The organism is Kineococcus rhizosphaerae (genome assembly GCF_003002055.1).
In the GTDB taxonomy this organism is placed as follows: Bacteria; Actinomycetota; Actinomycetes; order Actinomycetales; family Kineococcaceae; genus Kineococcus; species Kineococcus rhizosphaerae.
Genome location: NZ_PVZF01000002.1, coordinates 57672 through 115342 on the forward strand (window position 1 = coordinate 57672; position 57671 = coordinate 115342).

A 57671-nucleotide genomic window follows, 5' to 3' on the forward strand; every position below is an offset into this window, starting at 1 on the left:
ACTCGGCGTCCAGGTCGGCGGGCGGCCAGCCCCACGCCGCCCCGAAGCGCCGCCACAGCGCGGCCCGCGAACCGAGGACGGCGGGCAGGTCGAGGCCGACGTCCACCGCGCGCAGGGGGCGCAGGTGGAACCCGCTGTCGAGCTCGAGGTGCGGCGGGTGGGTGAACCAGGGCGGCAGCCACGCGGCGGCCTGGGGCGGGGTGCTCATGCCCCCACGGTGGCGGGCCCGCCTTGCTGGTCCCTTGCCGCGCGGCCCGGGGGCACCGCGCGGCCCGGGGGTGGCGGCCCACCCCCGGGCGGTCGCCTCAGCGCGCGTCGCGCTCCTGGGCCCGCAGGGCGCGGGCCACCCCGTCGCGGTTCTCCAGCACCAGCCGGCGCAACGCCGGCGGGGCGTCGGTCTCGGCCGCCAGCCACGCGTCGGTCCGCTCCACCAGCGCCGCGTCGGCGAGGTCGATCGGGTAGAGCCCCGTGACGATCTGCTGGGCCATCTCGTTGGTGCGCTCGGCCCAGACCGTGCGCAGGGCGGCGAAGTACGGCTCGACGAACGGGCGCAGCAGCGCCTCGTCGTGCACCCGGCCGAACCCGGCGATGACCGAGGCCTGCACGGCGTTCGGCAGGTCGCCCTTCTCCACGACGTCCGCCCACGCCCGCTGCTTGGCCTCGGGGGTCGGCACGGCCGCCCGGGCCGCCGCGGCCGAGCGCTGACCCGTCGCCGTGGCGTCGCGGGCCAGTTCGGCGTCGATCGCGTCGGCGCCCAGCGCACCCCCGGCCACGAGCGAGGTCAGCAGGACCCAGCGCATGTCCGCGTCGACCTCGAGCCCCTCGATGACGCCCGAGCCGTCGTAGAGCCCGGACACCACCGCGAGGTGCTCGGCGCTGCGGGCGAACGCGGCGAAGGACCGCGCGAACTGCAGCTGCGTGTCGCTGCCCGGTGCGGCCGCGCGCAGCAGCTCCAGCAGCGTCGCGGCGGTCCGCGCCCGGACCTGCTCGCGGTGGGCGGGGGCGGTGTACAGCTCGACCGTCGTCGTCAGCTGGCGCAGCAGGACGAGGGCGACCGTCGAGTCCGCCCGCGCCGCGTCACCCGGCAGCAGCCGCGTCAGCAGCAGGTCGACGTAGTCGCGGGCGGGCGACTCCCCGTCGCGCGTCATGTCCCACAGCGCGGCCGCGACCAGGGAGCGGGGCAGGGAGTCGCGGAAGGCGTCGAGGTGCTGCAGCGCCGTGGCGAGCGAGGCGTCGTCGAGCCGGATCTTGGCGTAGGCCAGGTCGTCGTCGTTGACCAGCAGCAGGTCGGGACGCTTGCGGCCCACGAGCTGCGGCAGGTCGGTGCTCGGCCCGGCCGCGTCGAGCTCGAGGCGGTCGGTCCGCTCGAAGCTGCCGTCCACCAGGTCGTAGCTGCCGATCGCGATGCGGTGGGCCCGCAGGTGCGGGTGCTCGGCCGGGGCCTCCTGCAGCAGCGAGGCCGCGGTGATCGTGCCGTCGGCGTCGACCTCCACGACCGGGCGCAGCGTCGCCACGCCCGCGGTCTCCAGCCACTCGCGCGACCACGCCGACAGGTCGCGGCCGGAGGTGGTCTCGAGCTCGCGCAGCAGGTCCACCAGCTCGGTGTTGCCGTAGGCGTGCCGCGCGAAGTACGCGCGGACCCCGGAGAGGAACTCCTCGCGGCCGACGTAGGCGACGAGCTGCTTGAGGACGCTGGCGCCCTTGGCGTAGGTGATGCCGTCGAAGTTCACCTCGACGTCCTCGAGGTCGTTGATCTCGGCGACGATCGGGTGCGTCGTGGGCAGCTGGTCCTGCCGGTAGGCCCACGACTTCTCCAGGGAGTTGAAGGTCGTCCAGGACCCCTTCCACTCCGTGGCCTCGGCCGCGGCCAGGGTGGAGGCGAACTCCGCGAAGGACTCGTTGAGCCACAGGTCGTTCCACCAGCGCATGGTCACGAGGTCGCCGAACCACATGTGCGCCAGCTCGTGCAGCACCGTCACGACGCGGCGCTCGACGGTGGCCTGCGGGACCTTGGAGCGGAAGACGTAGCTCTCCACGAACGTCACCGCGCCGGCGTTCTCCATCGCCCCGGCGTTGAACTCCGGGACGAACACCTGGTCGTACTTGGCGAACGGGTACGGGCGGTCGAACTCGCGTTCGAAGAACTCGAACCCCTGCTTCGTGGCCGCGACCACGTTGTGGGCGTCGAGGTGCTGCACGAGGGACTTGCGGCAGTAGACGCCCAGGGGGATCGTCCGGCCGTCGGCGGACACGAGCGAGTCCTCGGACCCCTCGTAGGGCCCGGCGATGATCGCGGTCACGTACGACGACAGGCGCGGGGTCTTCTCGAACGTCCAGCGGGTCCCGGCCTCGACGGGGTGCCGCCCGGCGACGGGGGAGTTCGAGACCACCCGCCAGTGCGCGGGCGCCGTGACCGTGAAGGAGAACTCGGCCTTGAGGTCGGGCTGCTCGAAGACGGCGTAGACGCGGCGGGAGTCGGCGACCTCGAACTGGGAGTACAGGTACACCTCGTCGTCGACCGGGTCGACGAAGCGGTGCAGCCCCTCGCCGGTGTTCATGTACCGGCAGTCGGCCACCACCAGGAGCTCGTTCTCGGCCGCCAGCCCGTCCAGCTGGATCCGCACCCCGTCGTCCACGGCGGCGACGTCCAGGGCCGTGCCGTTCAGGACGACCTCGTGGACCCGTGCGCTGATGAGGTCGACGAACGTGGAGGCACCGGCCGTCGCGCTGAAGCGCACCGTCGTCGTGGAGCGGAACGTCTCCGGCCCCGTCGTCAGGTCCAGGTCGACGTCGTAGTGCTCCACCTGCACGAGCTCGGCCCGGGTGCGGGCCTCCTCGCGCGTCAGGTTCTCGCCGGGCACGGCACGTCCTCTCTCACGGCTGTTGCGATCTGACGAAGCACTCTGCCACGGCCTGCCGACACGGGCCCCGCGACCCGGGTGCCGGCGGCCGGGAGCACCATGTCCCCATGACCACCGAGACTGCCCCCCAGAAGGCGCGCGCGGACTTCTGGTTCGACCCCCTGTGCCCGTGGGCCTGGATGACCTCCCGCTGGATCCTCGAGGTCGAGCAGGTCCGCGACATCTCCGTGCACTGGCACGTCATGAGCCTGTCGGTCCTCAACGAGGACAAGCCCGACCTGCCGGAGGACTACCGCGAGATGCTGCAGCGCGGGTGGGGCCCGGTCCGCGTCGTGACGGCCGCGCGGATCCTGCACGGCGAGGACGTCGTCCTGCCGCTCTACACGGCGCTGGGCACCCGCCGCCACCCCGGCGGCCGCGACGACTGGGACGGCATCATCGCCGAGGCCCTCGCCGAGGTCGGGCTGCCGGCCGAGCTGGCCGAGTACGCGGGCCGGGACACCTACGACGCCGAGCTGCGGGCCTCGCACGCCGAGGGCATCTCCAAGGTCGGCGAGGACGTCGGCACCCCCGTCGTCGCCTTCGAGGACGTCGCCTTCTTCGGGCCCGTGGTGACCCCCGCCCCCAAGGGCGAGGAGGCCGGCAAGCTGTGGGACGGCTGCGTCCTGGTGGCGAGCGTGCCGGGCTTCTTCGAGCTCAAGCGGACCCGCACGCAGGGCCCCGTCTTCGACTGAGGCGCGGCCGGACGCCGCGCCGGGCACCGTGCCGGGCTCACGTGACGACGCGCATCGGCAGCCCGCGCTCGTCCTCGTCGCCGCCGAGGACGACCGCGCCGCCCGCGGCCCAGCGCAGCGCCGAGTACGCGCACGCGGCGGCGTCGAGGTGGTCCTCGCCCGGGGCGTCCTCCGAGGCCTGGTCGGGGTCCAGCCACCGGGCCAGCGCCGCGATCCGCGCGGCCCGGCCGGCCGCGGTCTTCTTCGAGGCCAGGACCTGCCCGGCCAGCGCGGCGAACGACAGCTCCGGGTGGGTCTCCACGACGTGCCCGCGGGCCCAGGGGTCGGCGGCGAGCAGCGCGTCGACGGCGAGCACCGGGCCGCGCAGCCCCCAGGTCTGCGCGGACAGCCCCTTGCCGTGCAGCACCGCGCGGCACCGGGTGCGGGCCGCGGCGTAGTCGTGGGCGGTCAGCACCTCGCGCGGGGGGACGAGGAACACGCGGGGGTGGGCGCGGCCGAGGGCCCGCTTGGCCAGCAGGTCCGCCGGGCGCCAGTCGGCACGGGGCAGGCCGACCGGCACGTCGATCCCGACCGCGGCGGCGCCGTGGGCGCGGGCGAGCGCGACGAGCGGTGCGGCGTCCTGGGCGGTGAACGTCTCCCACCCGCGCAGCGCGGCGCGCTCGGGCGTCCCCTCGACGACGGCCACCGCCCACCCGCCGCGCCGGCCGTCCACCCCGACGACCACCCGGCGCGCGTCCACGTCCGCGATGGTCGCACCCCGGTCCGCACCGGGAGGCGACCCGCCCGAGCACGTGACCGGCGAGATGTCACTGTTCGTTGCTTCTAACTACCCTGTGTCATGCGTACCCTGGGGTCCATGGAGCGGAGGTCGGCGCCGCGGGCCCGGCCCGTCCACCACCCCTCCCTGTTCGGCGCAGCCCGGCGGGCAGACCTGCGTCGGCTGCTGACCCGCCCGCCCCAGGGCCTCGCGCTCGTCCTGCTCGTCGCGGTCGTGCTGGCCGTCGGCCTCGTGTCGGCCTCCACCCGGGTCGTCACGCTGACCTCGCTGGTGCCCGTCGCCCTCGTCGGCTCGCTGGTCCTGCGCTACCGCCGGATGGTCGTGCTGGCGGTGGCGGTGATGGTCGCGGTGGCCGTGTCGGGCCTGTTGCGCCCGGCGAGCTGGCCACCGCTCACCCCCAGCTTCGTGGTCGTCACCGCGCTGACCGTCCTCATGGCCGTCGTCTTCGCCCGCGGCCGTGAGCGGCTGGGGCTGACCGGCTACCTCGGCGAGGCCATGCTCGTGGACCTGCGCGACCGGTTGCTGGCCCAGGGGCGACCGCCGCAGCTGCCGCCCGGCTGGCACGCCGAGGGGCTGCTGCGCCCGGCCCACGGCGACGCCTTCTCCGGGGACGTGCTGCTGTCCTCCGTCGTGGGCGACCACCTGGAGGTGGCGCTCGTCGACGTCTCCGGCAAGGGGCAGGACGCCGGCAGCCGGGGGTTGCTGCTGTCGGGTGCCTTCGGGGGCCTGCTCGGGGCCCTGCCCCCGCACGAGTTCCTCCCCGCCGCCAACCGGTACGTGCTCCGGCAGAACTGGTTCGAGGGCTTCGCGACGGCCGTCCACGTCGCCGTCGACCTCACCTCCGGCAAGGTCACGGTGTCCTCGGCCGGTCACCCGCCGGCCGTGCACGCCCACGGCGCGCACGACGCCGAGCTGCTCGAGGGCGCCGCGGGGCCGGTGCTGGGCCTGGTCCCCGAGGCCGAGTTCACCGCCGTCACGACGACCCTCGAACCCGGCGACGCCCTGCTCGTCTACTCCGACGGGGTCGTCGAGCAGCGCGACGTCGACCTCGGCGAGGGCATCGGCGCGCTCGTGCGCCGGCTGCTCACGCTGCCCGTGGGCCAGCGGACCGGTTCGCTGGGGCGCCTCGTCGACGACGTGGCACCGGGGGAGGCCGACGACCGGACCGCGCTGATGCTCTGGCGCGACGCCTGAGGGACCGCCCGGTCAGGACGGCGGGCGCTGCGCCGCCGCCCGCGCCCCGCGCTCGGCGCCCAGGTCCCGCGCCAGCCGCGCGAGCAGCGGCGCCGCGTCGCGCACGCAGACGGCGGGGTCGGGCTCGAGGTCGGTCAGGGCCCGGGCGTCGCTGAACCCGGCCGCCCGCCAGCGCGCCTCGGGCAGGGTCCGTCGGCCGCTGAGGACGACGACCGGGGCCGGGACGCGCGCAGCGGCGGCCGCCACGCCCACGGGGGTCTTCCCGCCGAGGGACTGCTCGTCGAAGCTGCCCTCGCCCGTGATGACGAGCGAGGCGTCCTTCGTCCGCTCCGACCAGCCCGCCAGTTCCAGGACGACCTCGATGCCCGGCCGGCGGGTCGCGCCGAAGAACCCCAGGGCCAGGAAGCCGACCCCGCCCGCGGCCCCGGCCCCCGGGGCGTCCCGCGCGTCGAGCCCCGTCGTGGCGGCCAGCACGTCCGCGAACCGGGTCAGGGCCGCGTCCAGCAGGGCCACGTCGGCGGGGGAGGCGCCCTTCTGCGGGCCGAACACCGCGGCGGCGCCGCGCTCTCCCAGCAGCGGGTTGTCGACGTCGGCCGCGAGCGTCCAGCGGACCGCGCGCGCCCGGGGGTCCAGCCCGGACAGGTCGACGCGGTCCAGGTCCAGCAGCGCGGCCCCGCCGTCGGGCAGGTCGTGACCGGCGGCGTCGAGCAGCCGCGCCCCCAGTGCGACGAGGATCCCCGCGCCGCCGTCCGTCGTCGCGCTGCCGCCGGCGGCCAGCACGACCTCGCGCGCCCCGGCGTCCAAGGCGGCGCGGACCAGCTCGCCCGTGCCGCGCGTCGTGGCGCTCAGGGGGGCGGGCACGCCCCCGGGCAGGCGGTCCAGACCCGACGCCTGGGCCATCTCGACGAGCACGACGTCGCTGCCGTGGTCGGCGTCGCGGGCGAACGTGGCCTCGACGGTCCGCCCCGTCGGGCCGGGGACCTCGACGGTGACGGGCACGAAGCCCGCCGAGCGCAGCGCCGCCTCGACCGTCCCCTCGCCGCCGTCGGCCACGGGCAGCTCGGTCGAGGCGATGCCCAGACCCTCGGGCTCCAGACCGCGGTCGCGGCAGCCCGCGACGAAGGCGGCCAGGAACCCCTCGCGGAAGCCCTCCGCGACGATCCGGGCCACCTCCCCGGCGCTGAGGGAGCCCTTGAACTTGTCGGGGGCCACGACGACGTGGAAGACGCTCTCCGGCCAGGGCATGCCCGGGACCCTACCGACGGGCCCGGGACGCGAACAGCGGCCGGTCCCTGAGGGGCCGGCCGCTGCGGTGGAGCGGGTGACGAGAATCGAACTCGCGTAGCTAGTTTGGAAGACTAGGGCTCTACCATTGAGCTACACCCGCGTGAGGGGACCCGTGCGACCCGCCCGACGCAGTCTCCGCCACGCGGTAGTCCGCCGGGGGCCGTCCGCGACCCTCGGGGAACAGCCTAGCGGGTCCTGGGCGGTAGCCTGCTCCGTGTGCCGCCCGCGGGTGGTGCGCGGGGTGTGGCGCAGCTTGGTAGCGCGTCCGCTTTGGGAGCGGAAGGCCCCCGGTTCGAATCCGGGTACCCCGACGGACGATGCGACCGTCACCCAGTGCACCAGGTGGGCGGTCGCGCAGTGAAGGGCCCCGTCGCGGACAGCTACGCTTTCGCGGTGCGTCGGGGCTGCCCCGGCGTGCCGCACGCCTGACCACGACCTCCGCGACGCGGAGAGACCCCAGGAGATCCCCGCTGTGAAGAGCGACGTCGAGACCCTCAACCCGACCCGGGTGAAGTTCACCGTGGAGGTCGGCTACGACGAGCTGAAGCCCAGTCTCGACAAGGCCTACAAGACCATCGGTGGTCAGGTCCAGGTCCCGGGCTTCCGCAAGGGCAAGGTGCCCGCGCGGGTCATCGACCAGCGCTTCGGTCGTGCCGTCGTCCTCGAGGAAGCCGTCAACGACGCGCTGCCGAAGTTCTACCAGCAGGCCGTCGAGGCCTCGGACTTCCTCCCCCTGGGCCAGCCCACCGTCGACGTCTCGCAGGCGCCGGACCCGGCCAAGGGCGGGGACCTGAAGTTCTCCGTCGAGGTCGACGTCCGCCCGACCCTCGAGCTGCCCGACCTGTCCACCGTCGTCGTCTCCGTCGACGACCTCGAGGTCCCGGCCGAGGAGGTCGAGACCCGCCTCACCGCGCTGCGCGAGCGCTTCGGCACCCTCGTGGGCGTCGACCGGGCCGCCGCCGACGGCGACTTCGTGTCCATCGACCTGCGCGCCGAGATCGACGGCGAGGAGATCGAGACCGCCAAGGGCATCAGCTACCGCATCGGTCAGGGCAACATGATCGAGGGCCTCGACGAGGCGCTGACCGGCGTCGCCGCCGAGGGCACCACGACCTTCACCGCCCCGCTGGCCGGCGGCGACCGCAAGGGCGAGGACGCCTCCATCACCGTGACCGTGCAGTCGGTCAAGGAGCGTCAGCTGCCCGAGGCCGACGACGACTTCGCCCAGCTCGCCAGCGAGTTCGACACCCTCGAGGAGCTGAAGGCCGACCTGCTCAAGCAGGTCGAGCAGTCCAAGAAGTTCGAGCAGGGCCTGCAGGCGCGCGACAAGGTCCTGGAGAAGCTGCTCGAGCTCGTCGAGGTCCCCGTCCCGGCGTCGCTGGTCGAGGCCGAGATCCACTCCCACCTCGAGCGCGAGAACCGCCTCGAGGACGCCGAGCACCGCGCCGAGATCCAGGAGTCGACCGAGCAGGCCATCCGCAGCCAGCTGCTGCTGGACGCCCTCGCCGACCGCGAGGAGATCGGCGTCGAGCAGGGCGAGCTCATCGAGTACCTGGTCGGGCAGTCGCAGCAGTACGGCATGGACCCGAACCAGTTCGTCCAGATGGTCGACGGCGCGGGCCAGATCCCGGTCATGGTCTCCGAGGTGCGTCGCCGCAAGGCGCTCGCCGTGGCCATGGAGAAGGCGACCGTGACGGACGCCTCCGGCAACGCCGTGGACCTCGAGGAGCTCGTCGGCGGCGACGAGGAGGACGAGGGCACCGAGGGCGCCGAGGCGGGCACCGCCGACGCGGACGCCGACGCGACCGTCGAGAGCCCCGAGTCCGAGGCCGGCGCGACCGTCGACCCGACCGGGGACGACGAGGCGGCCGCGGCCGACGAGGTCTCCAAGAGCTGATCCCCGCCGCTGTGGGCGCACCCGCACCGGGTGCGCCCACAGCGAAAAGGGCCCCGCCCCGACATGGTCGTCGGGGCCTGCGCGTTAAGGTCGATCGAGATCGGCGGAGCATCCGCCGTACCCTCCCGGACTCGATCCGGGGTGGGTGGTCGACGCCAGGAGAGGGCCAGGGAACAGCGTGAGCGAGATCTTGAGCGCACCGGGACTGGTGACGCCGCAGCAGGCCCGGACGGGCGCGCCCGGCACGGGCCTGGACGACAACGTCTACCAGCGGCTGTTGCAGCAGCGGATCATCTGGCTCGGGACCGAGGTCCGGGACGACATGGCCAACGCCATCTGCGCACAGCTGCTGCTGCTCGCCGCGGAGGACCCGGACGCGGACATCTTCATGTACATCAACTCGCCCGGCGGCTCGGTGTCCGCGGGCATGTCGATCTACGACACCATGCAGTACATCAAGCCGGACGTGGCGACGATCGCCACCGGCATGGCGGCCTCGATGGGGCAGTTCCTGCTCTGCGCGGGTGCCCCGGGCAAGCGCTCGGCGCTGCCCCACGCGAAGATCATGATGCACCAGCCGTTGGGCGGCCTCGGTGGTTCGGCCAGCGACATCAAGATCCTCGCCGAGCAGATCATCGCCACGAAGAAGCAGATGGCCGAGCTCATCGCCCAGCACTCCGGGCAGACCTTCGAGCAGATCACCCGCGACTCCGACCGCGACCGCTGGTTCTCCGCGCAGGAGGCCAAGGAGTACGGCCTGATCGACCACGTCGTGGGGCACACCAGCGAGGTCGAGGGCGGGGGCGGCACCGGTGCCTGAGCTGTTCCGTCCGCCGTTCAACGCTTCGAGGGGAGACCGCCCGATGAACCCGCAGTCCCGGCTGAACCCGGCGTACGACCAGTCCGCCCGGTACGTGCTGCCGCAGTTCGAGGAGCGCACGTCCTACGGGATGAAGCGCTCGGACCCGTACACCAAGCTCTTCGAGGACCGCATCATCTTCCTCGGCGTGCAGGTGGACGACGCCTCCGCGGACGACATCATCGCCCAGCTCATCGTCCTGGAGTCCCAGGACACCGAGCGCGACATCATCATGTACATCAACTCCCCGGGCGGGTCCTTCACGGCCCTCACGGCGATCTACGACACGATGATGTACATCCGCCCCGACATCCAGACGTACTGCATGGGCCAGGCCGCCTCGGCCGCCGCGGTCCTGCTGGCCGCGGGTGCCCCGGGCAAGCGGTTCGCGCTGCCGAACTCGCGCATCCTCATCCACCAGCCGGCCATGGCCGGTGGTGACTACGGGCAGGCCTCCGACCTGGAGATCCAGGCCAACGAGATCCTGCGCATGCGCGGCTGGCTGGAGAGCACGCTCGCGTTCCACTCCAACCGCACGGCCGAGCAGGTCCGCGACGACATCGAGCGCGACAAGTTCCTGACCGCGACCGAGGCCGTCGAGTACGGCCTCATCGACGAGGTGCTCACGAGCCGCAAGGCGTCCGCGCCCTCGCTGTGAGCAGCACGTAGCGTCACTCATCTGCAGCACCGGGTGAGCTGGAGACGCGCACCCGGGGGGCCGGTCTGGCACCGTGTCCCCCGGGGGCGTCTAATGAGTCGGACCGGGAAGTCCGCGGAGACGTCGTCCCCGCCAGGTACCGTGGCGGCACGCGACGCGACGAGGGGTCCGGCCCGCCGGTGGTGGGGTCAGGACCGCCGCCGCGTCAGCACCACAGCACTTCTACGAGAGGAATCGTCGGTGGCACGCATCGGTGACGGTGGCGACCTGTTGAAGTGCTCGTTCTGCGGCAAGAGCCAGAAGCAGGTCAAGAAGCTCATCGCGGGTCCGGGTGTGTACATCTGCGACGAGTGCATCGACCTGTGCAACGAGATCATCGAGGAGGAGCTCGCCGAGGCCAACGACCTGGGCCTGGTCGAGCTGCCCAAGCCGAAGGAGATCTTCGACTTCCTCGACCAGTACGTCATCGGCCAGTCGTCGGCGAAGAAGTCCCTCGCCGTGGCCGTCTACAACCACTACAAGCGCATCCAGGTCGGCGAGGCCACGGGCAAGGCCCGTGAGGACGCCGTCGAGATCTCCAAGTCGAACATCCTGCTCATCGGCCCCACGGGCTGCGGCAAGACGTACCTGGCGCAGACGCTCGCCAAGATGCTCAACGTCCCCTTCGCCATCGCCGACGCGACGGCCCTGACCGAGGCCGGCTACGTCGGCGAGGATGTCGAGAACATCCTCCTCAAGCTCATCCAGGCCGCCGACTACGACGTCAAGAAGGCCGAGACGGGCATCATCTACATCGACGAGGTCGACAAGATCGCCCGCAAGTCCGAGAACCCCTCCATCACGCGCGACGTGTCGGGGGAGGGCGTCCAGCAGGCCCTGCTGAAGATCCTCGAAGGCACCACCGCGAGCGTCCCCCCGCAGGGCGGCCGCAAGCACCCCCACCAGGAGTTCATCCAGATCGACACGACGAACGTCCTGTTCATCGTGGGCGGGGCCTTCGCCGGCCTCGACAAGATCATCGAGTCGCGGGCGGGCAAGCAGGGCCTCGGCTTCGGCGCCCAGCTGCGCTCCACGGCCCAGGCCGAGCCCTCCTTCGCCGACGTCATGCCCGAGGACCTCATGAAGTTCGGGCTCATCCCCGAGTTCATCGGGCGCCTGCCGGTCATCACCACCGTCGAGAACCTCGACCAGGAAGCCCTGGTCCAGATCCTCACCCAGCCCCGCAACGCCCTCGCCAAGCAGTACCAGCGGATGTTCGAGCTCGACGGCGTCGAGCTCGAGTTCACCGACGACGCCCTCGAAGCCGTCGCCGACCAGGCCATCCTGCGCGGGACCGGCGCCCGCGGCCTGCGGGCCATCATCGAGGAGGTCCTCCTCCCCGTGATGTTCGACGTGCCCAGCCGCGACGACATCGCCCGCGTCGTCGTCACCCGCGAGGTCGTCCTCAAGAACGTCAACCCGACCCTCGTGCCCCGCGAGGCCCCGGCCCGCAAGACCACCCGCGAACGCCGCGAGAAGAGCGCGTGATGTGGGCTCCCTGCGCGGCGGGCTCCACGTGATCGTGTCCTGAACGGCGAAAGCGCCGCACCCTCTGCTCGTCCCTTGACGGGGGACGACCGGGGTGCGGCGCTTCCGCCGTTCAGGACACGATCGTCGCCCGCTGCTCCGGTCGCACGCGTCCGCTGGCCACGTGGTGACCTGTCCGCGGCGTGTCCACCGGGGCCGGCGGGTGAGTGGCGACCTTCCGCCACGAGCGCTCGAGGGGATGGGGCGCGAGGACCGGACCACGCGGTCGGTCGACGCCCAGCGACCGGAGCAGCGGCGACGATCGTGCTCTGAGACGCAGAAGGGCCGCATCCCCCTCCACTGCACCTCAACGGGTGCGAGGAGTGGATGCGGCCCTTCTGCGTCTCAGAGCACGATCTCCAGGAGCCGCCGCGCAGGGAGCCAGTCCTACTGCAACACAGCTTCCACGTCGATCTGGACCTTCAGGGTCGTACCGAAGACGGCGACGCCGATCCCGACGGCCTGGTTCCAGTTCATCTTGAAGTCGTCGCGGTGCAGCTCGGTGGTGGCCGAGAACGCGGCGCGGGTCCCGCCCCAGGGGTCGGGGCCGCTGCCGGCGTAGGACAGCTGCAGCTGGACGGGGCGGGTGGTGGCGAGCAGGGTCAGGTCGCCGGTGAGGATCCAGCCGTCGGCGCCGCGGTGCACGCCGGCGGCCCGGAACGTCAGCGTGGGATGCTGCGCGGTGTCCAGGAAGTCGGCGGAGCGCAGGTGGTCGTCGCGCATGGAGTTGCCGGTGTCGATGGACGTGGCGTCGATCTCGACCTCGACGCTGGCGCGAGTGACGTCCTCGGGGACCGTGATGACCCCGGAGAAGCTGGTGAACCGGCCGTGGACGGCGGACAGGCCGAGGTGGTGGGCGGTCGCCGAGATCGTCGAGTGCATGACGTCGATGGCCCACACCCCGGGGGGTGGCACGTCGCTGCCGCCCTGCCGGCGCAGCCGGACCTCGCCGATGCGCCAGGCGCCGTCGGCGGGGACGACGACGCTGGTGGCGCGGGGGTCGTGGGCGGCGGCGGCGACGAGCATGGTCGCCGCCCCGGCGGGCACGCCGAGGAGCGCGAACCCGCCGTCGCCGCCGGTGACGGCGCGGGCGACCTGGGAGCCGTCGGCGCCCAGGAGGGTGACGGAGGCGCCGGTGACGGGCCAGCCCTCGCGGGTCAGGACCCGGCCCTCACCGGTGACGCCCGTCCCGGTGACGGCACCGGTGGTGGACCGCTGCGTGGAGGGGTCGGCGTTCACCGCTGCTCCGTGCGCGTCTCGAACTGCGTCAGGTCGAGGGTGGCGGCCGGGGACCCGAGGGTGAGCTGGGCGGCGGAGACGGTGTCCTCCTCGATGTCCACGGACGTCGCGACGGGGGCGAAGCCGGCGGCGGTCAGCGTGTAGTGGCCGCCGGCGAGGTCCTCGAAGGAGTAGCTGCCGTCGGGGCCGGTGAGGACCGAGCCGACGACCTCGCCGTCACCGTCGACCAGGGTCACGGAGGCTTCGCGCAGGACGCGCCCGTCGCTGGCGGCGACGACGGTGCCGGTGAGGCGCCCGCCGCCGGTCAGGACGAGGTCGCAGGCCAGGGCGCCGGAGTCGGGCACCTCGACGCTGCGGGCGAGCGGGCGGTGCGACTCGCTCTGGGCGGTGAGCACGTAGGCGCCACCCATGAGCTGGTCGAAGGCGTAGCCGCCCCCGCCGTCGGTGCGGGTGGAGCCGACGACCTCGCCGGTGACGTCGGTGAGGGTGACGAGCGCACCCTGGACGCCGTGGGTGCGGCCGTCCTCGTCGACGCGGTGCGTCTCGTGGGCCAGGACGCGGCCGGTGATGGCCGAGCGGCCGGACAGGACGACGTCGCGGGTGACGGAGGAGTCCGCGATGCCGACGAGGGTGGCGGCGGGGGCCACGTGGGCGGCGGCGACGATCAGCAGGTAGGTCCCACCGGTCGGCAGGGCCAGCGCGTACGCGCCGTCCTCGCGGCTGGTGGTGCGGGCGACCTGCTGGCCGGACTGGTCGGCGAGGGTCACGACGGCACCGGCCAGGGGCCGGGAGTCGTGGTGGCGGACCGTGCCGGACAGCGTGAGCCCGGCGTCGGTGCGCGTTGACTGGACGGGCACGCTCGGGACCTCCTGGCGTTCGGGGTGCTGGACACCGTTCAGGTGGGCACCGTTCACGTGGGCACCGCCGACCGCGACGCCGTCGTGCGTCGCCGGCGCGGCCGCGGCGGGCGCCTCGGCTGCCGCCGGGGCCTTCGCAGCATCCTGGCCGCCGTCCTCACCGGTGCGCAACGCGCGCTCCTTGAAGAACAGGGTGATGAGGAAGGCCACGAGGGCGAAGGGGGCGGCGATGAGGAACACGTCGGCGATGGAGGAGCCGTACGCGGACTGCACGATCGAGCGCACCGGCTCGGGGATGGCGTCGAGGTTCGGCACGCCCGTGCTGGAGCCCAGCGAGCTGAGGGCCTTCGCCGGGTCGATGCGGGCCGCGGCGAGCCCGTCGGTGAGGTGGGTGGTGACCCGGTGGCCGAGGACGGCGCCGAGGGCCGAGACCCCGATGGCCCCGCCGAGGCTGCGGGCGAAGGCGACGAAGGAGCTGGCCGACCCGAGGTCGCGGGGCTCGGCGACGTTCTGCACGGCCAGGACGAGGTTCTGCATCATCATGCCGACGCCGAGGCCGATGAGGGCCATGTAGGGCGCCAGGACCCAGTAGTTCGTGTCGTACTCGACGGTGCCCATGAGGCCCAGGCCGGCGGTGAGCAGGACGCCGCCGGTGACGAGCCAGCCCTTCCAGCGGCCGGTGCGGGTGATGAACTGCCCGGCGACGGTGGAGGCGAGGAACAGCCCGACGATCATCGGGATGGTCATGACCCCGGCCATGGTGGGCGTCTCGTGGCGGCCGAGCTGGAAGTACTGGCTGAGGAAGATCGTGGCGCCGAACATGGCGACCCCGACGAAGAGGCTGGCGGCGGCCGACAGCGCGATGGTCGGGTTGCGGAAGAACTTCAGCGGGACGATGGGTTCCTTGGCGCGGTGCTCGGCGAGGGTGGCCAGGGCGAGCAGGACGACGCCGCCGGCGACGAGGCCGACGGTCCACCACGAGCCCCAGTCGAACTCGGTGCCGGCCAGGGAGACCCAGATGAGCAGCGCGGAGATCCCGGCGGCGATCAGCAGGGCGCCGAGGTAGTCGATGGAGACGGCGCGGCGCGGCTGGTCGGGCAGCTTCAGCTTGAACTGCAGCACGAGGAAGGCGAGGACGGCGAAGGGGATGCCGACGTAGAAGCACCAGTGCCAGGACAGGTGCTCGGTGAGGACGCCGCCGATGAGGGGCCCGCCGACGGTCGCGATGGCGAACGTGGCGCCGAGGTAGCCGGAGTACCGGCCGCGCTCGCGGGGGCTGACCATCGAGGCGAGGATCACCTGGGCCAGGGCCAGCAGGCCACCGCCGCCGATGCCCTGGAAGACGCGCAGCGTGATGAGCATGCCCATGTTGGTGGACAGGCCGGCGACGGCCGAGGCGATGACGTAGATCACCAGGGCGGACTGGACGAGCAGCTTCTTGGAGAAGAGGTCGGACAGCTTGCCCCAGATGGGGGTGGAGATCGTCGTCGCGAGCAGGGCGGCGGTGACGACCCAGGTGTAGCCGGACTCGGTGCCGTGCAGGTCGTTGACGATGGTGGGCAGGGCGTTCGAGACGACCGTCGAGGACAGGATCGCGACGAACATGCCCAGCAGCAGGCCCGAGAGCGCCTCGAGGATCTCCCCGTGGGTCATCTTGGGGGCGGCGCCGGGTGCGGTGGGTGCGGTGGGGGCGGTGGTGCTCATGCGTTCGCCTGCAACGTGGTCTCCAGGGTGGTCGGGGTGGTCTCCGGCGACGCTGCCGCGGTTCGGGGGAGGCACTCGGTGGCGCGGGTGAGCCGGCCGAGCAGCCGGGTGAGGTCGTCGACGTCGACGTCGTCCCAGCCGTCGAGGTGCTCGACGAGCCGGTCGACGAGGGCGCGGCGGAAGGTGCGCAGCTCCTCGACGCCGGCGTCGGTGACGCTCAGTCGTTGCGAGCGGCCGTCGTCGGGGTCGGGGGCGGAGGTCAGCAGGCCCTTGGCCTTCAGGTGGGTGACGTGCCGGCTGACGGTCGACAGGTCGAGGGAGAGGTGCTCGGCGACCTCGCTGATGCGCAGGGGACCCCGCTGGTGCACGACCGCGAGGGCGACGGCGGCGGGGGTGTTCGTCGTGCCGACCAGCGTCCGGCGGGCCCGGAGCAGGTCCGGGAAGACGTCGACGAGCGCTGCGCACGCGTGGGGTGTGGCCATGACGACCTTCGGGAGTCTGGTTGGTGTGTGCAAGCAACCATAAGACCGTTTGGTTGCTCCATGCAACCCGAAGGATCCACCGGCCGGGGTCTCCCCGCACCCCGGGGCGTCGGGGTGCGGGGGTCGGGCCGGCGCGTCAGACGGCGGCGTTGAGGCGGTGCAGGAGGTCGGCCAGCGCCGTCATGTCCTGCTCGGGCCAGTCCTCCAGGCGCGAGTGCAGCCGCTGGCGGCGGGCCGTGCGGGCCGCGTGCACCTTCTCCAGGCCGTCGGGGGACAGGGTCAGGCGCACCGCCCGGCCGTCGGTCGGGTCCGCCTCGCGGGTCACCAGGCCCAGCCGCTCCAGGAGCTGGACCTGCCGGGACAGCGTCGGCTTGCCGATCCCGAAGAACGCCGCGAGGTCGGAGGGGCGCGCCTCGCCGGTGTCGTCGAGGCGCACCAGGAGGCTGTACGCCTCCGGTTCGAGGTCCGGGTGGACGCTGCGCGCCGTCTCCCGGTTGATCGCGCGCGAGCGCCGCAGCAGCACGGCGAGCTCACGTTCCAACGCTTCGGCGGGACCACTGACCATCCCAGGAACTTACCGGTCCCGCCGTTCGACGGGTGACGGACAAGTGGCGCGCCGGTGCGTCGGGGTTGAACGTCGCCTCCGCGACCCCGTACTGTCGCGCCCAGATGCATCGAACCGATGCATCGAGAGGAGCAGCACGTGGTGCGCAAACGGGGGGACGTCGTCCTCCTCGCCGTCCTGGCCCTGCTGGCCGACGGCCCCCTGCACGGCTACGAGGTCAGGAAGCGCCTCGACCAGCGGCTGGGGTTCTTCCGGGCCCTCAGCTACGGCACGCTCTACCCGGCGCTGCGCGCGCTGCAGGCCGGCGGCTGCATCACCGAGACCACCGAACAGCGCCTGCCCGGCACCATCAGCCCCAAGCGGGCCCGGGTGGTGTACGAGATCACCGCCCACGGCCGCGACCGGCTCGCCGCGCTGCTGGAGGAGTCCGGGCCGGAGTCCTGGGAGGACGACGCGTTCGGCGTCCACTTCGCCCTGTTCGCCCGCGTCGGCCCGCGGACCCGCCTGCGCATCCTCGAGGGTCGGCGGGCACGCCTGCTCGAACGCCTCGAACTCATGAACCGCTCGATCGACCGCACCCAGGCCCAGCTCGACTTCTACGCCCTCGAGGCCCAGCGGCACGGCGTGGAGACCGTCCGCAGCGAGGTCGACTGGCTCGAACGCCTCATCACCGCAGAGCACACCCCGAACCCCCACCCCGAGGAGAACCCCTGATGGCTGGTCCGATCCGCGTCGCGATCGTCGGCGTCGGCAACTGCGCCGCCTCGCTCGTGCAGGGCGCCCACTACTACCGCGACGCCGACCCGTCGCAGTCGGTGCCGGGCCTCATGCACGTCCAGTTCGGCGACTACCACGTCCGCGACCTGCAGTTCGTCGCCGCCTTCGACGTCGACGACAAGAAGGTCGGCACCGACCTCGCCGACGCCATCGGCGCCAGTGAGAACAACACGATCAAGATCTGCGACGTCCCGGCCACCGGGGTCACCGTCCAGCGCGGCCACACCCTCGACGGCCTCGGCAAGTACTACCGCGAGACCATCACCGAGTCCGCCGCCGAACCCGTCGACGTCGTCGCCGCCCTGCGCGAGGCGCAGGTCGACGTCCTCGTCTGCTACCTGCCCGTCGGGTCCCAGGACGCCGCGGAGTTCTACGCCCAGTGCGCGATCGACGCGAAGGTCGCCTTCGTCAACGCCCTGCCGGTCTTCATCGCCAGCGACCCCGAGTGGGCGCAGAAGTTCACCGACGCGGGGGTGCCGATCGTCGGCGACGACATCAAGTCCCAGGTCGGGGCGACCATCACGCACCGCGTGCTCGCCAAGCTCCTGGAGGACCGCGGCATCAAGCTGGAGCGCACGTACCAGCTGAACGTCGGCGGGAACATGGACTTCAAGAACATGCTCGAGCGCGACCGCCTGGAGTCCAAGAAGATCTCCAAGACGCAGGCCGTGACCAGCAACGTCCACGCCGACTTCGGCACCCGCAACGTCCACATCGGCCCCAGCGACTACGTCCAGTGGCTCGACGACCGCAAGTGGGCCTACGTCCGCCTGGAGGGCAAGGCGTTCGGCGACGTCCCGCTGAACCTGGAGTACAAGCTCGAGGTCTGGGACTCCCCGAACTCCGCCGGCGTCATCATCGACGCCGTCCGCGCCGCCAAGATCGGCCTGGACCGGGGGATCGCCGGCCCGCTGCTGTCCCCGTCGGCGTACTTCATGAAGTCCCCGCCGCAGCAGCGCGACGACGAGACCGGCCGCCAGGGCGTCGAGGCCTACATCGCGGGCACCCTCGACCGCTGACCCGCCACCGGCCCGTGGCCGGTACGACGAAGGCCCCCACCGCCGCGGTTGGGGCCTTCGTCGTGCTCGTCAGTCCTCGGTGGGGGCGATCTGCGCCTGGGCGGTCAAACCTTCGGCACCCTCGACGACGACCCACTCGATCGACGCGGCGCGCGAGGCGGCGAGCACGTCGCCCTCGGCCCGGCGGGCGGCCTCGACGAGCGCGGCCGGCCCGGACACCGTGGCCGCCGACAGCGGGGTCTTCTGCGAGACCTTCGCCTCGCTCTTGACCTTGCGCAGCACCGACAGCGCCTGGCCCGCGGCCGGCAGGACGGTGGCCGCGGTCCCGTCGACGGACCCCAGCTCGGAGACGACCGGCCAGGCGGCGGTGTGGACGGACCCGTCCTGCCACCACGACCAGACCTCCTCGGCCGCGTACGGCAGGAAGGGGGCCAGCAGCCGCAGCAGGGTCCGCAGCGTCACCGCCGCCGTCGCCCGCGCGGACGCGGCCGCCTCCTCACCGCGGGCGCCGTAGCCGCGGTCCTTGACCAGTTCCACCCAGTCGTCGCAGAAGTTCCAGAAGAACTTCTCCGTCACGTCCAGGGCGCTGGCGTGGTCGTAGCGCTCGAAGGCCTCGGTGGCCTGCTGCACGACGCTCGCCAGCCCCGCGACGACGCTGGCGTCGATCGGCTCGGTGATCGTGGCCGGGTCCGCGGACGTGCCGCGCTCGACGCCCAGGCCCAGCACGAACTTCGAGGCGTTGAGCAGCTTCATCGCCAGCCGGCGGCCGATCTTCATCTGCCCGGTGTCGAACGTCGCGTCGGTGCCCAGGCGCGAGGAGGCCGCCCAGTACCGCACCGCGTCGGAGCCGAACTCCTCCAGCAGCGCCAGCGGCGTCACGACGTTGCCCTTGGACTTCGACATCTTCTTGCGGTCCGGGTCCAGGATCCAGCCCGACAGCGCCGTACGCGCCCACGGCAGCCCGTCGAACTCCAGGTGCGAGCGCACCACGGTCGAGAACAGCCAGGTGCGGATGATGTCCTGGCCCTGCGGGCGCAGGTCCATGGGGTAGACGCGGGAGAACAGGTCCTCGTCGCGTTCCCAGCCGCCGGCCAGCAGCGGGGTCAGCGACGACGTCGCCCAGGTGTCCATGACGTCGGGGTCGGCGGCGAAGCCACCGGGCACCCCGCGCTGGTCCTCGGCGTAGCCCGGCGCGGCCTCGGCGGCCGGGTCCACGGGCAGCGCGGCCTCGTCGGGCACGATCGGGGAGTCGTAGACCGGCTCGCCGTCGGCGTCCAGCGGGTACCAGACCGGGAACGGCACGCCGAAGAAGCGCTGCCGGGAGATCAGCCAGTCGCCGTTCAGGCCCGAGACCCAGTGGTCGTAGCGGTGCTTCATGTGCTCGGGGTGCCAGGCCAGCTCCCCGCCGCGCTCCAGCAACGCCGAGCGCAGGTCGGTGTCGCGCCCGCCGTTGCGCAGGTACCACTGGCGGGTGGAGACGATCTCGAGGGGCCGGTCGCCCTTCTCGTAGAACTTCACCGGGTGCACGATCTTCTTCGGCTCCCCGACCATGTCGCCGGAGGCCTGCAGGGCCTCCACGACGGCCTTCTGCGCGCTGAACACAGTCTGGCCCGCGATCGTCGCGTAGAACTCGGCGCCCGCCCCGGACAGCCAGGCCGGGGTCTCGCGCAGCAGCCGGCCGTCGCGGCCGATGACCGCGCGGTTGTCCAGCTGCAGCTCGCGCCACCAGGTGATGTCGGTCGTGTCGCCGAAGGTGCAGATCATCGCGATGCCGGACCCCTTCTCGGGGTCGGCCAGCTTGTGGGCCAGGACGGGCACCTCGACGCCGAACAGCGGCGTGCGGACCGTCGTGCCGAACAGCGGCTGGTACCGCTCGTCGTCCGGGTGCGCCACGAGCGCCACGCACGCCGGCAGCAGCACCGGGCGCGTCGTCTCGATGTAGACCGTCTCCCCGCCGGCGGTGGGCGTGAAGCCGAGGCGGTGGTAGGCGCCCTCGGTGTCCTTGTCCTCCAGCTCGGCCTGGGCCACGGCCGTGCGGAACGTCGTGTCCCACAGCGTCGGGGCCTGCTGGGAGTACGCCTCGCCGCGGGCCAGGTTGCGCAGGAACGCGCGCTGGGCCGTGGCCCGCGAGGTCTCCGAGATCGTCGAGTAGGTGTGCGACCAGTCCACCGACAGGCCCAGGCGGCGCCACAGCGACTCGAAGACCTGCTCGTCCTCGGCGGTCAGCCGGTCGCACAGCTCCACGAAGTTGCGCCGCGAGACCTGGACGAAGTCGCGGTCGTTCTTCGGCGCCTTCTCCGGCGGCACGAAGGACGGGTCGTACGGCAGGCTCGGGTCGCAGCGCACGCCGTAGTAGTTCTGCACGCGCCGCTCGGTGGGCAGGCCGTTGTCGTCCCAGCCCATCGGGTAGAAGACGGACTTGCCGCGCATCCGCTGGAAGCGGGCCACGACGTCGGTGTGCGTGTAGCTGAACACGTGCCCCACGTGCAGGGACCCCGACACCGTCGGCGGCGGGGTGTCGATGGAGTACACGTCGGCGCGGGCGGCGGTGCGGTCGAAGGCGTAGGTGCCCGACTCCTGCCACTGCGGGGCCCAGCGTTCCTCCAGACCGTCCACGGTGGGACGGTCGGGTACCTCGACGCCGGGCGCGGTGGTGGCGCGGAACTGCGGTGCGGGCCCAGAGGTCGAGGGCGAGGCCGAGGGGGTGGTGGCGTCGGACATGCCCCCATCATCCCAGCCCCCGGGCCGTGACCCCGCCCGGTGGTGACCTCGACCTCACGCGCTTGAGGTCGGCCGCGGACCGGCCGATGTGAGGACGTGGACTCCTTGCGCCGGATCCTGCCCTGGCAGGCGTACACCGCGGGCGGCGCGGTGCTCGGCGTGGCGTGCCTGCTCGTGCCCGGCGGGCTGCTGCACGACGCCCTGTTCTCCTGCGTGAGCCTGTCGGCGGCCGTCGCGACCGCCGTCGGCGCGCGCCTGCACCGCCCCCAGCGGGCCTCGGCGTGGTGGCTGCTGGCCGCCGGGCTGCTGGCCTGGGCGCTCGGTGACGTGTCCTACGCCGTCTGCTACACGTGGCTGGACTCGCAGACCTTCCCCGACGTGCCCGACGTCTTCTACGTCCTGGCCTACCCGCTCATCGCCGCCGCGATGCTGCGGATGGCGCGCCAGGCCCGCCCCGGCGCGGACCGCGAGGGCGTCATCGACGCCGCGATCCTCGCCGTCGGCTTCGGGATGCTGTCGTGGACCTTCCTGGTCCGCCCGGCGCTGCACACCCTGCCGCAGGACCTGCCCGCTGGCCTCGTCGCCCTGGCCTACCCCGTGGGCGACGTCGTCGTGCTGGCCATGCTGGTGCGCGTCTTCTCCGCCGCCGGGCACGGCTCGCGCGCCTTCACGCTGCTGGCCGGGGCCGCCTCGGCCATGCTGGCCGCCGACGCGCTGTGGCAGGCCGCCGACGCCTACTCCACGCTCGACGCGACCTGGGTCGACTCCGTCTTCCTCGTCTCCTACGTCCTGTGGGGCGCTGCGGCGCTGCACCCGTCGATGCGGCGGCTGTCCGACCCCGCACCCAGCACCCGCCACGAGTTCAGCTCCCTGCGCCTGACCGTCCTGACCGCCGCGAGCCTGCTCTCACCCGGCACCCTGGGTCTGGAGCTGGCCCTGGGGCAGCCCCCGCAGGGCTGGGCCGTCGTCATCAGCTCCTCGGTCCTGTTCGTCCTCGTCGTGACCCGCATGTCCGCCCTGCTGGGCCGGCTGCGCGAGCAGACCGCCCTGCTCGGCGACCTGGCCCGCACCGACCCGCTCACCGGCCTGCTGAACCGCCGCAGCGCCGACGCCGAGCTGCAGCGCGTGCGGTCGCGCGCCGAGCGCGAGGGGGTCCCGCTGGTCGTGGCCCTCCTGGACCTCGACCACTTCAAGGTCTTCAACGACACCCACGGGCACCCCGCCGGGGACCGGCTCCTGGTGGGGGCCGCCACGGCCTGGCGCACCGCCCTGGCCGGCCGCGGCGTCCAGCTCGCCCGCTGGGGCGGGGAGGAGTTCCTCGCGGTCTCCTGCGGGACGCCGCCGGAGCAGGTCGAGGAGCTGCTGAGCGGGCTGCGCGCCGTCGTGCCCGAGGGGCAGACCTTCTCCGCCGGCCTGGCCCGCTGGGACGGGCGCGAGGACACCGCCCGCCTGCTCGCCCGCGCCGACCAGGCCCTCTACGCCGCCAAGCACGCCGGCCGCGCGTGCACCCGGACGGCCCCCGAGGAGGCCGAGCGCGTGCACCCCGCGCGCTGACGTGTGCGAAGCTGCACGGAACAGCCCCACCCCACGACGACGTGGACCGCAGGAGTTCCGATGCACAGCTTCGCCGGCGCCATCGCCGAGCACGCCCGCACACGTCCCGACGACGTCGCCGTCCGCCTCGACGACCACGCCCTGACCTGGCGCGACCTCGACGACGCCACCGCCCGCGTCGCCGGCTGGCTGCGCGCCCAGCGCGTGCGGCCCGGGGACCGCGTCGCGCTCGTCGCGCCCAACGTCCCCGAGTTCCCGGTGCTCTACCACGGTGCCCTGCGCGCCGGGGCGGTCGTCGTCCCCATGAACCCGCTGCTGCGCGGCCGCGAGGTCAACCACCACTTCCGCGACTCCGGGGCGAGCCTCGCCCTCGTCTGGTCGGCCGTCGCCGAGGCCGCCCACGCCGGCGCCGTCGGCACCGCGACCCGCGTCGTGGAGGTCGGTCCCGGGACCCTGCCGACGCTGCTCGCCGGGGTGGAGCCCGACCCCGCGGGCCACGAGCCGGCCCCCGGGGACACCGCCGTCATCCTCTACACCTCCGGCACCACCGGGGCCCCCAAGGGCGCCGAACTGACCCACCACAACCTGTTCAGCAACGCCCGCACGAGCCAGGAGTCCCTCATCCGGCTCGGCGAGGGCGACACCATCCTCGGCGCGCTGCCGCTGTTCCACGCCTTCGGCCAGACCTGCGCCATGAACACCGCGATCGTCGCCGGGCGCACCATGACCCTGCTGCCCCGGTTCACGGCCGCGGCGGCGCTCGCGGTCGTCCAGCGCGACCGGGTGACGCACTTCGCGGGCGTGCCGACGATGTACGTGGCGATGCTCAACGAACCCACCGCCGGCGAGTTCGACCTGAGCTCGTGGCGCTCCTGCGTCTCCGGCGGCGCGTCGCTGCCCGTGGAGGTGCTGCGCGGGTTCGAGGAGAAGTACGGGGTCGTGGTCCTGGAGGGGTACGGCCTGAGCGAGACCTCGCCGGTCGCCTCCTTCAACCGCCCCGACATCGAGCGCCGGCCCGGGACCATCGGCGTGCCCGTCGACGGGTGCGAGATGGACCTGCGCGCCGCCGACGGCACCCCCGTCACCGAGGGGGTCGGCGAGATCGTCATCCGCGGTGAGAACGTCATGAAGGGCTACTGGCGCAACGAGGCCGCGACGGCGTGGGCCATCACCGACGGGTGGTTCCGCAGCGGTGACCTCGCCACCCGCGACGCCGACGGCTACTACACGATCGTCGACCGGGCCAAGGACATGATCGACCGGGCCGGGTACAACGTGTACCCGCGCGAGGTCGAGGAGGTCCTCTACGAGCACCCCGCCGTCGAGCAGGCCGCGGTCGTGGGGTTCCCCGACCCGCTGGTGGGGGAGGAGGTCGGGGCCGCCGTCGTCCTGAAGGCCGGAACCGCGGCCACCCCCGAGGAGTTGATCGAGCACGTGAAGGCCCAGCTCGCGGCCTACAAGTACCCGCGGCGGGTCTGGATCGTGTCCGAACTGCCCAAGGGCCCCACCGGCAAGATCCTCAAACGTGAGATCACACCCCCGGCAGGAGAGGAAGCGCAGTCATGACCGTCGTGGACTACTACGACATCGCCGCGGACCTGACCCCCCGCGAGCTCGAGGTCTGGCAGGCCGTGCGCGAGTTCGTCGACGAGAAGGTGATCCCGGTGGCCGGCGGCTTCTGGGAGCGCGCCGAGATGCCGATGGACCTGCTCAAGGAGTACGGCCAGCTGAACCTCGTCGGCGACGGGCTCGAGGGTCCGGGGATCCCGGCGCTCAGCCACACCGCGGCCGGGCTGGTCACCATGGAGCTGTCCCGCGGCGACGGCAGCTTCGCGACGATGCTGGGCGTGCAGGCCGGACTGGCCATGCGCTCCATCGCCTTCCTCGGCTCCCAGGAGCAGAAGGAGCGCTGGCTGCCGCCCATGGCGCGCCTGGAGGTCCTGGGGGCGTTCGGCCTCACCGAACCCGACCACGGTTCCGACGCCGTCGCGCTGGCCACGACCGCGCGCCGGGACGGCGACGACTACGTCCTGGACGGCGCCAAGCGCTGGATCGGGTTCGGGACGGTCTGCGACGTGTGCGTCGTGTGGGCCCGCGGCGAGGACGGCCAGGTCCAGGGTTTCCTCGTCGAGCGCGGGACCCCCGGCTACGAGGCGACGGTCATCGAGGGCAAGGCGTCGCTGCGCGCCATCCACAACGCCCAGATCACCCTCGACGGCGTCCGGGTGCCGGCGGCGAACAGGCTGCCGGGGGCGGCCAGCTTCCGCGACACCGGCCGGGTGCTGTCCGCCACCCGCGCCGGCATCGCCTGGGGCGCGCTGGGGCACGCGACCGCCGCGTACGAGACGGCGCTGGCGTACTCGCTGGAGCGCAAGCAGTTCGGGCAGCCGCTGGCGAGCTTCCAGCTCGTGCAGGACAAGCTCGTGCAGATGCTCGCCGAGGTCACCGCCATGCAGCTGTTCTGCCTGCGGGTGGGCAAGCTCGCCGACTCCGGGCGCCTGACCGACACCCAGGCGTCGCTGGCCAAGGTGAACGCCACGCGCAAGGCCCGCACCGTCACGGCGATGGCGCGGGACCTGCTGGGCGGCAACGGGATCCTGCTGGAGCACCGGGTCGCGCGGCACATGGCCGACGTGGAGGCGCTGCACACCTACGAGGGGACGGAGTCGATCCAGACCCTCATCGTCGGCCGGCACCTGACCGGCATCTCCTCCTTCACCTGACCCGACCCACTCCCGCGATCGAGGAACCCCGCGTGACGTGGGGTTCTTCGATCGCGGGGACTCAGACCTTGAAGCGGCCCATGAGGGCGCGGACGTGGTCGGCGGTGTCGGCGACCTGGCGCGAGCACGCGTCGGTCTCGTGCGCGCTCGTCGTCGTCCGCTCCGCCACCTGCGCGACGTCGCCGATGGTCCCGGCGATGGTGCGCGTCGCCGAGGCCGCCCGGGCGACACCGCCGGCCAGTTCACCGGTCACGGCCGACTGCTCCTCGACGGCCGCGGCGACGGTGGCCTGGATCTCGTCGAGCCGGTCCACGACCGTCCCGATGTGCGCCACGGAGGACGCCGCCGCGTGCACGTCCTGCTGCAGGGCCGCGATCTTGCGCTCGATGTCCTCGGTCGCCCGCGCCGTCTGGGTGCTCAGCTCCTTCACCTCGCCGGCGACGACCGCGAAGCCCTTGCCCGCGTCCCCGGCCCGGGCCGCCTCGATGGTGGCGTTGAGGGCCAGCAGGTTCGTCTGCTGGGCGATCGCGGTGATGGCCGCGACGATCTGGCTGATCTCCTCCGAACTCGTCGACAGGGTGCCGATCGCCCGCTCGGTCGAGCGGGCGACGTCGACGGCCTCCGCGGCGATGCGGGCGGCCTCGTTCGTGCCGCGGGCGATCTCGGAGATGCTGGCGCCCATCTGCTCGGCGGCCGCGGCGATGCCGGTGACCTCACCGCTGGCGGCGTCGGCCTGCTCGGCCACGACGCCCGAGCGCTGGGCCGTCTCGGCGACGTTCTGGCCCAGGACCCGGCTGGTCGCGTCGAGCCGGGAGGCGGCGGAGTTCAGCGTGTCGGCCTCCGAGGAGACCTCGCGGACCGTCCCCGCGATCGCCTCGGCGAACCGGTTGAAGGCCGCCCCCAGCGCCCCCAGCTCGTCCTTGCGGGACTCGTCGACGCGCTTGGTCAGGTCCCCGTCGCCGTCGGCGATGTCGGCCAGGCTGTCCCGCAGCCGGCGCACGGGGCGGCCGATGCCGGTCCCGATGAACCACGTGACGACACCGGCGACGAGGACCGCGAGCAGCCCCAGCAGGATCGTCGTGGTCCGCAGGGAGCGGCTGGCGGCCAGCGCGGAGGCGCGCGGCGCGCTGACGAGCAGCGTCCAGGTCTGGGTGGCGTCCACGCGCACGGGGGCGACGGCGAGCAGGTCGGTCGAGTCCGAGCGCGTGGTGGTCCGGCCCGAGCCGCTGACGGCCAGGGCGAGGTCCTTGGTGGTCCCGGTGGCGGGCCGTCCCAGGTCGGCGGCCCGCGGGGAGGTGACGACCGTCCCCGACTCGGTGAGCAGCGAGGCGTACCCCGTGCCGTAGGGCTCGATGCCGTTCATCGACGCGGTGAGGCTCGTCAGCGACAGGTCCGCCGTGACGACCCCGGCGAACGCCCCGTCCACGACCACGGGGGCGGCGGCGGTGCTCATGAGCACCGTCGCGCCGTCGACCTCGTACTCGTAGGGCTCGGTGAAGAAGACCTTCCCGGTCTCCTTCGGGGTCCAGTACCAGGCGCTGGCGGTGTGGTCGTCGAGGTCGGTCAGCGGCGTCACGGCGAGGGTGCCGCCGGAGCGGTACCAGTAGGGGATGAGACGCCCGCTGGCGTCGCTGTCGGGTGACCCGGCGTACCGGGCGTCCTGGCCGTCGAAGGCGTCCGGGTCCCAGCCGGTGCCCATGCCGACGAACTCGGGGTGCGCGGCGAGGGTGGAGTGGACGAGCTCGGACGCAGCGGTCCGGGTGAGGACGCCCTGGGACTTCAGCGACGCCATGGCGTTCGCGACGTCGGTGACGGTGCGCACGGAACCGGCGAGCTCGGCCTGCACCGCCGCGGCGTGGGTCTGAGCCAGCTGGGAGGTGTACGCCGTCGCCTGCCGGCGGCCGAAGCCGTCGCTGCGGGTCGTCACGACGACGACGAGCAGCGCCAGTGTCGTGACGACCATCGCCAGCGTGCTGGCGACGAGCCGGGTCCTGATGCTGCGCACTGCGTCCTGCTCCCTGACCGTCCTCCCGGCGGGAGGTCCTGCGGGCGTCGTCGGCGGTGCGGCGGGCTGACTTGAGCGCGGACCCGGCCCCGAATGTCAGGCCGGTGCGGCGACGGTGAGCGCCTGCGGGTTGAGCAGGTGCCGGGGCCTGCGCCCGGTCGCCACGTCGATCACCGCCTCGAGGGCGCTGGCGGAGGTGTCGCGGGTGAAGTCCGCCGTCCAGCACAGGGCGTGCGGGGAGAGCACCACGTTCTCGAACGTCAGCAGCTCGTCGTCGGGGTCGAGCGGTTCGGGGTCGACGACGTCGAGCCCGGCCCCGCGGATCGCACCCGCCCGCAGGGCCTCGCGCAGCGCGTCGGTGTCGACCAGGCCGCCGCGGCCGATGTTCACCAGGAACGCGTCGGGCCGCATGAGACCCAGGGCGCGGACGTCGACCATCCGGTGCGTGGAGGCGTTCAGCGCGGCCGTGAGCACGACGTGGTGACTGCGCCGCAGCAGGTCGTCGAGGTCGGTGAACTCCACGCCCAGCTCGGCGGCCTCGGGGTGGGTGCCGCGGCGGTTGGTCGCGACGATCCGCACGCCCAGGGGCTGCAGCAGCCGCGCGAGGTCGGCCCCCACGCCGCCGAACCCGACGATCCCGATGGTCGAGCCCTCCAGGGCCGCGCCGCGCAGCCGTTCCCGGGCGCCCCAGTCCGAGCGGCGGGTCGCCGCGTCCTTGCCGAGCAGTTTCGCCGCTCCGGCGAGCAGCAGGGATAGAAGGTTTGTTAACGGTATCAGCAGGTTATCGGTCCACGAGCATAGGCGTAGTTCAAACCCGCATAGCCCCTGAATGCGTAGAAGTAGGTTTCTCCCGGTTTTTTGACGCTGCAGTAACCGTCATTGCCCCCGGCGATGTCGGCCTTGATGTGCAGAGTGGCTTGGCAGTCGTTGCGCATGTAGACGTAACCTGCGGGAGGACCTGCTGGTTCGCCGTTGGGGAAGTAGTCCTTCGTTCGCGTGATGATTACGCAGTAGGGAACATAGGCCTGCGCTGCAGCAGCTGGACCAGCGATGGACGCGAACAGTCCCGCCACGAGGCCGATGACTGTCAGACGAGTTGCTCTTCGCCGACGTAGCGCACCGGTTGCCGACGATGGACCATGAATCTTCTGCGTCCATGAGGTGCTGGTGTTCAGTGGATCGACTTTGATCATTCTGTGAAAGTACTAGGGAACCTTCGATTGGTCTAGGGGGCGCCGGGTGCGCTGTGGGTCAGCAAACCAAGCACTGCGCTACCTCGGTCGCGGTCGAGGCAGCGCAGTGCTCGCGGCACACGTAGGCAGTGATTTTCCGGTGGTGTCCGCCACCCACAGCGGAACGAGCTGTAGGGGATCAGGTCGTCAGCTCGTATGGGTGGAACCGGCGCCCGGTCACCCGCTCGCTGGCCCCGACCCGGTCCAGGTAGGGCGTGATCCCGCCCGTGAACAGCGGGTGACCCGTGCCCAGGACCAGGCACACGTCGACGTCCTCGGGCCCGGCCACGACACCTTCGTCCAGGACCCGGCGGATCTCGTCGGCCAGCGCGTCCTGCACGGTGGTCAGCACCTGCTCGCGCGTCAGCGGCGCGGTCCCCACCTGCAGGAACCCGGCGGCACCGGTCTCGGCGACCGGCCCCTTGGCGGTGACGAGCTCGGGCCCGCCCTCGGCGACCCAGCGCCGCAGGTTCTCCGAGACGCGGTAGCGCTCGGGGAAGGCGGCGGCGAGGGTCTCGTGGACGTGCAGCATGACGGCCGGGCCGACGAAGTGCGCCAGCCGGAACGGCGACATCGGCAGCCCCAGCGGGTCCAGGGCGTGCTCGACGTCCAGCAGCGGGGTCCCGGCGTCCAGGGCCCGCAGGACCTCGTCGAACATGCGCGTCGAGATGCGGTTGACGACGAACGCGGGGGCGTCGCGGACCAGGACGCACGTCTTCTTGAGCTTCTTCCCGACCGCGAACGCCGTGGCCAGCGTCACGTCGTCGGTCGTCTCCGTGCGCACGACCTCCACCAGCGGCAGGACCGCGACGGGGTTGAAGAAGTGGAACCCGACGAAGCGCTCGGGGTTCTTCAAGACCGAGGCCATCTCGGTCACCGACAGCGAACTCGTGTTCGTCATCAGCACCGCGTCGGCGCGCAGCAGCGGTTCGAGCTCGCGCAGCACGTCCTGCTTGACGGACAGCTCCTCGAACACGGCCTCGATGACGACGTCGCAGTCGGCCAGGGCGGACTTGTCCACGGCACCGGAGACCGAGACCGTGAGCCGGTTGGCGGTGTCGGCACCGATCCGGCCCTTGGCGAGCAGGTCGGCCACGCCCTGCCGGACGAACCCGACCCCCTTCTCGACGCGCTCGGCCGAGACGTCGGTCAGGACGACGGGCACCTGCAGCCGGTGCAGGAACAGCAGGGCGAGCTGGGAGGCCATCAACCCGGCGCCGACGACCCCGACGGAGGTGACCTTGCGGGGTTCGGCCTGCTGGACACCCGGGGGGGCGCCGACGGGTTTGCGCCCGTAGCGCTGGACGAGGTCGAACGCGTACAACCCGGCGCGCAGCTCGGCCGAGACGCCGAGGTCGGCCAGCGCGGCGTCCTCGGCGGCGAAGTGCTGCTCGCGCGAGGTCGTCCGCGCCGCCGCGAGCAGGTCCAGGGCCCGGTACGGGGCGGGCGGTGCGCCGTGGGTGCGCGCGTCGGCGACGGCCCGGCCCCGGGCGATCGCCGCGTCCCAGACCTCCTGGTCCGCGGGCAGCGCGCGTTCGACGAGCGTCTCGCCCCGCAGGACGGACGCGCTCCAGCGCAACGACTCCACGAGGAAGTCGGCGGGTCCGAACTGCGCGTCGGCGATCCCGGCGGCGAACGCCTGCGGGCCGGACAGCGTCTTGTTGCCCGCCAGCGCGTTCTCGATCGCGACCTTCACGGCGACGTCGGGCCCGGCCAGGTGGGGCAGCAGCCAGGTCCCGCCCCAGCCGGGCACCAGGCCCAGGTACGCCTCGGGCAGGCCGATGCCCCGCACCGACGACGAGATCGTCCGGTACGTGCAGTGCAGCGCCAGTTCCAGGCCGCCGCCCAGGGCCAGGCCGTTGACGAACGCGAACGTCGGGATCCCGACGCGCTCCAGGGTGGTCGAGAACCGGCCCAGCACCCGGTGCCCGGCCTCCCCCAGGGCGAGGGAGTCGTCGCGGGAGGGGATGCGGGCCATCGACTTCAGGTCCGCCCCGGCGCAGAAGACGTGGTTCGCCCCGGTGACCCCGATCGCGGCGACGTCCAGCCGCTCGGCCTCGTCGAGGGCCGCCGAGAGTTCCTCGAGCGCCTGCGGGCCGAGCACGAAGGGCCTGCGGGGATCTCCCGAGTCCAGGGTCAGGAGCGCCAGCCGGTGCGCACCGGCCCAGGAGAGGTCGACCGTGCGCACGTGCACCGGCATCAGTTCGCCCCTTCCCAGTTCGGGTTCTCCCACAGCACGGAACCGCCCTGCCCGAGCCCGACGCACATCGCCGTCAGCCCGTACCGCACCTCGGGGTGCTCGGAGAACTGCCGCGCGAGCTGGGTCATGAGCCGCACCCCGCTGGCCGCCAGCGGGTGGCCGATGGCGATCGCCCCGCCGTAGGGGTTGACCCGGGGATCGTCGTCGGCGATGCCGAAGTGGTCCAGGAAGCTCAGCACCTGCACCGCGAACGCCTCGTTGAGCTCGAACAACCCGATCTCGTCGATGCCGACCCCGACGCGGCGCAGCAGCTTCTCGGTGGAGGGGATCGGCCCCAGGCCCATGACCTCCGGTTCGACGCCGGCGAAGGCGAAGCCCACCAGGCGCATCCGCGGGGTGAGACCGAGCTCGGCGGCGCTCTCCTCGGCGGCCACGACGCACGCGGTCGCCCCGTCGGTGAGCGGGGAGGCGTTGCCCGCCGTCACCCGCCCGTACGGGCGGAACGGGGTCCGCAGGTTCGCCAGGGCCTCCAGCGTGGTCCCGGGCCGGGCGAGCTCGTCGGCCGTGGCCAGTCCCCAGCCCAGCTCGGAGCTCGGGGAGGCGACGGGGACCAGGTCGGCCGCGATCTGCCCGTTCGCGACGGCCTTGGCGAACTTCTCCTGGCTCCCGACGGCGAAGGCGTCGGCGCGCTCCTTGGTCAGCTGCGGGAAGCGGTCGTGCAGCGCCTCGGCGGTCTTGCCCATGTCGAGGGCGTCGGGGGAGACGATCCGCTCGGTGAGGAACCGCGGGTTGGGGTCCATCCCGGCCCCCAGCGGGTGGTGGCCCATGTGCTCGACGCCGCCGGCGAGGGCGACGTCGAGGGCCCCGACGGCGATGGAGGCCGCGGTCGTCGTGACGGCCGTCATGGCCCCGGCGCACCAGCGGTCGATGGCGTAGCCGGGCGTGGTGACGGGCAGACCGGCCAGCAGTGCGGCGCTGCGACCGAGGACGAGTCCCTGGTCCCCGCTCTGGGTCGCGGCCGCGACGGCGACCTCCTCGATCCGTCCGGGGGGCAGGGACGGGTTGCGGCGCAGCAGCTCGCGCAGGCAGGCGACCACGAGGTCGTCGGCGCGGGTCCGGGCGTGCAGGCCGTCGGGACGGGCCTTGCCGAACGGCGTGCGGACGCCGTCGGCGAAGACGACGCTCCGTCCGGGGGGAGCGGTGTGGGCCACAGGACCTCCTCGTCGCAGGTGTGCTCAGGGGCCACCGTACGCGTCGCGCGAGGTAAGCGGTACTCCGGGTCCCGGGTAATCCCCCGGGGGGCTCAGGCGCGGTGGGTCCGCCCGGCCAGCGCCTCGTGCAACTGCCCGGCGGACAGGGGGGCGCAGCGCAGGGGGGTGCTGCCCGCGGGGGTCGACCGCAGCCCGTCGAGCACGAGGCCGAGGTGGCGGGTCCAGTAGTCGCCCGTCACGGCGCAGCCGATGTCGGCGGCCACCTGCAGCGCCTTCAGCAGCACGACGAAGTCGGTCGCGCTGACGTCGGGCCGCAGCTGCCCGCTGGCCTGGGCCCGGGCGACGAGGGCCTCCAGGCGCGGTTCGAGCTCGCCGCGGGCCACCGCGATCCCCGAGTGCCCGTGGTGGGGGGACATCACGGCCTCGCGCAGGCCGCGGTCGTCGGCCATCTGCCGGCTCGCGCCCTCCAGGAACGCGACGAGGCCGGACCAGGCGTCGGGGTCGGCCAGCGCCTCGTCCGCCAGCCCCACGAGCCTGCGGATGCCGTCCTCGAACAGGGCCTCCACGAGGTCGTCCTTGTCGGAGAAGCGCCGGTAGACGGTGCCGACGCCCAGGCACGCGTGCCGGGCGACGTCGTCGAGCGTGGCGGCCAGCCCCCGCTCGGCGAACACGGCCCGCGCGGCGGCCAGGATCCGCTGGCGGTTGCGCTCGGCGTCCTTGCGCAGCGGGCGGCAGCCGGACCCGCGCGGCGGGTCCGGCACGAGGCCGGGGGTCGACGAGCTGGTGTCCACGCTGCTCACGTCGGCAGTCTACGGCGAGAAGTGGAGGTCATGGCTCAACTTCGCTGCTAACCTGCCGATGGAAACGGAGAACCGATCTCCGCTGAGTGGAAGCAGTGCTCTCGTGACGAGTCCCGAAACCCCGCCCCTGGACCCCGCCCGGGTCCCCCTCGACCACGGCGCGGGACGCATCCCCGCCCAGCGCGCAGCCCCGGCGGCCGCCGCGCCCCGTCCCGGCCGCTCGCCGTGGCTGGTCCTGGCCGTGCTGTCGGCCGCCCAGCTCATGGTCGTCCTCGACGCCACCGTGGTGAACATCGCCCTGCCGTCGGCGCAGTCCGCGCTCGGCTTCTCCGACGCCAACCGGCAGTGGGTCGTCACGGCCTACGCCCTCGCCTTCGGCAGCCTCCTGCTGCTGGGCGGGCGCCTGTCCGACGTCATCGGCCGCAAGCCCCTGTTCGTCACCGGGGTCGTCGGCTTCGCCCTCGCCTCCGCCCTCGGCGGTGCGGCGCAGGGGTTCGGCACGCTCGTCGCGGCCCGCGCGCTGCAGGGCGTCTTCGGGGCCATGCTCGCCCCGGCGGCCCTGTCGCTGCTGACCACCACGTTCACCGACCCGGCCGCCCGCACGAAGGCCTTCGGGATCTTCGGCGCCGTCGCCGGCGCCGGCGGCGGGTTCGGCCTGCTGCTCGGCGGTCTGCTCACCGAGCACCTGTCCTGGCGCTGGTGCCTGTACGTCAACGACGTCATCGCCGTCGTGGTCCTCGTCGCCGCAGTCGTCCTGCTCGAGCACAAGCGGTCCGACGACCGGGCCCCGCTGGACTGGTTCGGGACCGTCCTGGCCGTCGTGGGCCTCGTGGGGATCGTCTACGGCCTGGGCAACGCCGAGACGCACGGCTGGTCCGCGGCGGGGACCTGGGGCTTCCTGGTCGCCGGCGTGGTCCTGATGGCCGTGTTCGTCTGGTGGCAGGCCCGGGCCGCGCACCCGCTGCTGCCGCTGCGCGTCGTCCTGGACCGCAACCGCGGCGGGTCGCTGCTGGCGATGGCCGTCGTCGGGGCCGGGATGTTCGGCGTCTTCCTCTTCCTCACGTACTACCTGTCCGCGCAGCTCGGCTACACCCCTGTGCGGACCGGGCTCGCCTTCCTGCCGATGATCGGGGCCATCTCGGTGACGGCTCCCGTCGTGGGTTCGCGCCTCCTGACGCGGGTGGGTCCCAAGCCGTTGATCCCGACCGGGCTCGTCCTGGCCGCGGTCGGCATGGCCCTGCTGACCCGCATCGACGTGGACTCCTCCTACGCCTCGGTCGTGCTGCCCGGCCTCGTCGTCGAGGGCGTCGGCCTCGGCTTCATCTTCTCGGCGGCCATGGCCAGCGCCGTCCAGGGCGTGGACCGCGCCGACGCGGGGGTCGCCGGGGCCATGGCGAACACCGTGCAGCAGATCGGTGGCTCGATCGGCACGGCGCTGCTGTCGGCCCTGGCCGGCAGCGCGGCCACGCGCTACGCCCAGGACCACGCCGCGCAGATGGCCACCGCCGCCGGCAAGGCCCAGGCCGTCGTCGCCAGCTACCACGCCGCGTTCTGGGTGTGCGCCGCGATCTTCCTCGTGGGCGCGCTCGTCACGGCGCTGGTCCTGCGCCGCGGCGCCCCGGAGGTCGACCCGGACGCCGCGCCCGTCATCGCCCACTGACCCGGGCTCCCGCAGCGCTGGTCCCCCTCGCGGGGATCAGCGCTGCGTCGTTCCCAGCAGGTCCGCGAGCTCGTCGAAGGCCGCGGCCAGCACCGTCGGCAGGTCGCTGCCCGGCCGGGCGGCCCACCGGGTGAAACCCACCTTGAAGACCGCGACCCCGGTCTCGGCCGCCAGCAGTGCGCTCGGGTCGGGGACGCCCTTCGCGCGCAACGCCGAGCGGAGCGCGGTGACGAGGCCGTCCATCTTCGTGAGCTCGCGTTCGCGCAGCTCGGGGTGGGTCGCGATGACGGCGTCGCGGGTGCGGGCGCGCTCGGGGTTGGTCTCCACGGCCGCGGCGGCGCTGCCCAGGGCCGCCCGCACGAGCTCGAGCGCGGAACCCTCGGACCGGGCGACGACGTCGGCCAGGTGGGCCTCGAGGAGTTCGCCGCCGTGGAACAGCGCGTCCCGCTTGTCGGCGAAGTGCCGGAAGAACGTCCGCTCGGTCACCCCGGCGCGCTCGGCGATCTCGGCGGCCGTGGTCGCCTCGAAACCGCGTTCGGCGAACAGCTCCAGCGCGTTCTGCGCGAGGCGCCCGCGCGTGCCCGGTTCCCAGCGACCCACGTGGGGATCGTACTGATGACAGTGACCGACATCAGGTGCTAGCGTCATGTCTGTCACTGACATCGTCTTCAGGAGGCAGACCGTGCAGGTCTTCGTCACCGGCGCGTCCGGGCTCATCGGCAGCGCCTTCGTCCCCGAACTCCTGGCCGCCGGCCACCAGGTCCTGGCCCTGGCCCGCTCCGACGCCTCGGCCGCCGTCCTGGCCGAGCGCGGTGTCGAGGTGCTGCGCGGCGACCTCGGCGACCTCGACGTCCTGCGGGCCGGCGCCCGCGCCGCCGACGCCGTCGTCCACCTCGCCTTCCAGCACGACTTCACCGACTTCGCCGGTGCCGTCGCCGTCGACCGCGCCGCCATCGACACCCTCGGCGCCGCCCTGGCGGGCACCGGGCGGCCGTTCACCATCGCCTCCGGCACCCCGGCGGTACCCGGCCGCGCCGCCACCGAGGAGGACTTCCCCCAGGTGCCGCCGCCGCTCGGCGGCCGGATGGACAACGCGCTGGCCACCCTGGCCCTGGCCGACCGGGGCGTGCGCTCCTCGATCGTGCGCCTGCCCCGCACCGTCCACGCCGACGGCGGCCGCGGCGGGTTCGCCGGGCTCCTCGTGCGGACCGCCCGGCGCACCGGCGTCTCCGGCTACGTCGCCGACGGGTCCGCCCGCTGGCCCGCCGCCCACGTCGGCGACGTCGCCCGCCTGTTCCTGCTCGCCCTCGACGTGCCCGCCGGCACCACGCTGCACGCCGTCGGCGACGAGGGCGTCTCGGTCCTGGACACCGCGACGGCCATCGGGAGGGGTCTCGACGTGCCCGTGCAGCCGGTCGAGGCCGAGGCGCTCGGCTTCCTGGGGCAGCTCGCGACCCTGGACCAGCCCGCCTCCAGCGCCCTCACGCGGGAGCGGTTCGGGTGGGAGCCCGAGGGGCCCTCGCTCCTGGAGAACCTCGGCGCGGGGAACTACGTCCTGGACTGACGGGCCCGGCCCCTCAGTGCGGGCACGGCTGCGTCCGTTTGACGCGGACCGTCGAGGCCGGGTTCGCCGCCGGCGCCCCGGCCGGCCGGGTCACCAGGTCGCCCCCGCGGTCGGGGCAGCGGCCGAACCCCGTCGCGCGCCGGCGGCAGGCCGAGGCGGCAGCACCCGCAGGACGGCCGTCGCTCCGGCACGCCCCGCCGGTAGCGGGAAGACTCGCGCCGTCCCGCCCGTTACGATGACCGCACAGGCGACGATCCGGCCATCACCGGTGAGCCTCCGGAAGAACGGGCGCCAGCGCCCCAGTAGAACCGGGCGGGTCCGGCCCGCGTGAGCACGCCGGACGAGAGCGGTCACCCCCGTCGCGGGGTGGCAAGCGGGGTGGTACCGCGGCACCGCCGGCCCCGGCGGCGTCGTCCTCGCGGCTGGAGCGGTTCAGTCGAGGAGACACGGTGTCCGAGGACGTGACGGAAGCGACCCCGACCTCAGGTGAGGTCACGACCAGCCCCAGCTTCCCCGAGATCGAGCGCCGCGTCCTCGACTCCTGGAAGGCCGACGACACGTTCCGCGCCAGCGTCGAGGCCCGGGCGGGCTCCGCGGCCGGGGAGTTCGTCTTCTACGACGGCCCGCCCTTCGCCAACGGCCTGCCGCACTACGGCCACCTGCTGACCGGCTACGTCAAGGACCTCGTCCCGCGCTACAAGACCATGCGCGGGTTCGGCGTCGAACGCCGCTTCGGCTGGGACACCCACGGCCTGCCCGCCGAGGTCGAGGCCGAGAAGCAGCTCGGGATCACCCACAAGTCCGAGATCGACGCGCTCGGCGTCGCGACGTTCAACGACGCCTGCCGCACCTCCGTCCTGAAGTACACGAAGGAGTGGGAGGAGTACGTCACCCGGCAGGCGCGCTGGGTCGACTTCGACAACGACTACAAGACCCTCGACACCGACTACATGGAGTCGGTCATGTGGGCCTTCAAGACGTTGTGGGACAAGGGGCTCGTCTACGAGGGGTTCCGCGTCCTGGCCTACTGCTGGCGCTGCGAGACGCCCCTGAGCAACTCCGAGACGCGCCTGGACGACGTCTACCGCAACCGGCAGGACCCCGCCGTCACCGTCGGCTTCGCCTTCACCGACGCCGGCGACGACCTCGACGGCGTCCTCGGGCTCATCTGGACCACCACGCCCTGGACGCTGCCCAGCAACCTGGCGATGGCCGTGCACCCCGACCTGGAGTACGTCGTGGTCGACGGCGGCGCCGCGCACGAGGGGAAGCGGTTCCTGCTCGCCGCCGACCGCGTGGGCCACTACGCCCGCGAACTCGGCGAGGACCCGCAGGTCCTGTCCCGCCACCGGGGCGCGGACCTGCTGGGCCGCACCTACACCCCGCCGTTCCCGTACTTCGCCGGCCGCGAGAACGCCCACCAGGTGCTGGCCGCCGACTACGTCACCACCGACTCCGGCACCGGCGTCGTCCACATCGCGCCCGCCTTCGGCGAGGACGACAAGCTCGTCACCGACGCCGCCGGGATCGTCCCCGTCGTGCCCGTCGCCTCCAACGGCACCTTCACCGCCGAGGTCACCGACTTCGCCGGGATGCACGTCTTCGACGCCAACAAGGAGATCAACCGCGCCCTGAAGAACGGCCTGCCCTCCGGCGCCGTGCTGCTGCGGCAGGAGACCTACGACCACTCCTACCCGCACTGCTGGCGCTGCGGGAACGCCCTCATCTACCGCGCCGTCTCCTCCTGGTTCGTCAAGGTCACCGCGATCCGCGACCGCATGGTCGAGCTCAACGAGCAGATCACCTGGGTCCCCGAGCACGTCAAGCACGGCTCCTTCGGCAAGTGGCTCGAAGGCGCGCGCGACTGGTCCATCAGCCGCAACCGCTACTGGGGCAGCCCCATCCCCGTGTGGACCTCCGACGACCCGGCCTACCCGCGCGTCGACGTCTACGGCTCCCTCGACGACCTCGAACGCGACTTCGGCGTCCGCCCGGCCGACCTGCACCGCCCGTACATCGACGACCTCACCCGGCCCAACCCCGACGACCCCACCGGCAAGTCGACCATGCGCCGCGTCCCGGAGGTCCTCGACTGCTGGTTCGAGTCCGGCTCCATGCCGTTCGCCCAGGTGCACTACCCGTTCGAGAACACCGAGTGGTTCGAATCGCACTACCCGGGCGACTTCATCGTCGAGTACATCGGGCAGACCCGCGGCTGGTTCTACACCCTGCACGTCCTGGCCACGGCCCTGTTCGACCGGCCCGCGTTCACCACGTGCGTCTCGCACGGGATCCTGCTCGGCGACGACGGCCGCAAGATGAGCAAGTCGCTGCGCAACTACCCCGACGTGTCCGAGGTCCTGGACCGCGACGGCTCCGACGCCATGCGCTGGTTCCTCATGAGCTCGCCCGTCCTGCGCGGCGGGAACCTCATCGTCACCGAGCAGGGCATCCGCGACTCCGTGCGCCAGGTCCTGCTGCCGCTGTGGAACACCTTCCAGTTCTTCCAGCTGTACGCCGGGACCTCCAGCCACACCCCGCGCTGGCGCACGAGCTCCACCGACGTCCTCGACCGCTACGTCCTGGCCAAGCTGCACGACACCGTCGTGGCGGTCACCGAGCAGCTCGACGCCTACGACATCGCCGGGGCCTGCGAGAGCGCCCGGCAGTTCCTGGACTCCCTCACCAACTGGTACGTCCGGCGCTCGCGCTCGGCGTTCTGGGACGGGGAGTCCGAGCGCGCCAAGGACGCCTTCGACACCCTCTACACGGTGCTGGAGACGACGACGCGGATGCTCGCCCCGCTGCTGCCGCTGTTCTCCGAGGAGATCTGGCGGACCCTGACCGGCGGCCGGTCGGTGCACCTGACCGACTGGCCCGACGCCGTGGACCTGCCCGCCGACCCCGGGCTCGTGAGCGCCATGGACGAGGCGCGCGCGACCTGCTCCAGCGTCCTGGCGCTGCGCAAGGCCAACGGCCTGCGCGTGCGGCTGCCGCTGTCGACGGTGGAGGTCCTCGTCGCCGACCCGGCTGCGCTGGAACCGTTCGCGCAGCTCGTCGCCGACGAGGTCAACGTCCGGTCCGTGAGGCTGGGCACGATCGACAAGGCCGTGGAGCACGGGGTCGTCGCCAAGCTCACCGTCAACGCCCGGGCCGCCGGTCCCCGGCTGGGCAAGAACGTCCAGCAGGCGATCAAGGGGGCCAAGAGCGGGGACTGGGAGGAGCGCCCGGACGGCACCGTGGTCTCCGGCGGCATCGAACTCGTCGAGGGCGAGTACGAGCTGTCCACCGTCGTCGAGGGCGGCGGGACCGGGCTGGCGACGTCCCCGCTCGAGGGCGGGGGTTTCGTCGTCCTCGACACGACGGTGACGCCGGAACTGGCGGCCGAGGGCATCGCCCGCGACGTCGTCCGGCTCGTGCAGCAGGCCCGCCGCGAGGCCGGCCTGCACGTCGCGGACCGCATCCGGCTGACGGTCGCGGCCGACGGGCCGGTGTGGGAGGCGCTCGTGACGCACCAGAACCTCGTCGTGGCCGAGACCCTGGCCCAGCAGTTCGGGTCCAGCGGGTCGGCCGACGCGCTGGCGGCCGAGCGGGCGACGCTCGTGGGGTCCGTCGAGGGGCACGAGGTCCGGATCGGCGTGGAGAAGGTGGAGTCCTGATGAGCGAGAAGGCGTCGACCGCGGCGTCCCGTACGAGCGAACGGACGGCATCGTGATGAGCGAGGAGGGACGCGTCGGCGTCTGGAGCGGTGGAACGCTCCGACGCAGTCGTGTGCGCTCCACCGTGAAGGCGTCGACCAGGGCGTCCCGTACGAGCGAATGGACGGCATCGTGAGCGACCCCTTCGACCGTGAACTGGAGGAACTCCTCGGGCCCGTCGGTGACGGCACCGACGACACGGGGGAGGCCTTCGGCACCGACGGCCTGCGCCGCGGCCGGGTGCCCCAGGACCGCCGCTCGCCGCGGGTGGACTCCACGGGCAAGCTCGTGCCCGCGCCGCTGCCCGAGGAGGAGGACGACCGGTTCGCCGCGGTCGTCGAGCAGATCCTGGGCCGCAACCCCGAGCACCGGATCCACCCGACGCTGGACCGGGTGCGCGAGGCGTGCGGTCTGCTGGGCGACCCGCAGTCGGCCTACCGCGTCGTGCACCTGGCCGGCACGAACGGCAAGACGTCGACGGCGCGCATGGTGGAGCGGCTGGTCCGCGAGCACGACCTGCGGACCGGCCGGTTCACCAGCCCGCACCTGGTCGACATCACCGAGCGGATCTCGATCGACGGCGACCCCATCACCCACGCCGCGTTCGTGCGCGCCTGGGACGACGTGGAACCCGTCGTGACGATCGTCGACGAGCGCGCCGCCGAGCGCGGTGAACCGCGGCTGAGCTTCTTCGAGGTGCTCACGCTCATGGCGTTCGCGGCCTTCGCCGACGCCCCCGTGGACGTCGCGGTCATCGAGACCGGGCTGGGCGGGACGTGGGACACGACGAACGTCGTGCAGCCCGACGTCGCCGTCGTCACGCCCGTCTCGATGGACCACGAGACCTGGCTGGGCTCGACGCTCGAGGAGATCGCCGGGCAGAAGGCCGGGATCATCAAGCACGGCTCCACCGTTGTGATCGGCAAGCAGGAGGAGGAGGCGGGCGCGGTGCTGCTGGCCAAGGCCGCCGCCGAGCGCGTCACCGTCGTGCGCGAGGGCCTCGACTTCGGGGTCGAGGAGCGAGCCCTGGCCGTCGGCGGTCAGCAGGTCTCGCTGCGCACCCGCGGCGGGGTCTACACCGACGTGTTCCTGCCCCTGCACGGCGCGCACCAGGCCGAGAACGCCGCCACGGCCCTGTCGGCGGCCGAGGCGCTGCTGGCGATGCCGGGCGGGACGCTCATGCCCGCGCTCGTCGAGGCCGCGTTCGCCGACGTCACCTCCCCGGGCCGCCTGGAGGTCCTGCGGACGTCGCCGCTGATCCTGGCCGACGCCGCGCACAACCCCGCCGGGGCCCAGGCCCTGGCCGCCGCGATCGCCGAGGCGTTCACGCTCAGCCGGCTGGTCGGCGTGGTCGCCGTGATGGCGGACAAGGACGTCGAAGGTGTCCTGCACGCCCTCGAACCCGTCCTCGCCGAGGTCGTGGTGACCCGCTCCAGCTCACCGCGCGGGATGGAACCGTCCGAGCTCGCCGAACTGGCCGAGGACGTGTTCGGCGAGGACCGCGTGCACGTCGTGGAACGTCTCGACGAGGCCCTCGCGACGGCCGTGGACCTCGCCGAGTCCGAGGCGGGCGCCGGTGGCGGCATCGGCGGGTCGGGGGCCGGGGTGGTCGTCGCGGGGTCCGTGGTCCTCGCCGGCGACGCCCGGGCCCTGCTGGGCAAGGACAAGCAGTGAGCCGCGAACCCCGGGTCCGCAGGCCCCGCCAGCGCAGCACGAAGCGGTTGTTCGCCGCGACGACGCTCGCCTGCGAGGCGCTGCTGGTGTTCTTCGCGACCCTCGTCGCGTACGGGATCGAGCCGATGGCCGAACGGCACACCAGCTACCTCGTCGCGGGCGGCGTCCTCATCCTGCTGTGCCTGCTGGCCGCCGGGATGCTGCGCTCGCCGGCCGGGTACTGGTTCGGCTGGGTCCTGCAGCTGGTCATCGTCGCGAGCGGCTTCGTGGTGCCGATCATGTTCGTCATCGGCGTCGCCTTCGCCGTCATCTGGTTCTTCGCCCTGCGCATCGGCGGGCGCGTCGACCGGGAGAAGGCCGAGGTGGCCCGGCGGCTCGCCGACGGGACGTGATCGTCCGGGCCATGGCACCCGGCGACGCCCTGGCCGTCGCCGAGTTCCAGACCCGCACGTGGGACGAGTGCTACGCGGACCTCGTCCCGCGGGCGTACCTGGACGCGCAGCGGGTCCCCGAGCGGTTCGCCCGCTGGTCACGGACCCTGCGGACGGGGGCGCGCGGGTGCGCGCTGGCCGAGGTCGGCGGCGTGGTCGTCGGCGCGGTCAGCTGGGTCCCGGGTGAGCTGAAGAGCCTGTACGTCGCCGCCGGGCACCGGGGTTCGGGCGTGGCGGACCGGTTGCTGGAGCACGCGATCGGGACGTCCTCCTCGACGCTGTGGGTGTTCCGCGACAACGCCCGTGCCCGCAGGTTCTACGCTCGGCACCGGTTCAGCGTGGTCGACGGGTCCGAACGCGTCGACGCGGGAACCGGAGTGCCGGAAGTGCAGATGTCCCGACCCTGAGGAGCAGACCGTGCGCATCGCCGTCGACCCCACCGCCGCCCAGCCCGCCGAACTGCTGGACCGCAACGAGTTCACGTCGTTCGACGTGGCCGTGCCGGCGGGTTCCTCCGTGGCGGACCTGTCGGCCGTGCTGGGCCCGGTCGGTGAGCTCGACGCCGAGGGGGAGGACGTCGCGGCCGCGCACGTCCGGGTGTCGATCGAGTGGCTGCGCCGGACCGCGCACGCCGAGGGCGCCGACGCGGGCTGGGACGAGCAGTTCGAGCGGATGCTCGCCTACGCCGAGTCGAAGGGGTGGGTGGCGGACGGGACGGTCCGCGCGCACGTCGTCGTGGACTGAACCGTCGAGGGCTGAACCGCCTCAGCCCAGCACGGGGAACCGGCCGCGCAGTTCGGGGTGCTGCCGGGCGGCCTCACCGGCCAGCTCGACCCGGCCCGTCCCGGCGAGCACGACCGTCGCGTCGTCCCAGTCCGCCGGGACGGCCCCGCCGGCGAGGTCGTCGACGGTCCGGCGGGCCAGGCGCAGGCCCGAGCCGGGCGGGGGAGCGGCGATGAGTTCCAGGTCGAGCTGGTGGACGGCGAGTTCCACGGCCCAGCTGCCGAGGAAGTCTCCGGTGGAGAACGTGAACCCCTGGAACGCGACCCGCCCGTCCGGGACGCGCAGCACCCCGCGGCGCAGGGCCTCGACGGTGGCGGCCAGGTGCCCGGTGAGGGTTTCGGGGCGCGGGTACGCGCGGGCGGTCCCGTCGAGCACCCGGAACTGCCCCTCCGGGTCCGTCGTGGCGGGGTAGCGCGTCCAGTACCCGGCCGCGTCGACGGTGACGGGGCCGGGTCCCTGGACGTCGAGCAGGGCCAGGGCCACCTCCTGCAGCCCGAGGTGGACGTGGACGAGCACGTGCGCGCACGTCCAGCCGGGGCAGCGGCTCGGGGCGTCGAGGTCGAGGTCGGACCCCAGCACGAGCGACCACGACGCGAGCTCGTCGGCCAGCGCGGCGCGCCCCTCGTCGTGCGTCAGGTGCAGGGTCACGGCAGGACCCTCAGCCCGCCGGGGCCGGGGCCGTGTCGTCCATGTCCTCCAGCTCCCGGCCCTTCGTCTCCCGCACGGCCCTGCGCACGAACACGAAGGACAGCAGCGCGATGAGGGCGTAGAGGCCGTAGGCCCACTGCAGTCCCAGGCCGGCCAGCGACGGGAAGCTCGTGGAGATGGCGAAGTTCGCGATCCACTGCGCGGCCGCGGCGACGGCGAGCCCCGCGGCACGGATCTTGCCGGGGAACATCTCCCCGAGCAGCACCCACACGACCGGGCCCCACGTCGCCCCGAAGGAGATGACGTAGACGTTCGCCGCGACGACGGCGATGGGGCCCCAGGGGTCGGGCAGCGACGGCTTGTCCGTGGTGCCCCCGGCCTGCGAGAACGCGATCGCCATCACCAGCAGCGAGACGAACATCCCGGCCGAGCCGACCGTCAGCAGCGGTTTGCGGCCGACCTTGTCGACCGTCGCGATGGCGATGAAGGTGACGACGACGTTGGTGACGGCCGTGATGACCGAGGTCGTGAACGCGTCGGACTCCTTGAAGCCGACGGCCTGCCACAGGGTCGTGGAGTAGTAGAAGATCACGTTGATGCCGACGCCCTGCTGCAGGACGGACAGCAGGATCCCGACCCAGACGATCGGCAGCAGGCCGAACTTCGGGCCGCGCAGGTCGCGCAGGCTCGGGTCGTGCTCGCGGCGCATGGAGTTCTTGATCTCGTTGACCTTGCGCTGCACCGCTTCCAGGCTGCGGGTGCCGAGCACCTCGCGCAGCACCTCGCCCGCGCGCTGGGTCTCACCCTGGGCGATGAGGTAGCGCGGGGACTCCGGCACGGACAGGGCCAGCAGGGCCCAGACCACGGACGGGATGACCCCGACGACGAACATCCACCGCCAGGCCGCCCACCCGAGCCACGTCTCGCTGCCGGCGCTGCCGGCGGTGTTGGCGATGAAGGCGTCCGACAGCAGGGCCGCGAAGATGCCGACGGTGATCGCCAGCTGCTGAAGCGAGGCGAGCCGGCCGCGGATGTGGGCGGGGGCGACCTCGGCGATGTAGGTGGGGGCGATGACGGAGGCGACGCCGACCCCGACGCCGCCGACGACGCGCCACAGGATCAGGTCCCAGACGTTGAAGGCGAAGGCCGACCCGACGGCCCCGATCGCGAAGAGGATCCCGCCGACGACCATGACGGCCTTGCGGCCGAACCGGTCCGCGATCCGGCCCGCGAACCACGCGCCGACGGCGGCACCCAGCAGCGCGCAGGAGACGGCGAACCCGGACAGCCCCTTGGACAACGCGAACTGGTCGGTGATCGCGTCGACGGCCCCGTTGACGACGGAGGTGTCGAACCCGAAGAGGAAGCCGCCGATGGCCGCGACGACGGAGATCATCACCACCTTCGTGGTGGTGTGCTTCTCGACCTCGACGTCCGACGCACCCACCTGGTGCGCGCTGTCGTGTGAACTGTCCTGGCTCATCGCGGGCCTCCCGAACGATCCGGTGCGCTCCGGTGCGCCGGAGCCCGCGTCCGATGGTCCGCCTGGTCCGCGATCACCGCACCCCGAGAGCGCCCACCAGGCCGAAGGCACACCTCGCGCCCCGACACGCCGTGACCTCGGGGCGCGAGGTGTGCCTCCGGCGGGACGGGGAGGGTCAGGCGTCCTCGCCGCGCGCCGTCGCGAGGTCGTGGGCGGCGAGGTCGACGGCCTCCTCGGCGCGGCGGGCGGCGTCGACGAGCCCCGCGAGCGCCGAGCCGTCGGGGATCCGGGCCGTGCGCCCGGCGTAGGCCTTCGCCAGCGACTTCGCCTCGGCGGCCAGCTCGGCGAGCACGGTCGCGGCCGCGTCGCGGGCCTCGCGCAGCGCGGTCTCCTGGGCGGTGGTGTCCTCGCGGTCGTGGCGCACGGTCCCATCCTGTCCGATCCGTCCAAGACGCCGCACCCGCGAGCGGCCAGGGTGGGTCCGTGCCCACTCCGACGCTGGACCTCATCGGCCTGGTGGTCGCCGACATGGCGGCCTTCCTGGACTTCTACCGCCGTCTCGGCCTGGACCTGCCCGCCTCGGCCGACGCCGCACCGCACGTGGAGGTGACCCTGCCCGGCGGCCTGCGGCTGGCCTGGGACACCGAGGAGACGATCCGCGGCTTCGACCCGTCCTGGACGCGCCCCGGTCCCGGTCACCGCACGAGCCTGGCCTTCCGCTGCGCGAGCCCCGCGGAGGTCGACGCGGTGCACGCCGAGCTGACGGCGGCGGGGGTCCGCAGCCACCTCGCGCCGTTCGACGCGGTCTGGGGTCAGCGCTACGCGACGGTGCTCGACCCCGACGGCGGTGCGGTGGACCTCTTCGCCCCGCTGGGCTGAGCGGGCCGCAGGGCCGAGGGGGTCGTCCCGGCGAACGTCCGGACCTCGCGCGACAGGTGCGCCTGGTCGGCGTACCCGGCCTCGGCCGCCACCTGCGACGGTGGGCGCCCGGCGCGCAGGAGCCCGACCGCGCGGCGGAACCGCAGCACACGGGCGAGCACCTGGGGCGGGTAGCCGAACGCGGCGAGGCTGCGGCGGTGCAGGGTCCGCACCCCCACCCCGAGCTCGTCCGCGACCCCTGCGACCGGGTGCCCGCTCCCGAGCAGCCGGGCGGCGTGCGCCAGGGCCGCGTCCTGCGGCACGGGCGCGACGAGCCCCTCCAGACCGGCCCCCGGAGAGACCTCGATCCGGTCGGCCAGCCGGCGCGCCCGCGCCGCGCCCCACAGGTCCGCGAGCGCGACGCGGCGGTCGCGCAGTTCGCTCGCGGGGACGCCGAGCAGCGCCGGGGCGTGACCGGGGGCCAGGCGCAGCCCCGTCCACGTCACGCCCGGTGCGGCCGGGGACGCGTACGCGGCCGTGTCCGGACCGGCGACGAGGACCTCCCGGCTGTCGCTGCGCCACAGCAGGTCCATGCACCCGTCGGGCAGCACGAGCCCGGTGCCGGGCCCGGCGTCGCGCCCTTCGGGGGTGCTCGTCCAGACCATCGCCCCGGGCACGCTCGAGCGTCGTTCGCGGTGCACGGGGTCAGTCCACACCCCGGTACCGACACCCGCCCCGCTAGGGTCGCCCCCGTGACTGAGACGCAGCGGACCCTGGTCCTCGTGAAGCCCGACGGTGTGAAGCGCAACCTCTCCGGGGAGGTCCTGCGGCGCGTCGAGGCCAAGGGCTACACCCTCGTGGCGCTGGAGCTGCGCAGCGCCACCCGCGAGCTGCTCGCCGGCCACTACGCCGAGCACGAGGGCAAGCCGTTCTACGAGCCCCTCGTGGAGTTCATGCTGTCCGGCCCGGTGCTGGCCGCCGTCGTCGAGGGCCACCGCGTCATCGAGGGGTTCCGCTCGCTGGCCGGCACGACGGACCCGACGACGGCCGCGCCCGGCACCATCCGCGGCGACCTGGGCCGCGACTGGGGCCTGAAGGTCCAGCAGAACCTCGTCCACGGCTCGGACTCGCCCGAGTCCGCCGCCCGCGAGATCGGACTGTGGTTCCCGAACCTCTGACCGATCAGTTCCGGGCGGCGCCGCGGTCGACAGGAGCAGGAGGGCCGGACCGCCGGCCCCTGAGCAGCTGAGGAGCCCGTCGTGCGCATGGTCTTCATCAACCAGCCGGTGGCCGACAAGGAGAGGTCCAAGGCGTTCTTCACTGCCCTGGGGTTCTCCCTGAACCCGCAGTTCGAGGACGACACCACGGCCTGCGTCGTCATCGAGGAGAACATCATCGTCCTCGTGCACGAGCCGGAGAAGTGGAAGCAGTTCCTGCACGGCGACCCCGCGCCCCAGGGGACGACCGAGTCCATGGTGGCGCTGTCGGCGTCCAGCCGGCAGGAGTGCGACGACCTCAAGGCGGCCGCCCTGGCCAACGGGGGCGCCGAGTACGGGCCCACCCAGGACTACGGCTGGATGTACGGGATCAGCTTCCTCGACCCCGACGGTCACGTCTGGGAGGCCAGCTGGATGGACCTGGAGGCCGCGGCGCAGGCCGGCGGGATCAACCAGCCCACCTGAACCTCGGGACGGGTGCCCGCTTCACCGGCGGGCGCCGGGCCCGGGGCCGATGGAGGCGCGGTGCACGACGCGTGCCGGGAAGGACCGCGCGACCGGTGCCGCGCCGGGGTCCGGACCGGCGCCGGGGGTGCGGATCTGCTCCAGCAGCAGCCGGGCGCACTCGGCCCCGACCTGCTGGATGGGTTGCTGCACGGCCGTCACGGCCGGGTCCACCAGGGGTGCCCAGGGGGCGTCGTCGAAGCTGGCGAAGGACAGGCGCCCGGGCAGGTCCTCACCGCGCTCGCGCAGCCGGGTCAGCACGTCGAGGGCGATGACCGCGTCGGAGGAGACGACGGCCGTGGCCGGGTCGGGGCCCTCGAGGGCCCGGTCGACGAGGGCGGCGGTCGCGGCGGGGGAGTGCGCACCGAAGAGGGCCAGGTCGGGCGCGAGCGGCACCCCCGCAGCCGTGAAGGCCTGGCGCATCCCGAGCAGGCGGTCGGCGATGGGGGAGCTGACGAGCTCCAGGTCCGGGTGGTCGAACTCCGGCTCCAGCGACGTCAGGTAGGCGATGCGGCGGTGCCCGGCCGCCAGCAGCGCCCCGGTCAGCTCCCGCACGGCCGGGACGACGTCGACGCTCACCGACAGCGCCGGGACGTCGTCGCGGCGCCGGTCCAGCAGGACGACGGGACGGCCGGTGGCGCACGCGGCGCGCAGGTGCTCGGCGTCGAAGGAGGCGGCCGGGACGACGACGAGCCCGTCGACGCGCTTGTCGAGCAGCAGCCGCACGGCGTCGGCCTCGTCGGCGTGCCGTTCGGCGGTGTTGACCAGGACGACCTCGTACCCGGCGGCGTGCGCGACCTCGGAGATGGCGCGGGTGGCCAGGCCGAAGTAGCCGTTCTCGATGTCGCCGACGACGAGGCCGATGGTGCGTGAGCGCCCGGTGCCCATGCTGCGGGCCAGTTCGTTGGGGCGGTACCCCAGGGCCTGCGCGGCGGCGGTGACGCGTTCGCGCACCTCGGGGCTCACCGAGCCGTAGCCGCCGAGGGCGCGGGCGGCGGTGGCCTTGGCGACCCCGGCCCGGCGGGCCACGTCGGCGGTGGTCGGTTCCCGGCGGCGGGTGGCGGGCTCGGTCATCGTCGTCCTCGGGTGCTGGGCACGGGAGAGTCTTAACACGGGTGAAACGCAGGGGGTTGACCTGCTGTCGGCGGGGAGCCTACGTTACTGACGTTCCGCCGTTGAGACCGGTCTCACACGCGGATGTTTGAGACCGGTCTCAACGCGTCCCCGCCCACCTCACGGAACGGCCGACCCATGACACGCCACACGACCCGACGGGCCGTCCTCGCCTCGGCGCTCGCCGCGGCAGGCCTCGTCGTCAGCGCCTGCAGCCCCTCCGGCACGTCCTCCGCCGCGGAGGACGACCCCTACGGCCTCGTGCAGCCGGGCACCCTGCGGGTGGCCAGCCTCGGCGACGCCAAGCCGTACACGTTCACCGACGCGAAGGGGGAGTTCACCGGGTTCGACGTCGAACTGTTCCGCGACGTCGCGAAGCGGATGGGGATCACCGACGTCACCTTCACCGGCCAGGACTTCACCGCGATCCTGCCCGGCGTGGCCAACGGCCAGTTCGACGCGGGCGTCGCCGCCATCGGCATCACCGACCAGCGCAAGCAGACCGTCGACTTCAGCGACGGCTACCTCGCCGGGTACCTCAGCGTCCTGACCACCCGCACCTCCGGGGTGACCTCGGCGAAGACCCTGGCCGGCAAGCGCCTCGGCGTCGTGCAGGGCACCCTGCAGGAGGCCTACGCCCTCAAGAACTTCCCCGACGCCGACCTCGTCCGCTTCCCGGACAACAACGCCGCCGTCTCGGCCCTCAACGGCGGCAGCGTCGACGCGCACTTCCTCGACTACGAGGCCGCGAAGTCCTACGTGCAGCAGTTCGGTCTCGTCGACGCCGAGGACATCCCCAGCTTCGACGCCCCCGCCGGGTTCGCGATCGCCAAGGGCAAGACGGCCCTGCGCGAGGCGCTGGACGAGAACCTGCACGCCGCGATGGAGGACGGCACCTGGAAGACGCTGTACGAGAAGTGGTTCCCCGGATCCCCGATGCCCCAGCAGTACCTGCCCAGCGCCGAGCGGACCGCCTCGCCGACGCCGTCGGCCTCGTGAGGAGGACGGGTTCGTGACCTGGTTCGACACCATCGCCCGGACGTTCCTCGACGGGCACGCGATGCTGCAGGTCCTGCCGCAGCTGCTCGCCACCGGCCTGCGGAACACGTTGGTCATCTCGGTGGCCGCCACGGTCATCGGCACCGTGCTCGCGATGGTCGTGGCCCTCATGGGGATCTCGACGTCGCGGTGGCTGCGCGTGCCGGCCCGCGTCTACACCGACGTGTTCCGCGGGTTGCCGGCCATCCTCACCATCCTGCTCATCGGTCAGGGTTTCGCCCGGTTCAGCCAGTCGGTGTTCGGGCCCTCGCCCTACCCGCTGGGCATCATCGCCCTGGCCCTCATCTCCAGCGCGTACCTCGGGGAGATCTTCCGCGCCGGCATCCAGGCCGTGGACCGCGGCCAGCTGGAGGCCTGCCGCGCGCTGGGCATGAGCTACGGCCGCGCCATGCGCCTGGTCGTGGTTCCCCAGGGCGTCCGCCGGGTGCTGCCCGCCCTGGTGAACCAGTTCATCGCCATCGTCAAGGACTCCAGCCTCGTGTACTTCCTGGGGCTGCTGACCTCCGAACGCGAACTGTTCCGCGTCGGCCAGGACGCCGCGGTGCTGTCCGGGAACCTGTCCCCGCTGGTGCTGGCCGGGGTGTTCTACCTCGTCATCACCGTTCCGCTGACCCACGTGGTCAACGTCGTCGACGCCCGGTTCCGCACCGGCCGCCGCGTCCCCACACCGCCCAAGAGCGGGCTCGACGAGGTCGCCGAACTCGCGCCCTCCGCGCCCACCGGACCCCGCGGGAGCAGTCTGTGAGATCCACCGCCGAGACACCCACCGCCGAGGACCCCGGCGCCACGGGGCCCGAGCGCACCTACGCCGGTCCGCCCTGGACCTGCGCGACGTGCGGCTGTCCTACGGCCCCGTCGAGGTCGTGCGCGGGGTGACGTTCTCCGTGCCCGCCGGCAGCACCACCTGCGTCATCGGCCCGTCGGGATCGGGCAAGTCGACCCTGCTGCGCGGGATCAACCGGCTGCACGAACCCAGCGGCGGCGACGTCCTGCTCGCCGGCACCAGCACCCGGGGCCAGCACCCCGACCGGCTGCGCCGGCGCATCGGCATGGTGTTCCAGCACTTCAACCTGTTCCCCGACCACACCGCCCTGGAGAACGTGGCGCTGGCCCCCCGCACCGTCGCCGGCGTCCCGCGGGCCGAGGCCCTGCGCCGCGCCCACGCCCGCCTCGCCGAGGTGGGACTGGCCGAGCGCACCGACCACCGTCCGCGCGACCTGTCCGGCGGCCAGCAGCAGCGCGTCGCCATCGCCCGCGCGCTGGCGATGGACCCCGAGGTCATGCTCTTCGACGAGGTGACCAGCGCCCTGGACCCCGAGCTGGTCAAGGGCGTCCTGAACCTCATGGCGACCCTGGGCCGGCAGGGCATGACGATGGTCGTCGTGACCCACGAGATGGGGTTCGCGCGCCGCGTCGCCGACCAGGTCGTCTTCATGGACGAGGGCCGCGTCGTCGAGGCCGGACCGCCCGCTCAGCTGTTCGAGCAGCCCCGCAGCGAGCGCCTGCGCCGCTTCCTGGCGGAGGTCCTGTGAGCGCGCTGCGCACCGCCGTCGTCGGCTGGGGGACCGCCGGGGCGGTGTTCCACGGCCCGCTGCTGGCCGCCGACCCGGAGTTCTCCGTGGACGTCGTCGTCACCCGCGACCCCGCCCGCGCGGCCGCCGCGCGCACCGCCCTGCCGGGCGTGGCCGTGGTGGCCTCGCCCGAGGAGGTCTGGGCCCGCCGCGGCGAGCTCGACCTCGTCGTGCTCGCCTCCCCGCCGGCCACCCACGTCGACCTCGCCACCCGCGCGCTGCAGGCGGGGCTGGCCACGGTCGTCGACAAACCCCTGGCCGTCGACGCGGCCGGCGCCCGGAAGCTGCTCGACGTGGCGGGCGCCACCGGGACGCCGTTGACGGTGTTCCAGAACCGCCGCTGGGACGGGGACTTCCTGACCCTGCGCCGGCTGGTGGCCGAGGGCGCCCTGGGCCGGGTGCACCGCTTCACCTCGCGCTTCACGTGGTGGGAACCGGCCGGGGGCAAGGCGTGGAAGATGGACGCCCCCGTGGCCGACGGCGGCGGGATCCTCGCCGACCTCGGCACCCACCTCGTCGACCAGGCCCTGCAGCTGTTCGGCCCCGTGGACTCCGTCACCGCCGAGCTGGACCGGCGCCGGCCCGGGCCCGGCCCCGAGGACGACGCCTTCGTCGCCCTGCACCACCGCAGCGGGGTCCGCTCCCACCTGTGGATGAGCGCCGTCGCGGCGCTGCCCGGCCCGCGGTTCCACGTGCTCGGCGAGCGCGGTGCCGTCGCCGTCGAGGGTCTGGACCCCCAGGAGCAGCAGCTCGCGGCCGGGCTCGTCCCCGGCACCCCCGGGTACGGGGTGCGCGGTGCCCCGGCCCGCGGCGGGACCGTCGACGCCCCGGCCGAGGTCCCCGTGGCGCCCGGCGACTACGCCGCCTTCTACCGCGGGCTGGCCGACAGCCTGCTGCGCGGCGGCCCGCTGCCGGTCGAGCCCGCCGACGCCGTCGCCGTCCTCGACGTCCTGGACCGGGTGCGCGCGGCCGCCTGAGCCCGCCCCGCTCCGCTCCGAAACCCCCGCTCCACGATCGGAAGAGAGAACCATGAGCACCTCCACCGCCCGGGTCGTCGTCGTCGGCGCCGGCATCCTCGGCGTCTCCACGGCCGCCCACCTGGCCCGCGCCGGGGCGTCCGTCGACCTCGTCACCGAGGCCGACGTCGCCTCCGGGGCCAGCGGCCGGTCGCTGTCGTGGCTGAACTCCGCCGGCGCCCGCAGCGACGCCTACCACCTGCTGCGCACCGTCGGCATCGACCGCTGGCACACCTTCGCCGCCCGCCACGGCCACGAGCAGGGCCTGCGGGACGGTCTGCGCTTCGACGGCGGCCTGACGTGGGCGGCGCCGGGGGAGAGCTTCCGCGCGCGGCACGCCCACGAGCTGGCCATCGGCTACGACTCGGTGTGGCTGGCGCCGGAGGAGATCGCCGCCTGGACCCCCGGCGTGGACCCGGCCGCCGTGGCCGCCGAGGGCGCGGTCTTCAACCCCGGTGAGGGCTGGGTGGACCTGCCACTGGCCGCCGGGGTGCTCCTGGAGGGGTTCCGCGCCGCGGGCGGCCGCCTGCAGACCGGGACCGGCCGGGCCCACCCCGTCGTCGAGGGCGGTCGCGTCACCGGCGTCACGACGGACTCCGGAGCCACCTTCGCCGCCGACGCCGTCGTGCTGGCGACCGGCCCGTGGGTCCCGCGCGACCTGGCCGACCTCGGCCTCACCGTCCCCGACGACTCCCCGGTCTCCCTGCTGCTGCGCACGAAACCCGTCGAGGTGGCCCTGCGCGCGGTCCTCAACACCCCGCGCGTCGCGGTGCGCCCGGCCCCCGGCGGGGTGCTGGTGCTGGACTCGGCCTGGTCGGAGGAGGAGGTCGTCATCCACCGCGAGGGCGACTACGAGGTCAAGGACAGCACGCTGGAGGGTCTGCTCGCCGAGGCCTCGGCCGTCCTGGCCGGCCACCCCGAGCTGGCGCTCGACGGCTACGGCGTGGGCCGCAAACCCATCCCCGGCGACGGTGAACCCGTCGCCGGTGCCGTGGACGGCGTCGAGGGCCTGCACGTCCTGTTCACCCACAGCGGCGCCACCCTGGGCCTGGTCCTGGGGGAGTTCACCGCCCGCGAGGTGCTCACCGGGCAGCCGAACCCGCTGCTGGCGGCCTTCCGCCCCGGCCGCTTCGGCGCCCGCGCCTGAGGACGTCCCCTCCCCGTGCCGGGCACGGGGAGGGAGGGTCTCAGCGGGAGGCCACGTACTGCGCCCAGGCCGTCTCGACCGCGGCCAGCGCGGTCTCGTCCTGCAGCGACGTCACGTCCCCGCCGCCGCGGCCGGCGGTCAGGTCGGCCATCAACCGGCGCATGATCTTCCCCGAGCGCGTCTTGGGCAGGTCCGGGACGACGACGACGTCGCGGGGTTTGGCGACGGGCCCGATCTCGTGCGCGACGTGGGCCTGCAGTTCCCGCGCGAGGTCGCCGTCGACGCCCTCGCCGCGCAGGATGACGAACGCCACGATCCGCTGACCGGTGGTGTCGTCGGGAGCGCCGACGACCGCGGCCTCGGCGACCCGCGGGTGCGAGACGAGGGCCGACTCCAGTTCGATGCTCGACAACCGGTGTCCCGAGACGTTCAGCACGTCGTCGATGCGGCCGCCGATCCAGACGTACCCGTCGGCGTCCTTGGTCGCCGCGTCCCCGGCGAGGTACCAGCCCTGCGCCGCGTACGGTTCCCAGTAGCTCTTGACGAACCGGGCGTGGTCGCGCCACACGGTGCGGGCCATGCCGGGCCAGGGTTTCGTGATGACGAGGACACCCGTCTCGCCGGGGGCCGTCTCGTTCCCGGCCTCGTCGACGACGGTGGCCGACAACCCCGGCAGCGGGACCGTCCCGGAGCCGGGTTTCAGTGCCGTGACACCCGGCAGGGGGGCGATGACCGCGGCACCCGTCTCGGACTGCCACCACGTGTCGACGATGGGGCAGCGCCCACCCCCGACGTTGCGGTGCAACCACGTCCACGCCTCGGGGTTGATGGCCTCCCCGACGGACCCCAGCAGCCGCAGCGACGACAGGTCGAACCGCGCGGGCAGTTCCGGACCGTGCTTCATGAACGTCCGCACCAGCGTCGGGGCGGTGTAGTAGATCGTCACGCCGTACTTCTCGATGACCTCGAAGTGCCGGCCCGGGTGCGGGGTCAGCGGGGACCCCTCGTAGATCACCTGCGTCACGCCGTTGGACAGCGGCCCGTACATCTCGTACGAGTGCGCCGTCACCCACGCCAGGTCGGCCTGGCACCAGTACACGTCGTCGTCCTTGACGTCGAACACCGCCCAGTGCGACCACGACGTGTGGGTCAGGTAGCCGCCGCTGGTGTGGACCAGGCCCTTGGGCTTCCCCGTCGTGCCGGAGGTGTAGATGATGAACAGCGGGTTCTCGGCGTCGAAGCTCGGCGCGGTGTGCTCGGCCGGCTGGCGGTCGACGAGTTCGTGCCACCACACGTCGCGGCCCGGGGTCCACGGGAAGTCGGGGGTCGCCTCGCCGGTGCGGCGCAGGACGAGGACGTGCTCGACGTGGTCCAGGCCGGCGACGGCGGCGTCGGCGGCACCCTTGACGGCGACGGCGTGGCCGCGGCGGAACTGCCCGTCGGTGCAGACGAGGAGCTTGGCCTCGGTGTCCTCCACGCGGAAGCGCAGCGCCTCGGCGGAGAAACCCCCGAACACCAGCGAGACGACGGCGCCGATGCGGGCGCAGGCCATCGTCGCGACGATCGTCTCCGGCAGCACGGGCAGGTAGAGCACCACGCGGTCGCCGTGCCCGACGCCGAGCTCCTCCAGGGCGTTCGCCAGCCGGCAGACCTCGTCCTTCAGCTGCGCGTACGTGGTGGTGCGCGAGTCGCCCGGCTCGCCCTCCCAGTGCAGCGCGACCTTGTCCCCGCGGCCGGCGGCCACGTGCCGGTCCACGCAGTTCACCGCGACGTTGAGCTTCCCACCGGTGAACCACTGCGCCGTCGGCAGCGTCGAGCCGTCGAACACGGTGTGGAACGGCTCGTCCCACTGCAGCCGGCGGGCCTGCTCGGCCCAGAACGCCTCGGGGTCGGCCGCGGCGCGGGCGTGCTCCCCGGCGCCGACGTTGGCCTGGGCGGCGAACTCGGGCGAAGGGGCGAAGACGAGCTCGGGCGCAGGGGTGCTGGTCACGGGGGTCCTCACGGGCGGGGGAGCGGGGCGGCCGGCCCGTGGCCGGCTTGGTCGCCAGGGTAGCTGCGCCGTACCCTCGGCCCGTGGAGACCAGAGGGCGGCACTTCTTCGCCGTCCAGCGCCGGCACGTGGACCTGTGCCGCACCCGCTCCGCCGCCTGTCGCTGACCCGCACCTCCCGCGCCCGGGAACACCCGGGCGTCACCGGGCGCTGCACCGAGCGCGCCGGCAGGTCTCGTCAGTCCCGAGGGGGTCCCACCCGTGTCCACGCAGATCGGCGTCACGATCGGTGTCGAGCTCGACGCCGCCGGCCGCCACCCCGCCGCCTGGCGGCTGCCCGGCGCCCGGCCCGCCGAGCTGTTCACCGCCGCCCACTGGCGCCGCCTGGCCGAGACCGTCGACGCCGCCGACCTCGACCTGCTCGTCGTCCCGGACTCCTTCCGCCTTGGCTCCTCCGACGACAGGGACCAGCGCGGCCGCCTGGACGCCGTCGCCGTCACGGCCAACCTCGCACCGCTGACCCGGCGGACCGGGCTGGTCCCGGTGGTCACCACGACGCACACCGAGCCCTTCCACACCCAGAAGGCCGTCGCGACGCTGGACTTCACCAGCCGTGGCCGCGCGGGCTGGCAGGTCGAGGTGTCCACCACGCCCGCCGAAGCCGACCTGTTCGGGCGCAAGGCGGCCGCCGCGCCGGAGGTCCTGTGGCGCGAAGCCGCCGAGACGGTCGAGGTCGTGCGCCGGCTCTGGGACTCCTGGGAGGACGACGCCGTCGTCAAGGACCTGGCCACCGGCCGGTTCGTCGACCGCGACAAGCTGCACTACGTCGACTTCGCCGGGGAGAACTTCTCGGTCAAGGGACCGTCGATCACGCCGCGCTCGCCGCAGGGCCAGCCGCTCGTCATCGTCCCCGTGCGCGACGAGCCGTCCCTGGCCGTCGCCGCGGCCCACGCCGACGTGGCCCGGCTGGAGGCCCACGACGTGCCGACGGCCACCCGGTGGGCCGCGGGCCTGGAGGGGACCGTGCTGCTGGACGTGGAGGTGCTGCTGCGCCGCGACGCCTCCGAGGCGCAGGACGTCGCCGCCCACCTCGACGAGCTGAGCCCCGGCCACGGCCCCCGCGCGCTGCGCCACGTCGGGACCCCCGCCTCGCTGGTCGAGCTGCTGCGCGACCTCCCGCAGGGCGTCGGCGGGGCCGTGCTCGTCCCGCTGGACCTGCCCGCGACCCTCGACCTCGTCGCCTCCGACGTGGTCCCGCACCTGGGCCGGGAACCGTTCACCGGCCGGACCCTGCGCGACCGCTTCGGCCTGCCCCGACCCGCCAGCCGCTACGCCGTGGAGGCGACCCGATGACCCAGCGTGCGAGCAAGCGTCAGGTCCACCTCGGCGCCCACTTCCCGGGCGTCAACAACACGACCGTCTGGCGCGACCCGCGCGCGGGCAGCCAGGTCGACTTCTCCTCCTTCGAGCACCTGGCCCGCACCGCCGAGCGCGGGCTCATGGACTTCTTCTTCCTCGCCGAGGGGCTGCGGCTGCGCGAGCAGCGCGGGAGGATCCACGACCTCGACGTCGTCGGCCGTCCCGACACCCTGACCGTGCTGAACTCGCTGGCCTCGGTGACCACCCACCTCGGGCTGGCCGGGACGATCAACGCGACGTTCAACGAGGCCGCCGAGGTCGCCCGGCAGTTCGCCTCCCTCGACCACCTCTCCGGCGGCCGCGCCGCGTGGAACGTCGTCACGAGCTCCGACGCGTTCACCGGGGAGAACTTCCGCCGCGGGGGGTACCTGGCGCACGCCGACCGGTACGTGCGCGCCCGCGAGGTCCTCGACGTCGCACGGGAGTTCTGGGACTCCTGGGCGCCGGACGCGCTCGTCGCCGACCCCGCGACGGGGGTCTTCGCGCGCGGGATCACCGAGGTAGAGCACCACGGCGCGCAGTTCGACGTCCGCGGCCCGGGACTGCTGCCGCGCAGCCCGCAGGGGCACCCGGTCCTGTTCCAGGCCGGCGACTCCGACGCCGGCCGCGAGTTCGGCGCCACGTACGCCGACGCCATCTTCACGATGCACGGCACCCTCGAGGCGGGGGTGCGGTTCACGGCTGACATGCGGGCGCGCGCGGTGCGCAACGGCCGGTCCGGGGACGAGCTGAAGATCCTGCCCGGAGCCACGTTCGTCCTGGGCGACACGCTGGAGGAGGCGAAGGAGAACGCGCGGGAGATCCGCTTCCTGCAGGTCGGCCCCGAACAGGCCGTCGCGTTCCTGGAGCAGGTCTGGGGCCGCGACCTCACCGGCTTCGACCCCTCCGGCCCGCTGCCGGCCTTCGAACCCGAG

The 57671-nt window shown here is 73.3% G+C and carries 50 protein-coding genes and 2 tRNA genes (2 of these 52 cut by a window edge); 29 read left to right on the plus strand and 23 right to left on the minus strand.

Going from position 1 to position 57671, the window contains the following annotated elements:
- Together CLV37_RS04540 and pepN are read right to left on the minus strand one after the other, a co-directional pair.
- Positions 1-208, minus strand: partial view of a GNAT family N-acetyltransferase gene (locus CLV37_RS04540; RefSeq protein ID WP_106207614.1) — the beginning only. It extends 314 nt beyond the left edge of the window; the window shows 208 of its 522 coding nt (coding positions 1-208); it begins with the start codon at positions 206-208; the stop codon falls past the left edge of the window.
- 97 nt (positions 209-305) lie between these two features.
- Positions 306-2861 carry an aminopeptidase N gene (gene pepN / locus CLV37_RS04545; protein WP_106207616.1) on the minus strand — a complete coding sequence of 852 codons (2556 nt, stop codon included), beginning with the start codon at positions 2859-2861 and terminating at the stop codon, positions 306-308.
- Between the two features lie 107 nt (positions 2862-2968).
- Between pepN and CLV37_RS04550 the strand changes: the two genes are divergently transcribed.
- Positions 2969-3595 (plus strand): mycothiol-dependent nitroreductase Rv2466c family protein, encoded by a 627-nt coding sequence (locus tag CLV37_RS04550; RefSeq protein WP_106207618.1) that lies wholly within the window; start codon positions 2969-2971, stop codon positions 3593-3595.
- 37 nt (positions 3596-3632) lie between these two features.
- On the opposite strand, the gene CLV37_RS04555 is transcribed toward CLV37_RS04550, so the two are convergent.
- Positions 3633-4334, minus strand: coding sequence for a DUF429 domain-containing protein (locus CLV37_RS04555; RefSeq protein ID WP_211298396.1), 702 nt, complete (start codon positions 4332-4334; stop codon positions 3633-3635).
- Positions 4335-4451: 117 nt separating this feature from the next.
- On the opposite strand from CLV37_RS04555, the gene CLV37_RS04560 reads away from it, so the two are divergent.
- Positions 4452-5567: a PP2C family protein-serine/threonine phosphatase gene (locus CLV37_RS04560; RefSeq protein ID WP_106207622.1), complete on the plus strand. Its 1116-nt coding sequence runs from the start codon at positions 4452-4454 to the stop codon at positions 5565-5567.
- Between the two features lie 12 nt (positions 5568-5579).
- On the opposite strand, the gene CLV37_RS04565 is transcribed toward CLV37_RS04560, so the two are convergent.
- Both CLV37_RS04565 and CLV37_RS04570 read right to left on the minus strand, forming a co-directional pair.
- Positions 5580-6812 (minus strand): glycerate kinase, encoded by a 1233-nt coding sequence (locus CLV37_RS04565; RefSeq protein ID WP_106207624.1) that lies wholly within the window; start codon positions 6810-6812, stop codon positions 5580-5582.
- 68 nt (positions 6813-6880) lie between these two features.
- Positions 6881-6954, minus strand: a tRNA-Gly gene (locus tag CLV37_RS04570).
- A gap of 137 nt (positions 6955-7091) precedes the next feature.
- On the opposite strand from CLV37_RS04570, the gene CLV37_RS04575 reads away from it, so the two are divergent.
- From CLV37_RS04575 to clpX, 5 genes are all read left to right on the plus strand, one after another.
- Positions 7092-7165 (plus strand) — tRNA-Pro (locus tag CLV37_RS04575).
- A gap of 161 nt (positions 7166-7326) precedes the next feature.
- A complete protein-coding gene (tig, locus tag CLV37_RS04580) occupies positions 7327-8751 on the plus strand; it encodes a trigger factor (protein WP_106207626.1) in 1425 nt (474 codons plus the stop codon).
- A 178-nt stretch (positions 8752-8929) separates the two neighbouring features.
- The gene (locus tag CLV37_RS04585; RefSeq protein WP_425433603.1) at positions 8930-9571 is read left to right on the plus strand and encodes an ATP-dependent Clp protease proteolytic subunit; all 642 of its coding nucleotides are present in this window, start codon (positions 8930-8932) and stop codon (positions 9569-9571) included.
- A 43-nt stretch (positions 9572-9614) separates the two neighbouring features.
- The gene (locus tag CLV37_RS04590; protein WP_106207628.1) at positions 9615-10268 is read left to right on the plus strand and encodes an ATP-dependent Clp protease proteolytic subunit; all 654 of its coding nucleotides are present in this window, start codon (positions 9615-9617) and stop codon (positions 10266-10268) included.
- Positions 10269-10508: 240 nt separating this feature from the next.
- Complete coding sequence (gene clpX, locus CLV37_RS04595) at positions 10509-11795, plus strand: ATP-dependent Clp protease ATP-binding subunit ClpX (RefSeq protein WP_106207630.1); 1287 nt, start codon at positions 10509-10511, stop codon at positions 11793-11795.
- Positions 11796-12221: 426 nt separating this feature from the next.
- On the opposite strand, the gene CLV37_RS04600 is transcribed toward clpX, so the two are convergent.
- The 4 genes from CLV37_RS04600 to CLV37_RS04615 form a co-directional block, all read right to left on the minus strand.
- Positions 12222-12995, minus strand: a complete 774-nt coding sequence (locus tag CLV37_RS04600; RefSeq protein WP_425433606.1) for a YceI family protein — start codon at positions 12993-12995, stop codon at positions 12222-12224.
- A gap of 74 nt (positions 12996-13069) precedes the next feature.
- Positions 13070-15634 (minus strand): MFS transporter, encoded by a 2565-nt coding sequence (locus tag CLV37_RS04605; protein ID WP_106207634.1) that lies wholly within the window; start codon positions 15632-15634, stop codon positions 13070-13072.
- Positions 15631-16116, minus strand: coding sequence for a MarR family winged helix-turn-helix transcriptional regulator (locus tag CLV37_RS04610; protein ID WP_106207636.1), 486 nt, complete (start codon positions 16114-16116; stop codon positions 15631-15633). The genes CLV37_RS04605 and CLV37_RS04610 overlap by 4 nt, the downstream gene beginning before the upstream one ends.
- A gap of 136 nt (positions 16117-16252) precedes the next feature.
- Positions 16253-16681 (minus strand): MarR family winged helix-turn-helix transcriptional regulator, encoded by a 429-nt coding sequence (locus tag CLV37_RS04615; RefSeq protein ID WP_106207638.1) that lies wholly within the window; start codon positions 16679-16681, stop codon positions 16253-16255.
- A 138-nt stretch (positions 16682-16819) separates the two neighbouring features.
- On the opposite strand from CLV37_RS04615, the gene CLV37_RS04620 reads away from it, so the two are divergent.
- Entirely contained in the window at positions 16820-17395 is a 576-nt protein-coding gene (locus CLV37_RS04620; protein WP_106207640.1) for a PadR family transcriptional regulator, read from the plus strand.
- Positions 17395-18477: an inositol-3-phosphate synthase gene (locus CLV37_RS04625; protein ID WP_106207642.1), complete on the plus strand. Its 1083-nt coding sequence runs from the start codon at positions 17395-17397 to the stop codon at positions 18475-18477. Before CLV37_RS04620 ends, CLV37_RS04625 begins: the two co-directional genes overlap by 1 nt.
- A gap of 69 nt (positions 18478-18546) precedes the next feature.
- Here CLV37_RS04625 and valS read toward each other — a convergent pair whose 3' ends face one another.
- Positions 18547-21198, minus strand: a complete 2652-nt coding sequence (valS, locus tag CLV37_RS04630) for a valine--tRNA ligase (protein ID WP_106207644.1) — start codon at positions 21196-21198, stop codon at positions 18547-18549.
- 96 nt (positions 21199-21294) lie between these two features.
- Here valS and CLV37_RS04635 point away from each other — a divergent pair, with 96 nt between their 5' ends.
- From CLV37_RS04635 to CLV37_RS04645, 3 genes are read left to right on the plus strand one after another with little or no spacing between them, the layout of a single operon-like run.
- Positions 21295-22752 (plus strand): GGDEF domain-containing protein, encoded by a 1458-nt coding sequence (locus CLV37_RS04635; protein WP_106207646.1) that lies wholly within the window; start codon positions 21295-21297, stop codon positions 22750-22752.
- Between the two features lie 60 nt (positions 22753-22812).
- A complete protein-coding gene (locus CLV37_RS04640) occupies positions 22813-24318 on the plus strand; it encodes a long-chain-fatty-acid--CoA ligase (protein WP_106207648.1) in 1506 nt (501 codons plus the stop codon).
- Positions 24315-25475 (plus strand): acyl-CoA dehydrogenase family protein, encoded by a 1161-nt coding sequence (locus CLV37_RS04645; protein ID WP_106207650.1) that lies wholly within the window; start codon positions 24315-24317, stop codon positions 25473-25475. Before CLV37_RS04640 ends, CLV37_RS04645 begins: the two co-directional genes overlap by 4 nt.
- A 61-nt stretch (positions 25476-25536) precedes the next feature.
- Here the strand turns inward: CLV37_RS04645 and CLV37_RS04650 are convergent, their stop codons facing one another.
- The 6 genes from CLV37_RS04650 to CLV37_RS04670 all read right to left on the minus strand — a co-directional run bounded on the left by CLV37_RS04650 (position 25537) and on the right by CLV37_RS04670 (position 32923).
- Positions 25537-27480 carry a methyl-accepting chemotaxis protein gene (locus CLV37_RS04650; protein WP_106207652.1) on the minus strand — a complete coding sequence of 648 codons (1944 nt, stop codon included), beginning with the start codon at positions 27478-27480 and terminating at the stop codon, positions 25537-25539.
- Positions 27481-27576: 96 nt separating this feature from the next.
- Positions 27577-28350, minus strand: a complete 774-nt coding sequence (locus CLV37_RS04655; RefSeq protein WP_106207654.1) for an NAD(P)-dependent oxidoreductase — start codon at positions 28348-28350, stop codon at positions 27577-27579.
- Positions 28254-28673, minus strand: a complete 420-nt coding sequence (locus CLV37_RS26935; protein ID WP_146149296.1) for a hypothetical protein — start codon at positions 28671-28673, stop codon at positions 28254-28256. The genes CLV37_RS04655 and CLV37_RS26935 overlap by 97 nt, the downstream gene beginning before the upstream one ends.
- Before the next feature lie 178 nt (positions 28674-28851).
- The gene (locus tag CLV37_RS04660; protein ID WP_106207656.1) at positions 28852-30912 is read right to left on the minus strand and encodes a 3-hydroxyacyl-CoA dehydrogenase NAD-binding domain-containing protein; all 2061 of its coding nucleotides are present in this window, start codon (positions 30910-30912) and stop codon (positions 28852-28854) included.
- Positions 30912-32123 carry a thiolase family protein gene (locus CLV37_RS04665; protein ID WP_106207658.1) on the minus strand — a complete coding sequence of 404 codons (1212 nt, stop codon included), beginning with the start codon at positions 32121-32123 and terminating at the stop codon, positions 30912-30914. Before CLV37_RS04665 ends, CLV37_RS04660 begins: the two co-directional genes overlap by 1 nt.
- 92 nt (positions 32124-32215) lie before the next feature.
- The gene (locus CLV37_RS04670; protein ID WP_106207660.1) at positions 32216-32923 is read right to left on the minus strand and encodes a TetR/AcrR family transcriptional regulator; all 708 of its coding nucleotides are present in this window, start codon (positions 32921-32923) and stop codon (positions 32216-32218) included.
- A gap of 103 nt (positions 32924-33026) precedes the next feature.
- Here CLV37_RS04670 and CLV37_RS04675 point away from each other — a divergent pair, with 103 nt between their 5' ends.
- Complete coding sequence (locus CLV37_RS04675; RefSeq protein ID WP_211298397.1) at positions 33027-34583, plus strand: MFS transporter; 1557 nt, start codon at positions 33027-33029, stop codon at positions 34581-34583.
- Between the two features lie 36 nt (positions 34584-34619).
- Here the strand turns inward: CLV37_RS04675 and CLV37_RS04680 are convergent, their stop codons facing one another.
- Complete coding sequence (locus CLV37_RS04680) at positions 34620-35183, minus strand: TetR family transcriptional regulator (protein WP_106207664.1); 564 nt, start codon at positions 35181-35183, stop codon at positions 34620-34622.
- A gap of 82 nt (positions 35184-35265) precedes the next feature.
- On the opposite strand from CLV37_RS04680, the gene CLV37_RS04685 reads away from it, so the two are divergent.
- From CLV37_RS04685 to CLV37_RS04715, 6 genes are all read left to right on the plus strand, one after another.
- Positions 35266-36147 (plus strand): SDR family oxidoreductase, encoded by an 882-nt coding sequence (locus CLV37_RS04685; RefSeq protein ID WP_106207666.1) that lies wholly within the window; start codon positions 35266-35268, stop codon positions 36145-36147.
- A 449-nt stretch (positions 36148-36596) separates the two neighbouring features.
- Positions 36597-39806, plus strand: a complete 3210-nt coding sequence (ileS, locus tag CLV37_RS04695; RefSeq protein ID WP_245885250.1) for an isoleucine--tRNA ligase — start codon at positions 36597-36599, stop codon at positions 39804-39806.
- A gap of 159 nt (positions 39807-39965) precedes the next feature.
- The gene (locus CLV37_RS04700; protein WP_106207668.1) at positions 39966-41519 is read left to right on the plus strand and encodes a bifunctional folylpolyglutamate synthase/dihydrofolate synthase; all 1554 of its coding nucleotides are present in this window, start codon (positions 39966-39968) and stop codon (positions 41517-41519) included.
- The gene (locus CLV37_RS04705) at positions 41516-41911 is read left to right on the plus strand and encodes a DUF4233 domain-containing protein (RefSeq protein ID WP_106207670.1); all 396 of its coding nucleotides are present in this window, start codon (positions 41516-41518) and stop codon (positions 41909-41911) included. The genes CLV37_RS04700 and CLV37_RS04705 overlap by 4 nt, the downstream gene beginning before the upstream one ends.
- An 11-nt stretch (positions 41912-41922) precedes the next feature.
- Positions 41923-42357, plus strand: a complete 435-nt coding sequence (locus CLV37_RS04710) for a GNAT family N-acetyltransferase (RefSeq protein ID WP_146149297.1) — start codon at positions 41923-41925, stop codon at positions 42355-42357.
- A gap of 10 nt (positions 42358-42367) precedes the next feature.
- A complete protein-coding gene (locus CLV37_RS04715; protein ID WP_106207674.1) occupies positions 42368-42694 on the plus strand; it encodes a hypothetical protein in 327 nt (108 codons plus the stop codon).
- 21 nt (positions 42695-42715) lie between these two features.
- Here the strand turns inward: CLV37_RS04715 and CLV37_RS04720 are convergent, their stop codons facing one another.
- The 3 genes from CLV37_RS04720 to CLV37_RS04730 form a co-directional block, all read right to left on the minus strand.
- A complete protein-coding gene (locus tag CLV37_RS04720; RefSeq protein ID WP_106207676.1) occupies positions 42716-43381 on the minus strand; it encodes a maleylpyruvate isomerase N-terminal domain-containing protein in 666 nt (221 codons plus the stop codon).
- Positions 43382-43391: 10 nt separating this feature from the next.
- Positions 43392-44777 carry a sugar porter family MFS transporter gene (locus CLV37_RS04725; protein WP_425433607.1) on the minus strand — a complete coding sequence of 462 codons (1386 nt, stop codon included), beginning with the start codon at positions 44775-44777 and terminating at the stop codon, positions 43392-43394.
- A gap of 262 nt (positions 44778-45039) precedes the next feature.
- Complete coding sequence (locus CLV37_RS04730) at positions 45040-45288, minus strand: hypothetical protein (protein WP_106207680.1); 249 nt, start codon at positions 45286-45288, stop codon at positions 45040-45042.
- Between the two features lie 104 nt (positions 45289-45392).
- On the opposite strand from CLV37_RS04730, the gene CLV37_RS04735 reads away from it, so the two are divergent.
- Positions 45393-45743, plus strand: a complete 351-nt coding sequence (locus CLV37_RS04735) for a VOC family protein (RefSeq protein WP_106208500.1) — start codon at positions 45393-45395, stop codon at positions 45741-45743.
- Here CLV37_RS04735 and CLV37_RS04740 read toward each other — a convergent pair.
- On the minus strand, positions 45683-46423 hold the full coding sequence (locus tag CLV37_RS04740; protein ID WP_106207682.1) for a helix-turn-helix domain-containing protein: 741 nt from the start codon (positions 46421-46423) through the stop codon (positions 45683-45685). The genes CLV37_RS04735 and CLV37_RS04740 overlap by 61 nt on opposite strands.
- A 51-nt stretch (positions 46424-46474) precedes the next feature.
- On the opposite strand from CLV37_RS04740, the gene ndk reads away from it, so the two are divergent.
- Together ndk and CLV37_RS04750 are read left to right on the plus strand one after the other, a co-directional pair.
- Positions 46475-46900, plus strand: a complete 426-nt coding sequence (ndk, locus tag CLV37_RS04745) for a nucleoside-diphosphate kinase (RefSeq protein ID WP_106207684.1) — start codon at positions 46475-46477, stop codon at positions 46898-46900.
- Between the two features lie 81 nt (positions 46901-46981).
- Positions 46982-47404 (plus strand): VOC family protein, encoded by a 423-nt coding sequence (locus tag CLV37_RS04750; protein WP_106207686.1) that lies wholly within the window; start codon positions 46982-46984, stop codon positions 47402-47404.
- A gap of 21 nt (positions 47405-47425) precedes the next feature.
- Here the strand turns inward: CLV37_RS04750 and CLV37_RS04755 are convergent, their stop codons facing one another.
- Complete coding sequence (locus tag CLV37_RS04755) at positions 47426-48517, minus strand: LacI family DNA-binding transcriptional regulator (protein WP_106207688.1); 1092 nt, start codon at positions 48515-48517, stop codon at positions 47426-47428.
- Positions 48518-48694: 177 nt separating this feature from the next.
- Between CLV37_RS04755 and CLV37_RS04760 the strand changes: the two genes are divergently transcribed.
- The 5 genes from CLV37_RS04760 (at position 48695) to CLV37_RS04780 (ending at position 53349) form a co-directional block, all read left to right on the plus strand.
- Positions 48695-49555 carry an ABC transporter substrate-binding protein gene (locus CLV37_RS04760; protein WP_106207690.1) on the plus strand — a complete coding sequence of 287 codons (861 nt, stop codon included), beginning with the start codon at positions 48695-48697 and terminating at the stop codon, positions 49553-49555.
- Positions 49556-49568: 13 nt separating this feature from the next.
- Positions 49569-50360, plus strand: coding sequence for an amino acid ABC transporter permease (locus tag CLV37_RS04765; protein ID WP_106207692.1), 792 nt, complete (start codon positions 49569-49571; stop codon positions 50358-50360).
- 73 nt (positions 50361-50433) lie between these two features.
- On the plus strand, positions 50434-51147 hold the full coding sequence (locus CLV37_RS04770; protein ID WP_211298452.1) for an amino acid ABC transporter ATP-binding protein: 714 nt from the start codon (positions 50434-50436) through the stop codon (positions 51145-51147).
- Positions 51144-52163, plus strand: coding sequence for a Gfo/Idh/MocA family protein (locus CLV37_RS04775; protein ID WP_106207696.1), 1020 nt, complete (start codon positions 51144-51146; stop codon positions 52161-52163). Before CLV37_RS04770 ends, CLV37_RS04775 begins: the two co-directional genes overlap by 4 nt.
- A gap of 52 nt (positions 52164-52215) precedes the next feature.
- Complete coding sequence (locus CLV37_RS04780; RefSeq protein ID WP_106207698.1) at positions 52216-53349, plus strand: NAD(P)/FAD-dependent oxidoreductase; 1134 nt, start codon at positions 52216-52218, stop codon at positions 53347-53349.
- A 40-nt stretch (positions 53350-53389) separates the two neighbouring features.
- Here the strand turns inward: CLV37_RS04780 and acs are convergent, their stop codons facing one another.
- Entirely contained in the window at positions 53390-55339 is a 1950-nt protein-coding gene (acs, locus tag CLV37_RS04785; RefSeq protein ID WP_245885253.1) for an acetate--CoA ligase, read from the minus strand.
- Between the two features lie 260 nt (positions 55340-55599).
- Here acs and CLV37_RS04790 point away from each other — a divergent pair, with 260 nt between their 5' ends.
- Together CLV37_RS04790 and CLV37_RS04795 are read left to right on the plus strand one after the other, a co-directional pair.
- Entirely contained in the window at positions 55600-56691 is a 1092-nt protein-coding gene (locus tag CLV37_RS04790; protein WP_106207702.1) for an LLM class flavin-dependent oxidoreductase, read from the plus strand.
- On the plus strand, positions 56688-57671 hold the 5' portion of the coding sequence (locus CLV37_RS04795; RefSeq protein WP_106207704.1) for an NtaA/DmoA family FMN-dependent monooxygenase. It continues 381 nt past the right edge of the window; only the first 984 of its 1365 coding nucleotides appear in the window; its start codon is at positions 56688-56690; its stop codon lies off the right edge, out of view. The genes CLV37_RS04790 and CLV37_RS04795 overlap by 4 nt, the downstream gene beginning before the upstream one ends.

What these genes read in the sequence shown, in the direction of transcription:
- CLV37_RS04590 (WP_106207628.1), top strand. Translation starts at nt 9,615, where the DNA reads ATGAACCCGCAGTCCCGGCTGAACCCGGCGTACGACCAGTCCGCCCGG.
- CLV37_RS04780 (WP_106207698.1), top strand. Translation starts at nt 52,216, where the DNA reads ATGAGCACCTCCACCGCCCGGGTCGTCGTCGTCGGCGCCGGCATCCTC.
- CLV37_RS04725 (WP_425433607.1), bottom strand. Translation starts at nt 44,777, where the DNA reads ATGATCTCCGTCGTCGCGGCCATCGGCGGCTTCCTCTTCGGGTTCGAC.
- CLV37_RS04610 (WP_106207636.1), bottom strand. Translation starts at nt 16,116, where the DNA reads ATGGCCACACCCCACGCGTGCGCAGCGCTCGTCGACGTCTTCCCGGAC.
- CLV37_RS04755 (WP_106207688.1), bottom strand. Translation starts at nt 48,517, where the DNA reads ATGACCGAGCCCGCCACCCGCCGCCGGGAACCGACCACCGCCGACGTG.
- CLV37_RS04615 (WP_106207638.1), bottom strand. Translation starts at nt 16,681, where the DNA reads ATGGTCAGTGGTCCCGCCGAAGCGTTGGAACGTGAGCTCGCCGTGCTG.
- CLV37_RS04605 (WP_106207634.1), bottom strand. Translation starts at nt 15,634, where the DNA reads ATGAGCACCACCGCCCCCACCGCACCCACCGCACCCGGCGCCGCCCCC.
- CLV37_RS04640 (WP_106207648.1), top strand. Translation starts at nt 22,813, where the DNA reads ATGCACAGCTTCGCCGGCGCCATCGCCGAGCACGCCCGCACACGTCCC.
- CLV37_RS04660 (WP_106207656.1), bottom strand. Translation starts at nt 30,912, where the DNA reads ATGCCGGTGCACGTGCGCACGGTCGACCTCTCCTGGGCCGGTGCGCAC.
- CLV37_RS04700 (WP_106207668.1), top strand. Translation starts at nt 39,966, where the DNA reads ATGGACGGCATCGTGAGCGACCCCTTCGACCGTGAACTGGAGGAACTC.
- CLV37_RS04550 (WP_106207618.1), top strand. Translation starts at nt 2,969, where the DNA reads ATGACCACCGAGACTGCCCCCCAGAAGGCGCGCGCGGACTTCTGGTTC.
- CLV37_RS26935 (WP_146149296.1), bottom strand. Translation starts at nt 28,673, where the DNA reads ATGATCAAAGTCGATCCACTGAACACCAGCACCTCATGGACGCAGAAG.
- valS (WP_106207644.1), bottom strand. Translation starts at nt 21,198, where the DNA reads ATGTCCGACGCCACCACCCCCTCGGCCTCGCCCTCGACCTCTGGGCCC.
- CLV37_RS04645 (WP_106207650.1), top strand. Translation starts at nt 24,315, where the DNA reads ATGACCGTCGTGGACTACTACGACATCGCCGCGGACCTGACCCCCCGC.
- CLV37_RS04560 (WP_106207622.1), top strand. Translation starts at nt 4,452, where the DNA reads ATGGAGCGGAGGTCGGCGCCGCGGGCCCGGCCCGTCCACCACCCCTCC.
- CLV37_RS04710 (WP_146149297.1), top strand. Translation starts at nt 41,923, where the DNA reads ATGGCACCCGGCGACGCCCTGGCCGTCGCCGAGTTCCAGACCCGCACG.
- CLV37_RS04625 (WP_106207642.1), top strand. Translation starts at nt 17,395, where the DNA reads ATGGCTGGTCCGATCCGCGTCGCGATCGTCGGCGTCGGCAACTGCGCC.
- CLV37_RS04735 (WP_106208500.1), top strand. Translation starts at nt 45,393, where the DNA reads ATGGCGGCCTTCCTGGACTTCTACCGCCGTCTCGGCCTGGACCTGCCC.
- CLV37_RS04565 (WP_106207624.1), bottom strand. Translation starts at nt 6,812, where the DNA reads ATGCCCTGGCCGGAGAGCGTCTTCCACGTCGTCGTGGCCCCCGACAAG.
- CLV37_RS04760 (WP_106207690.1), top strand. Translation starts at nt 48,695, where the DNA reads ATGACACGCCACACGACCCGACGGGCCGTCCTCGCCTCGGCGCTCGCC.